The sequence below is a fragment of the Magnetofaba australis IT-1 genome (assembly GCF_002109495.1).
GTDB lineage: Bacteria > Pseudomonadota > Magnetococcia > Magnetococcales > Magnetococcaceae > Magnetofaba > Magnetofaba australis.
This window is the reverse complement of record NZ_LVJN01000020.1, coordinates 105001-162671: the sequence shown is the minus strand read 5'-3', so window position 1 is coordinate 162671 and position 57671 is coordinate 105001. Positions and strand designations below refer to the sequence as shown.

51 protein-coding genes and 2 rRNA genes (2 of these 53 only partly in view) are annotated in these 57671 nt (G+C 62.4%); 17 read left to right on the top strand and 36 right to left on the bottom strand.

Features of this window, described 5'->3' with window-relative positions; all coding sequences use genetic code 11:
• The 4 genes from MAIT1_RS12995 to MAIT1_RS12980 form a co-directional block, all read left to right on the top strand.
• A protein-coding gene (locus tag MAIT1_RS12995; RefSeq protein WP_085442926.1) for a heme lyase CcmF/NrfE family subunit crosses the window boundary here: on the top strand, window positions 1-392 show its 3' portion. It extends 1573 nt beyond the left edge of the window; 392 of the gene's 1965 nt are visible here — the last part of the coding sequence; the start codon falls outside the window, past its left edge; the stop codon is at window positions 390-392.
• Between the two features lie 236 nt (window positions 393-628).
• Entirely contained in the window at window positions 629-1198 is a 570-nt protein-coding gene (locus MAIT1_RS12990) for a DsbE family thiol:disulfide interchange protein (protein WP_085442925.1), read from the top strand.
• Window positions 1195-1737 carry a cytochrome c-type biogenesis protein gene (locus MAIT1_RS12985; RefSeq protein ID WP_158089481.1) on the top strand — a complete coding sequence of 181 codons (543 nt, stop codon included), beginning with the start codon at window positions 1195-1197 and terminating at the stop codon, window positions 1735-1737. The genes MAIT1_RS12990 and MAIT1_RS12985 overlap by 4 nt, the downstream gene beginning before the upstream one ends.
• A gap of 255 nt (window positions 1738-1992) precedes the next feature.
• Window positions 1993-3189 carry an aldo/keto reductase gene (locus MAIT1_RS12980; protein WP_085442923.1) on the top strand — a complete coding sequence of 399 codons (1197 nt, stop codon included), beginning with the start codon at window positions 1993-1995 and terminating at the stop codon, window positions 3187-3189.
• Window positions 3190-3574: 385 nt separating this feature from the next.
• Here MAIT1_RS12980 and MAIT1_RS12975 read toward each other — a convergent pair whose 3' ends face one another.
• On the bottom strand, window positions 3575-4015 hold the full coding sequence (locus MAIT1_RS12975; protein ID WP_085442922.1) for an SEL1-like repeat protein: 441 nt from the start codon (window positions 4013-4015) through the stop codon (window positions 3575-3577).
• Between the two features lie 213 nt (window positions 4016-4228).
• Between MAIT1_RS12975 and MAIT1_RS12970 the strand changes: the two genes are divergently transcribed.
• The gene (locus tag MAIT1_RS12970) at window positions 4229-4846 is read left to right on the top strand and encodes a hypothetical protein (protein WP_143814830.1); all 618 of its coding nucleotides are present in this window, start codon (window positions 4229-4231) and stop codon (window positions 4844-4846) included.
• An 11-nt stretch (window positions 4847-4857) separates the two neighbouring features.
• On the opposite strand, the gene hflX is transcribed toward MAIT1_RS12970, so the two are convergent.
• The 3 genes from hflX to miaA form a co-directional block, all read right to left on the bottom strand.
• On the bottom strand, window positions 4858-6159 hold the full coding sequence (hflX, locus tag MAIT1_RS12965) for a GTPase HflX (RefSeq protein ID WP_085442920.1): 1302 nt from the start codon (window positions 6157-6159) through the stop codon (window positions 4858-4860).
• A gap of 98 nt (window positions 6160-6257) precedes the next feature.
• Window positions 6258-6545 (bottom strand): RNA chaperone Hfq, encoded by a 288-nt coding sequence (gene hfq / locus MAIT1_RS12960; RefSeq protein WP_085442919.1) that lies wholly within the window; start codon window positions 6543-6545, stop codon window positions 6258-6260.
• 250 nt (window positions 6546-6795) lie between these two features.
• Window positions 6796-7701 carry a tRNA (adenosine(37)-N6)-dimethylallyltransferase MiaA gene (gene miaA, locus MAIT1_RS12955; RefSeq protein ID WP_158089480.1) on the bottom strand — a complete coding sequence of 302 codons (906 nt, stop codon included), beginning with the start codon at window positions 7699-7701 and terminating at the stop codon, window positions 6796-6798.
• Window positions 7702-7768: 67 nt separating this feature from the next.
• Here miaA and MAIT1_RS12950 point away from each other — a divergent pair, with 67 nt between their 5' ends.
• From MAIT1_RS12950 to MAIT1_RS12940, 3 genes are all read left to right on the top strand, one after another.
• Entirely contained in the window at window positions 7769-8497 is a 729-nt protein-coding gene (locus MAIT1_RS12950; RefSeq protein WP_085442917.1) for an SDR family NAD(P)-dependent oxidoreductase, read from the top strand.
• A gap of 27 nt (window positions 8498-8524) precedes the next feature.
• Complete coding sequence (asnB, locus tag MAIT1_RS12945; protein WP_085442916.1) at window positions 8525-10342, top strand: asparagine synthase (glutamine-hydrolyzing); 1818 nt, start codon at window positions 8525-8527, stop codon at window positions 10340-10342.
• 238 nt (window positions 10343-10580) lie between these two features.
• Window positions 10581-11546: a glycoside hydrolase family protein gene (locus tag MAIT1_RS12940; RefSeq protein ID WP_085442915.1), complete on the top strand. Its 966-nt coding sequence runs from the start codon at window positions 10581-10583 to the stop codon at window positions 11544-11546.
• Between the two features lie 465 nt (window positions 11547-12011).
• Here the strand turns inward: MAIT1_RS12940 and MAIT1_RS12935 are convergent, their stop codons facing one another.
• Window positions 12012-13766: a caspase family protein gene (locus MAIT1_RS12935; protein WP_085442914.1), complete on the bottom strand. Its 1755-nt coding sequence runs from the start codon at window positions 13764-13766 to the stop codon at window positions 12012-12014.
• 407 nt (window positions 13767-14173) lie between these two features.
• Here MAIT1_RS12935 and MAIT1_RS12930 point away from each other — a divergent pair, with 407 nt between their 5' ends.
• Window positions 14174-15739, top strand: coding sequence for a B12-binding domain-containing radical SAM protein (locus MAIT1_RS12930; protein WP_158089479.1), 1566 nt, complete (start codon window positions 14174-14176; stop codon window positions 15737-15739).
• Window positions 15740-15764: 25 nt separating this feature from the next.
• Here MAIT1_RS12930 and MAIT1_RS12925 read toward each other — a convergent pair whose 3' ends face one another.
• The 13 genes from MAIT1_RS12925 to MAIT1_RS12870 all read right to left on the bottom strand — a co-directional run bounded on the left by MAIT1_RS12925 (window position 15765) and on the right by MAIT1_RS12870 (window position 27274).
• Window positions 15765-16460, bottom strand: coding sequence for an RloB family protein (locus tag MAIT1_RS12925; RefSeq protein WP_085442912.1), 696 nt, complete (start codon window positions 16458-16460; stop codon window positions 15765-15767).
• Window positions 16453-17724 carry an AAA family ATPase gene (locus MAIT1_RS12920; protein ID WP_085442911.1) on the bottom strand — a complete coding sequence of 424 codons (1272 nt, stop codon included), beginning with the start codon at window positions 17722-17724 and terminating at the stop codon, window positions 16453-16455. The genes MAIT1_RS12925 and MAIT1_RS12920 overlap by 8 nt, the downstream gene beginning before the upstream one ends.
• A 90-nt stretch (window positions 17725-17814) precedes the next feature.
• Entirely contained in the window at window positions 17815-19176 is a 1362-nt protein-coding gene (locus tag MAIT1_RS12915; protein WP_241893478.1) for a FliI/YscN family ATPase, read from the bottom strand.
• A gap of 177 nt (window positions 19177-19353) precedes the next feature.
• Window positions 19354-20421, bottom strand: a complete 1068-nt coding sequence (locus tag MAIT1_RS12910; RefSeq protein ID WP_085442910.1) for a FliH/SctL family protein — start codon at window positions 20419-20421, stop codon at window positions 19354-19356.
• Between the two features lie 338 nt (window positions 20422-20759).
• Window positions 20760-21776, bottom strand: a complete 1017-nt coding sequence (gene fliG / locus MAIT1_RS12905) for a flagellar motor switch protein FliG (RefSeq protein ID WP_085442909.1) — start codon at window positions 21774-21776, stop codon at window positions 20760-20762.
• Window positions 21777-22035: 259 nt separating this feature from the next.
• Window positions 22036-23688, bottom strand: coding sequence for a flagellar basal-body MS-ring/collar protein FliF (fliF, locus tag MAIT1_RS12900; RefSeq protein ID WP_085442908.1), 1653 nt, complete (start codon window positions 23686-23688; stop codon window positions 22036-22038).
• A gap of 82 nt (window positions 23689-23770) precedes the next feature.
• Window positions 23771-24166 (bottom strand): hypothetical protein, encoded by a 396-nt coding sequence (locus tag MAIT1_RS12895; RefSeq protein ID WP_085442907.1) that lies wholly within the window; start codon window positions 24164-24166, stop codon window positions 23771-23773.
• A gap of 38 nt (window positions 24167-24204) precedes the next feature.
• Window positions 24205-24327 (bottom strand): hypothetical protein, encoded by a 123-nt coding sequence (locus MAIT1_RS22475; RefSeq protein WP_275531637.1) that lies wholly within the window; start codon window positions 24325-24327, stop codon window positions 24205-24207.
• Entirely contained in the window at window positions 24324-24590 is a 267-nt protein-coding gene (locus tag MAIT1_RS12890) for a hypothetical protein (protein WP_085442906.1), read from the bottom strand. Before MAIT1_RS12890 ends, MAIT1_RS22475 begins: the two co-directional genes overlap by 4 nt.
• Window positions 24591-24638: 48 nt before the next feature.
• A complete protein-coding gene (fliE, locus tag MAIT1_RS12885; protein ID WP_085442905.1) occupies window positions 24639-24947 on the bottom strand; it encodes a flagellar hook-basal body complex protein FliE in 309 nt (102 codons plus the stop codon).
• 24 nt (window positions 24948-24971) lie between these two features.
• The gene (gene flgC, locus MAIT1_RS12880; protein WP_085442904.1) at window positions 24972-25412 is read right to left on the bottom strand and encodes a flagellar basal body rod protein FlgC; all 441 of its coding nucleotides are present in this window, start codon (window positions 25410-25412) and stop codon (window positions 24972-24974) included.
• A 38-nt stretch (window positions 25413-25450) separates the two neighbouring features.
• Window positions 25451-25855, bottom strand: a complete 405-nt coding sequence (flgB, locus tag MAIT1_RS12875; RefSeq protein WP_158089478.1) for a flagellar basal body rod protein FlgB — start codon at window positions 25853-25855, stop codon at window positions 25451-25453.
• A 324-nt stretch (window positions 25856-26179) separates the two neighbouring features.
• Window positions 26180-27274, bottom strand: a complete 1095-nt coding sequence (locus MAIT1_RS12870; RefSeq protein WP_158089477.1) for an SPOR domain-containing protein — start codon at window positions 27272-27274, stop codon at window positions 26180-26182.
• Window positions 27275-27467: 193 nt separating this feature from the next.
• Here MAIT1_RS12870 and MAIT1_RS12865 point away from each other — a divergent pair, with 193 nt between their 5' ends.
• Both MAIT1_RS12865 and alr read left to right on the top strand, forming a co-directional pair.
• Entirely contained in the window at window positions 27468-28010 is a 543-nt protein-coding gene (locus MAIT1_RS12865) for a glycine cleavage system transcriptional repressor (RefSeq protein WP_085442901.1), read from the top strand.
• Window positions 28011-28938: 928 nt separating this feature from the next.
• A complete protein-coding gene (gene alr / locus MAIT1_RS12860) occupies window positions 28939-30084 on the top strand; it encodes an alanine racemase (RefSeq protein ID WP_085442900.1) in 1146 nt (381 codons plus the stop codon).
• Between the two features lie 371 nt (window positions 30085-30455).
• On the opposite strand, the gene MAIT1_RS12855 is transcribed toward alr, so the two are convergent.
• Window positions 30456-33077, bottom strand: a complete 2622-nt coding sequence (locus MAIT1_RS12855; protein ID WP_241893508.1) for a putative bifunctional diguanylate cyclase/phosphodiesterase — start codon at window positions 33075-33077, stop codon at window positions 30456-30458.
• A 5-nt stretch (window positions 33078-33082) separates the two neighbouring features.
• The gene (locus MAIT1_RS12850; RefSeq protein ID WP_085442898.1) at window positions 33083-33700 is read right to left on the bottom strand and encodes a histidine phosphatase family protein; all 618 of its coding nucleotides are present in this window, start codon (window positions 33698-33700) and stop codon (window positions 33083-33085) included.
• A gap of 620 nt (window positions 33701-34320) precedes the next feature.
• Between MAIT1_RS12850 and MAIT1_RS12845 the strand changes: the two genes are divergently transcribed.
• From MAIT1_RS12845 to purF, 4 genes are all read left to right on the top strand, one after another.
• Entirely contained in the window at window positions 34321-35742 is a 1422-nt protein-coding gene (locus tag MAIT1_RS12845; protein ID WP_085442897.1) for an SPOR domain-containing protein, read from the top strand.
• Between the two features lie 226 nt (window positions 35743-35968).
• Window positions 35969-37348: a DNA repair protein RadA gene (gene radA / locus MAIT1_RS12840; RefSeq protein ID WP_085442896.1), complete on the top strand. Its 1380-nt coding sequence runs from the start codon at window positions 35969-35971 to the stop codon at window positions 37346-37348.
• A gap of 372 nt (window positions 37349-37720) precedes the next feature.
• Window positions 37721-38362 (top strand): CvpA family protein, encoded by a 642-nt coding sequence (locus MAIT1_RS12835; RefSeq protein ID WP_085442895.1) that lies wholly within the window; start codon window positions 37721-37723, stop codon window positions 38360-38362.
• 118 nt (window positions 38363-38480) lie between these two features.
• Entirely contained in the window at window positions 38481-39908 is a 1428-nt protein-coding gene (gene purF / locus MAIT1_RS12830) for an amidophosphoribosyltransferase (RefSeq protein WP_241893477.1), read from the top strand.
• 19 nt (window positions 39909-39927) lie between these two features.
• Here the strand turns inward: purF and MAIT1_RS12825 are convergent, their stop codons facing one another.
• Entirely contained in the window at window positions 39928-40524 is a 597-nt protein-coding gene (locus MAIT1_RS12825) for a cysteine hydrolase family protein (protein WP_085442894.1), read from the bottom strand.
• A 652-nt stretch (window positions 40525-41176) separates the two neighbouring features.
• Between MAIT1_RS12825 and MAIT1_RS12820 the strand changes: the two genes are divergently transcribed.
• Entirely contained in the window at window positions 41177-42052 is an 876-nt protein-coding gene (locus MAIT1_RS12820; RefSeq protein WP_158089476.1) for a LysR family transcriptional regulator, read from the top strand.
• Window positions 42053-42384: 332 nt separating this feature from the next.
• On the opposite strand, the gene dnaB is transcribed toward MAIT1_RS12820, so the two are convergent.
• Window positions 42385-43797, bottom strand: a complete 1413-nt coding sequence (gene dnaB, locus MAIT1_RS12815) for a replicative DNA helicase (RefSeq protein ID WP_085442892.1) — start codon at window positions 43795-43797, stop codon at window positions 42385-42387.
• 94 nt (window positions 43798-43891) lie between these two features.
• Here dnaB and radC point away from each other — a divergent pair, with 94 nt between their 5' ends.
• On the top strand, window positions 43892-44623 hold the full coding sequence (radC, locus tag MAIT1_RS12810) for a RadC family protein (protein ID WP_085442891.1): 732 nt from the start codon (window positions 43892-43894) through the stop codon (window positions 44621-44623).
• Window positions 44624-44640: 17 nt separating this feature from the next.
• On the opposite strand, the gene MAIT1_RS12805 is transcribed toward radC, so the two are convergent.
• From MAIT1_RS12805 to MAIT1_RS12740, 14 genes are all read right to left on the bottom strand, one after another.
• Window positions 44641-46620: a tetratricopeptide repeat protein gene (locus MAIT1_RS12805; protein WP_085442890.1), complete on the bottom strand. Its 1980-nt coding sequence runs from the start codon at window positions 46618-46620 to the stop codon at window positions 44641-44643.
• Window positions 46617-47732: a substrate-binding periplasmic protein gene (locus tag MAIT1_RS12800; RefSeq protein WP_085442889.1), complete on the bottom strand. Its 1116-nt coding sequence runs from the start codon at window positions 47730-47732 to the stop codon at window positions 46617-46619. Before MAIT1_RS12800 ends, MAIT1_RS12805 begins: the two co-directional genes overlap by 4 nt.
• Window positions 47733-47742: 10 nt before the next feature.
• Window positions 47743-48024, bottom strand: a complete 282-nt coding sequence (locus tag MAIT1_RS12795) for a hypothetical protein (RefSeq protein ID WP_158089475.1) — start codon at window positions 48022-48024, stop codon at window positions 47743-47745.
• Window positions 48025-48077: 53 nt separating this feature from the next.
• On the bottom strand, window positions 48078-48479 hold the full coding sequence (locus MAIT1_RS12790) for a RidA family protein (protein WP_085442887.1): 402 nt from the start codon (window positions 48477-48479) through the stop codon (window positions 48078-48080).
• 130 nt (window positions 48480-48609) lie between these two features.
• Complete coding sequence (locus MAIT1_RS12785) at window positions 48610-50841, bottom strand: RelA/SpoT family protein (protein ID WP_143814827.1); 2232 nt, start codon at window positions 50839-50841, stop codon at window positions 48610-48612.
• A 74-nt stretch (window positions 50842-50915) separates the two neighbouring features.
• A complete protein-coding gene (rpoZ, locus tag MAIT1_RS22585) occupies window positions 50916-51302 on the bottom strand; it encodes a DNA-directed RNA polymerase subunit omega (RefSeq protein WP_414673642.1) in 387 nt (128 codons plus the stop codon).
• A gap of 81 nt (window positions 51303-51383) precedes the next feature.
• Window positions 51384-52025, bottom strand: coding sequence for a guanylate kinase (gmk, locus tag MAIT1_RS12775; RefSeq protein WP_085442884.1), 642 nt, complete (start codon window positions 52023-52025; stop codon window positions 51384-51386).
• An 88-nt stretch (window positions 52026-52113) separates the two neighbouring features.
• Entirely contained in the window at window positions 52114-52998 is an 885-nt protein-coding gene (locus MAIT1_RS12770) for a YicC/YloC family endoribonuclease (RefSeq protein WP_158089474.1), read from the bottom strand.
• Window positions 52999-53147: 149 nt separating this feature from the next.
• Window positions 53148-53405 (bottom strand): YfhL family 4Fe-4S dicluster ferredoxin, encoded by a 258-nt coding sequence (locus tag MAIT1_RS12765; protein ID WP_085442828.1) that lies wholly within the window; start codon window positions 53403-53405, stop codon window positions 53148-53150.
• Between the two features lie 205 nt (window positions 53406-53610).
• Complete coding sequence (gene argC / locus MAIT1_RS12760; RefSeq protein WP_085442809.1) at window positions 53611-54654, bottom strand: N-acetyl-gamma-glutamyl-phosphate reductase; 1044 nt, start codon at window positions 54652-54654, stop codon at window positions 53611-53613.
• Between the two features lie 78 nt (window positions 54655-54732).
• On the bottom strand, window positions 54733-55125 hold the full coding sequence (rpsI, locus tag MAIT1_RS12755; RefSeq protein ID WP_085442777.1) for a 30S ribosomal protein S9: 393 nt from the start codon (window positions 55123-55125) through the stop codon (window positions 54733-54735).
• Between the two features lie 27 nt (window positions 55126-55152).
• On the bottom strand, window positions 55153-55584 hold the full coding sequence (rplM, locus tag MAIT1_RS12750) for a 50S ribosomal protein L13 (protein WP_085442773.1): 432 nt from the start codon (window positions 55582-55584) through the stop codon (window positions 55153-55155).
• 138 nt (window positions 55585-55722) lie between these two features.
• A 5S ribosomal RNA gene (gene rrf, locus MAIT1_RS12745) occupies window positions 55723-55837 on the bottom strand.
• Between the two features lie 78 nt (window positions 55838-55915).
• Window positions 55916-57671, bottom strand: a 23S ribosomal RNA gene (locus MAIT1_RS12740) (it continues 1117 nt past the right edge of the window).

Below are 57671 nucleotides of genomic sequence, written 5' to 3'. Positions count from 1 at the left end.
CGGTGATGATGCGTCCGGGCGACTCCATGCAGGTGGGGCCGTGGACGTTGGATTTCAAATCCATTGGCAATGCGCGCGGCCCCAACTGGTCGGCGGAAGAGGCGCTCATCGAGGCCAAGAAGGGCGATTTGACCCTGATGTTGCATCCGCAGCAGCGCAAGTATGATCGTCACAGCATGACCACCACGGAAGCGGCCATCGAGAACTTCCTGTTTGAGGATCTGTATGTCATTCTCAACGACCCGGTGCCGGGCACGGACAAGTTTGCGATTCGCGCCTATCGCAACCCGTTGGTGGGGTGGATCTGGGCGGGGTCGTTGATCATGGCGTTTGGCGCCATTGTCTCCATGACCCAGGGGCGGAGATTGGCAAGAAAGACAAAAGCAGCCTAAAGCAGGCGCCCAAGCGCCGAGTGTTTGCGTGACACAGTCCGAGCTGGCGCTGACTATGGGCCGCCGACTGGTCGGCGGCGGGATTCTTAAGGGGCTGCGCCCCTTAAGCGGGTCGAGGGCGGCGCCCTCGTGGTTCCAGGGCGAAGCCCTGGTGGGGTCTGGGGCGAAGCCCCGGCATCTTTCATCACCCAAACATGCCCGCGCCAACCGAATGAACTCTACAACCGAGTGACGTTATGAACGGTTTTTTGAAATTCGCCCTGCTGGGCGTGATTGTGGGGATTCTCGGCCTGATGGCGTTGGGCCTGGGCCAGGACCACAAAACCATCCCCTCGCCGCTGGTGAACAAACCGGCGCTGCCGGTAGCGGGCGAAACGCTGACCGGCAAACAGGTGGACATGCAGGCCGACTACCTGCAACAGGGCAAGTGGACGCTGCTCAACTTCTGGGGCTCCTGGTGCGGCTCCTGCGTGGCCGAGCACCCCTACCTGATCAGCCTGGCGCGTCAGACCAAAGACCGCGCGGATTTTGTCATGCTGGGAGTGGACTTCAAGGATAGCGAAGGCCGCGCCAAGCGCTTCCTCAGCCGCCATGGCGACCCCGGCTATGAGCATGTGCAGGATCCCAAGCAGAAGATCGCCATCGACTGGGGCGTCACCGGCGCGCCGGAGAGCTTCCTCATCTCGCCCCAGGGCGTCATCTGCCTGAAGCATATCGGCCCGCTGTACCAGGGTTGGTTTGAGAAGGTGGCCGAGCCGCACATTCAATCCGGCGCATGCCTGCAAGGGGAGGCGAAACGCTCATGATCGGGTCACTCTCCGCCAAACTGGGCGCTCTGCTGCTGGGTCTGGGCCTGTTGATCGCCGCGCCGCTGCACGCCAATGAGATGGTGCAGGAGGACGCCACCGAGGCCAAGGTGCGCGCCATTGGCGAGGCGCTGCGCTGCGCGGTGTGTCAGAACCAGTCGGTGTATGACTCCAACTCCGATCTGGCCAAGGACATGCTGGGCATCATCCGCGAGAAGGTCGCTGCGGGAGAGCCGGAGTCTGACATTCGCCAATACTTCTTCGACCGCTATGGCGACTACGTCTATCTGGAGCCGGTCAAGAGCGGGCGCAATATGATTCTGTGGGCCGCGCCGTTCTTCTTCCTGCTGTTTGGCGGCTTGGGCTTGTGGATCGCCATGCGCAAATGGTATCGACCCAAGATGAGCACGTTGGAGGCCGACGCCGATGACGGCGTGGCTTCCGCCGACGGCAAATCGCCGGTGAGCCAGCACGCCGACACCAGCCAAAATGCGGTCAAGAAGCGCATTCAGCAGGAGTTGGATGGGGTGGAGTTGTAAGTTTGGAATTTCAGTATTTTGGGATAATAGAAGATATTGGGGCTTCGCCCCAAACCCCATAAGGGCTCCGCCCTTAACCCGCCAGGGCGCCGCCCTGGACCCGCTTAAGAGGCGCAGCCCCTTAAGAATCCCGCCGCCGACCAGTCGGCAGCCAATAGTCAGCGCAAGCTCGCCCGGCGTCACACAAACATTTTTTGTCTTTCCCAGGACACTACGGAATGACCGCCTCTTAAGCATTCCCCTCACGGAGTCCTTATGATCCGCAATGCCCATCCTCATATGCGCTACCGCCGCTTCGGCAAGACCAATCTGCAGATCTCCGTCTTCACCCTGGGGACCATGCGCTTTCTACACGGCTGGGACAAACCCGCCGACGAACTGCCGCAAGACTCCCTGGAGAACAGCTATGAGGTGATCCAGACCGCGCTGGATAACGGCGTCAATCTGATCGAGACCGCCAAAGGGTATGTGAAGAGCGAACGTCTCATCGGCCGCGCCCTGCCGCGCCTGACGCAAAAACGCGACGACTACTACCTGATGTCCAAGGCCAAGCCCGACGCCGACCCCGAAGCGATGCGCCGCTACGTGCTGGAGAGCATTGAGAATCTGGGCGTGGAGAAGCTGGACCTGTTCGCCTTCCACGGCATCAATTGCGAGCGGGATTTCGACAATACCTTCCGCCCCGGCGGCGCCCTGGACATACTCAATGAAATGCGCCGCGAAGGGCTGGTGGACCACATCGGCTTCTCCACCCATGGGCCGCCGCAACTGATCCTGCGCGCCATCGCCACCGGCGCGTTCGACTTCGTCAATCTGCACTATTACTACTTCCGCCGCATGAACGCCGGGGCGATCCATCTGGCCAACGCGCTGGATATGGGGGTGTTCATCATCAGCCCCAACGACAAGGGCGGCCACCTCTACGCCGCGCCGGAGCCGTTGCTGCAACAGACCGCGCCGCTGCATCCGGTGACCTTCAATGAGCGCTTCATCCTCGCCAATCCGCAGATTCACACCATGAGTCTGGGCTTAAGCGAACCGGCGCACATGGATCTGCACCTGAAAACCCTCCAGACCGAGGGCGACGCGCCGTTCTGGAGCGCCGCCGAGCGCTCCATCGACCGCCGCATGCAGGAGGCCGCCGCCGAATCCGCCCTGTTCGCCTGCGGCCACTGCGTCAACTGCCTGCCCTGCCCCGAGCGCATCAACATCCCCGAAGTGCTGCGCATGGCGCATCTGGCGCAGGTCCACCACATGCTTCCCTTCGGCCAGACCCGCTATGGCGAAATGGACCCCAATGGCGTCTGGTTCCCCGGCGCCGCAGCCAACATCTGCACCCGCTGCAATGAGTGTCTACCACGCTGCCCGCAGAATCTGAATATTCCCGAGCGCCTGTTCGCCGCCCATGATCAGCTGTTCCATGCCGACAAACAGAGCAACCAGCCCAATTGAGCGTGATCCCGCGACTGACTGCCTAAGTTGTGGATGCTAAAAGATATTGGGGCGCTGCCCCAAACCCCGGTCGGGCGCCGCCCGACACCCGCCAGGGCGTTGCCCTGGACCCACCAGGAGGCCAGCCTCCTGGACCTCTTGGACCACACGCTTTCGCGCAGGGCTTGCCAATTTTGACTTGGCCAATTGTCCTGCGCGCTCCTCGGCGCTCTGAAATCACTCTTTGAACAGTTGAGAGACTGGGGCTTCGCCCCAGACCCCACGAGGGCGCCGCCCTCGACCCGCCAGGAGGCCAGCCTCCTGGACCTCTTGGACCACACGCTTTCGCGCAGGGCTTGCCAGTTCGTACCGGCTCGCCATCCTGCGCGCTCATCGTTGCTTGGCCTTATTTCCAACCCTTTTCGGTCAGATACTCCTTGGCCAACTCCTCGCCGCGCACCCGCTGCACATCATCCAACTGCGCTCCGATGTCTTTCTTGAACGAGGCGATCTTCTCCACCATCCCAGGCCGCTGCGTCTTCGCCGTAGTCTCCGCCACCAATATCCACTTGTAGGCCTGCAGCGGGTTGCGATCCACCCCATGGCCCGCCGCAAACAGAATCGCCAACCCCGCCTGCCCACGCGCCGAACCGCTCTCGGCAGCCATGGCGAACTGACGCAGAGCCACAGGATAGTCGGATTGCGCCATCGCCTCCCCCGCCGCCTTGAGCATCCCCTCCACATCGCCGCCCGCCGTCGGCGTCGCCCCGGCAGAGGTGGCCAAGCCCAACCCCATCGCCACCACCGCCGTCACGCCCAGTCGTTTCCAATTGGCCAAAAAAGTCATCTCCGCCTTCCCCTCTTAAAGTCGGAATATCGACGCAATCGCGCCCATTTTAAAGCGTATCGGCTCAGTATAGTCGACGCCAGCAGGCAGAGAAATGACGCAGATCAAGCCGCCCCAACCGATTTTCCCAATAACGCCATGACATCCCAGGCCATCGCCCATAAACTCAATGCCATCGTCAATCCCCAGACTCACGCCAAAGGAACCCGCTCCATGGGATCTTTCCGCACGCTGCTATTGGCCCTGTTGTGCCTGCTCACGCCCACCGCCGTCACTGCACAGCCGCCCCCGGCGCTGCTGCTGGAGACGCAGTTGGACGAAGCCTACATCAGCGGCGTGGCCTCCTACGAGAACGGCCACATGGCCCCCAGCGTGAACATTCAGATTTTCGGGCCGGACGGCAAGGAGTTGGGCCGCACAACGACCGATCAGGGCGGCGAATTCTGGCACAAGATCAGCGTGGGCGGCGTCCATCATATCGTCGCCAGCAACCGCGACGGGCAGCGCGCAGAAAGCAGCCTGGAGATCCCCGCCAGCGCCGCGCCAACGCCCGAAACGACGGCGTCCACGCCCACTGCTGAGGCGTCGCCTGCGCCATCAGAGAAGAGTGGGGCGCAAGCCGACGCCGCGACCAACATGACCGCGCCAAAAGCGTCCGCAGATCGCACCGCGCAACTGGAGCAGCGCATCACCCTGTTGGAGAAGCGGCTGGATACGCGCACCACGCTGTGGGGCTGGCTGGGGTGGTTGATTGCGCTGCCTGCGCTGATGTGGGGGGCGTGGAATCAGGGCGCCAAAGGACGCAAATTCGAAGAGGAAGAAGCAGAGTAGACGCCGCGCAGTCAGGTCAGATCGCGCACGGAAACCGCTGTATTTTCCCGCTTGATCGCCTCCAACAGGCGACCATGCTCGGCCTCGGAGAGGGAGACGGTGACGCGCAGATCGGCCCCATCCTCCTCAATGGCGCGCACTTCGCCGTCGCGATGCAGTTTGGCCAGAATCGAGCCGCAGTGGGCGGGCAGCCGCACCAGATAGTCGCGCCAGCCGCTGGCGATCTCCGTCTGCAGCGCATCGAACAGATGATCCAGCCCCGCCCCGCTGATGGCGGAGATGGGCAGACAGCGCTCGCGCCGTCCCACCCGCTCAATGAGGGGGTCCTCCCGCTCCAGCGCATCGACCTTGTTATAGAGGATCATCTGCGGCTTTTGGTGCGCATTGAGCTCCTCCAGCACATCCATCACCGCCTGCTGCTGCTCGGCCCATTCGGGGTCGGAGAGATCCACCACATGCAGCAAGAGGTCCGCCTCCAGCACCTCTTCCAAGGTGGCGCGGAACGCCGCCACCAACTGGTGGGGCAGTTCACGCACAAAACCCACTGTGTCGGAGAGCGCCATGCGTCCGCCATTGGGCAACTGCACCACCCGCACCGTGGGGTCGAGGGTGGCGAAGAGCTGATCCTGGGCGTAGACCTGGGAGCCCGCCAGTTTGTTGAATAGGGTGGATTTTCCGGCGTTGGTGTAGCCCACCAGGGCGGCGGTGAACAGCGGCGCGTCGCGACGGGGTTTGCGTTGCAGGGCACGGGTGCGCTCAACGTCCTTGAGGTCCAACTTGAGGCGGTCGATGCGCTTGCGGATCAGGCGACGGTCCACCTCGATCTGGGTTTCGCCGGGGCCGCCGCGCAGACCCACGCCGCCGCGCTGACGCTCCAAGTGGGTCCAGGTGCGCACCAACCGCGACTGCTGATACATCAGCGAGGCCAACTCCACCTGCATGCGCCCCTCTTTGGTGCGCGCGCGCGCGGCGAAGATCTCCAGTATCAGGCCGGTGCGATCCACCACCTTGGCTTTGAAGGCGTTTTCCAGGTTGCGCTGCTGCACCGGCGAGAGGGCGTGATTGACCACCACCACGTCGATGTTGAGTTCGGCGACTTCATCCGCCAACTCCTGCACGCGGCCTTGACCAAAATAGAGCCCGGGATGGATCTGCTTGAGGGGGAACAGGGCGGAGGACGCCGGGATCAACCCGGCGCCCTCGGCAAGATGATGCAGCTCTTCAGCCAGTCGGGCGGCGCGATCGGCATCCTCGCCGCCGATGATGGCCTGGACCAGCAGAGCGCGGTCCGGCTCAACGTGGGTCTCAAACACCGCGGCTCCCGTTGATCGAGCGCGGCGTACGCAGCGTGTATCTCAAAGCCTGTTGAGAAACGTGCAGAGGGAGCGTCAAACAGGCTCTCACGCGGCGCTTATTCCTTATCCTTGGGCGCGCTGCTCTCGCTGCGCGGCGCAGGACGCTCATCACGGTGGTGCTCATCGCCCGTGTGGATATTGCGCGACGGCATCACGGTGGAGATGGCGTGCTTGAACACCAACTGAGTGACGCTGTTCTTGAGCAGCAAGCAGTAGTTGTCGAAGGAGGTGATGACCCCCTGCAACTTGATTCCGTTGACCAGAAACACGGTCACCGGCACTTTTTCGCGACGCAGGGTATTGAGAAATGGGTCCTGCACGTTATGCCCGGCATGGCTTCCCATGGCTGATGGCTCCTTCAAACGCAGTATCGTGGTGGCGCCGAAAAAAAGTCGGCGGCGCCGCAGCGCCGGGCGGGACCTGAAATGCGCGCCTCGGCGTAAACTAAAAAACCTGCCAACAGTAGCTATTTACGGAAATCCGAGGGGGGAACTCAAGCGATAAAACGCACAGATCCGCGTTTTTTTGTCGATTTTTCCGAAAAGTGATGGTATTGGGCGGGCAAATGCGCAATTTGCCCAAATTCCCGGCGACTCACAGCGGGTGATCGGCCAGAAAGGCGCGGGCCAATTTCAACGCCTCGGCCGCGGCGGTTTGCGGCTCCAGCCGGTGCAATTCCGGCTCCCGCGCCAGCCAGGTGGATTGCCGCTTGGCGTAGCGCCGCGACTCCCGCTTGCCATCCTCCACCGCCGTGGCCAGATCCACCGCGCCATCCACGTGGGCCAGCAGTTGCCGATACCCCACCGCTTTGAGGGCGGGCAGATTGCGGTCGTAACCGGCGGCGGCCAGCTCCGCGCACTCGGCCAGGAACCCCTCTTCCATCATCTGATCAAAACGCTGATTGATGCGCGCATAGAGAACCTCGCGGGGCCAGATGGGCGCCAGCTTGAGAATGGCGTAGGGGCACGGTTCCGCCTGCTGTTGGGCGATCCACTGACTGAGCGGGACGCCGCTGGCGTCGAACACGCTCAATGCGCGCACAATGCGCTGGGTGTCGCCCGGGGTGACGTGGGCGGCCCATTCGGGATCCACCTGCTGCAGGCGCGCATACAGCGGCGCCAGACCGTCGCCCCACACCTGCTGCATCAGGTCATCACGAATGGCGGCGGGGACTTCGGGCATGTCGGCGATGCCCTGCTCCAGCGCGCGCAACCACAGATTGGTGCCCCCCACCAGCAGCGGCAACACCCCCTGGGCGTGCAGCGCGTCGATGATTTCCACGGCGGCGTCGCGATAGCGTCCCACGCTGAACGGATCGTCCGGTTCCGCCACGTCAATCAGATGGTGGGGTACGGCGGCGCGTTCAGCGGTGGTGGGTTTGGCTGCGCCGATGGTGAGTCGGCGGTAGACCTGCACCGAATCGGCGTTTACGATCTGTCCATTCAGTTGCTGCGCCAAGGTCAGGGCCAAGCCGGTCTTGCCCGAGGCGGTGGGCCCCATGACGAAGATCACCGGGCGGCGCGGCGACGGAGTCTCTGAGGAAGCAGTTTCAGGCAAAGGAGTCGTCATGCTGTTGCAGGATCGCATCGCCCTGGTGACCGGGGCGGGTTCGGGAATCGGTTTGGCCGTGGCCAAGGCTTACGCCCGCGAGGGCGCGACGGTGCTGCTATTGGGCCGTGATCAGAGCAAACTTGAGACCGCGTTTGACGCCATCACCGCAGCGGGCGGCAGCGCCAGCATCGCGCCGGTGGATCTGGAAAACGAACTGGGCGCCGTGCCGCAACTGGTCAAAGGCGTGCATGAACGGTATGGCAAACTGGACATCCTGGTCAACAACGCCGGTCAATTGGGGGTGATGACGCCCCTGGCGGCGTATGATCCGGTCAAATGGGAGCAGGTGATGCGGGTCAATCTCACCGCGCCGTTTTTCTTGACCCGCGAATTGATGCCGCTGCTGGCGCAGAGCGACAATGCGGCGGTGATCAATGTGGTGTCGACGGTGGCGTTTGCGGGCCGCGCCTACTGGGGCGCTTACGCCGCCTCCAAAGCGGCGCTGGCCAATCTCACCGAGACCTGGGCCGGCGAGTTGCAAAAAACCGCCATCCGCATGAACACGGTCAATCCCGGCGGCACCGCCACCGCCATGCGCGCGGCGGCCTTCCCCGGCGAGGATCCCGAGTCGATCCCCTCCGCCGAACAGATTGCGCCGGTGTTCCTCTATTTGGCGTCCGAGCACTCCAAGGAGCGCGGCCAACACCTCAAAGCGCGCGACTGGATGGATTGGCGCGCGCCATGACCCCTGCCCCGGCCCGGAGTTGAGCCCATGTGCGGCATCGTTGCACAGATCGGGTCAGAGGGCGACCCCGCCTCCCAGGCGCGGGCGTTACAGACGCTGGCCGCGCGTGGACCAAACCACGCCGGACAGTGGCGCTCCGAGGATGGGCGCGTGTGGCTGGGGCATCGACGTCTGGCCATCGTCGATCTCACCCCGGATGGCAACCAGCCGCTGCGCAACGCCGCCGGAACCTTGTGGCTCACCGCCAATGGCGAGATCTACAACGCCCCGGCTCTGCGCGCGGAGTTGACGCGACGCGGCCATCGATTCCTCTCCCACAGTGACAATGAGGCGATTCTGCACGCCTATGCCGAGTGGGGCGACGCCTGCGTGAAGCGCCTTGAAGGCATGTTCGCCTTTGTGCTGTGGGACGCCGAGAAGCAGCGCGCCCTGGCCGCGCGCGACGCGATAGGCATCAAACCGCTGTTCTGGCGGCGCATCGGCAGTGGCGTGGCCTTTGCCTCCGAAGCCAAGGCGATTGTTCCGCTGACCTTGCAAGCGCCGCCAATCGACTCCTTGGCGCTGGGGTATGTGCTCACCACCGGATCAGTCCCGGCCCCGCTCTCCATCTGGCGCGGCGTGCGCAAGCTGGAGCCCGGCGCCTGCTTGAGTTGGAGCACCAACGAAGGCGCGCGCGAAGTGCGCTATTGGACGCCCCCCAACGCCCTGGATGATCAGCCCGCCACCCAACAAGCCTGGGTTCCGCTGTTTCATCAGGTGCTCCAGGATCATCTGCAAGCCGATACGCCCCTTGCGATGCTGCTCTCGGGGGGGCTTGACTCCAATAGCGTCGCCGCTGGCCTGGCCGAACTGGGCCATCCCCTCACCGCCTTTGGCGTCAGCTTTCCCGAATCCCCCCGCGACGAAGCGCCGCGCGCACAAGCCGCCGCCCAGGCGCTGGGCATGCCCTTCCAGCGCGTGCCGCTGCCCGGCGTCGATGTGCCAGAACTGCGCAATGAGGTGTGGCGCTCCCTGGATGAACCCTCCGGCTATTCGGCGCATCTGCCCATGTTCCGACTCAGTCGCGTTGTGGCGCGCTCGTATAAGGTGGCTCTGAGCGGTGATGGCGGCGATGAGGTCTTCGGCGGCTACGCTTGGTATCGCGATTTGCGTCTGCCCAGGCGGCGCGGCACATTGATGCGCCGCGCCCTGGAAACGCTGGTCAAGCGCGCGGAATCCCCCCGCGCAACCCACGCCGCCATGGCCCAATTCAGCCGCCACTCGGCGTTACACCGTCACGCCATGCGACAGTTCCCCCGTTTTCTGCCGGAAGAGGTTGAAGCCCTCCTGGCGCCCATGGGGCAACGCTTTGACGACGAGGCCATGCTCGCCCCTATGGCGCGCTGGTTTTCACCCGACCTACCCCTGCGCCGCGCCCTGCAGCGGGTGGATCTGATGACCTTCTGCAGCGATCACGTCCTCACCAAGGCCGATCGCGCCAGCATGGCCTTCGGCCTGGAGGCGCGGGTGCCGCTGTTGGATAAGCGCGTTGTCGAATGGGGCCTCACCCGCGCCGTCACCGATGACGAGGAGTCGCGCGCCAAGGGCGTGTTGCGCGACTATCTGGCCACCCGGCTGCCGAATCTGGAGCAGGACTATTTCAAGCAGGGGTTCAGCAATCGCGCCGCCGTGCAGCGCGACATCCCCGCCATGACCCAGCGCATCGCCGACGGCTACTGGGTGCGCAACGGTCTGTGGAGTCCCATCTGGCAACGGCTCATCCGCCCCGGCATGCCCTACCATGAGGCGCGCCTGGAAGTGTTGTATGGTTTGACCCTGTGGGCGGAGCATAACCTTCGCGACTGAGATTTTTCTCGGAATGCTTAAAGATATCGGGGCTCCGCCCCAAACCCCGCCAGGGCTTTGCCCTGGACCCACGAGGGCGCCGCCCTCGACCCGGCAGGGCGCCGCCCTGCACCCGCTGGGGTCGCGGACCCCAGACCCCGGAAAAGCCGGCCATAAATGTCCGCCTTTTCCACCTTTGCTTTTGTGCTCTCTTGATACTTGGATCACTCATGAATGCTTCTCATAGGGGACCCTTTTAATGCATTGGCGCCTTCATGCCGCCTTGCGCCTGCTCCAGCGCCGTTTTGATCGCCTGCGCCACCCCGGCTCGCTCATCGCCCACGCTCGCGCGCCCATCGCCACCCCCACCTTCGACGGCAGTGGCCAGGCCACCCACCCCGACGTCATCGACCACGGCCCCCACGGCTGGCTCGGCTACCGTTACACAATGACGTTAACGCCATACCCCTATCTGGATGAATCTTTGGAACATCCCGCCATTTTGGTCAGCCATGATGGAATCACCTGGAAACTGCCGAACGGCGCCCCAGACCCCCTCACGCCGCCCGCTGAGGGCGGCTTTCACGCCGACCCGGATATGCTGCGTCACCCGGATACCGGCGAACTCTGGCTCTACTACCTGCACACCATTCGCGGCGCGCAGCAGCGGCTGATGCGCATTTGCTCGGCGGACCGCATCCACTGGAGCGCGCCGGAAACCGTTCTGACCGCCCCCTATCACACCCTGCGCTCTCCGGCGCTGGACTATCGCGATGGGGTGTGGCGCATGTGGAATGTGAATATTGATGCGGGATTGCAGATCGAGTTGGCGACGTCACAAGACGGAACAGACTGGAGCGCCTTCGAGCCGCTGCATTGGCCGCTGGCGCCGCGCTGTTTGCCGTCACATATTGACGTTGCCTGGAACCCGCAACGGCAGACGTGGTGGATGATCGCCCAGGCGCAACCGCCCGGCGGCGGCCCCTATGCGCTGTATCTGTTGGAGAGCGCCGATGGACGCGCGTGGCGCGGTCCCAAACGGCCTCTGCTCACCCCCTATGACGCCCCGGAGTGGGCGGCGCAGACCCTCTACCGCTCGGCCTTGATCATTGAGAACGACGTGATGAAGCTGTGGTATTCAGGCCGCAGCCCAGCCAATGAGAACCGCATCGCCTATGTGGAAGCACTGCTGGCAAAACTGAACAGGGCTCTCGACAAAATTTGAGATGCACAAAAATCGCATGCGAGACGCAAAACGAGACAGGGGGAAAATCGCGACATTTATTGGCGCGATTTTCCGGGGCCTGGGGGCCGCGCCCCCAGCGGGTCGAGGGCGGCGCCCCGTGGGTCCAGGGCAAAGCCCTGGCGGGCGCCGGGCAGAGCCCGGCCGGGGTTTGGGGCGAAGCCCCAACATCTTCTATAGTCGCTAGCATTCAAAAGTGAACATATGGGCGCTGGAAGATATCGAGGGCTGCGCCCTCGAGCTCCCCAAGATCAACAACCACACCGTGGGCTCCGCCCACACCCGCTTAAGGGTCACAGACCCTTAAGAATCCCGACAAATTTCCTCTGGAAATTTGTCTCATAGTCAGCGCAATCTGAACCAACGTCACGCAAACATTGAGATCTTTGGATTTGTGTCATTCTGGATTCAAGCGACTATATCTTCCAAAAGTTTCTCAGTGGGGCTTCACCGCTTCACGAACAGAAAATCGCCGCCATCGTGGCCCGCTTTGCGAATATCGGCGTACTCGGGGGTTTGATCGGCATTGAGCGCCACAGGGCGTCGGATGGCGGTAAACAGGGCGCTCCCCTCCATCACGCTTTCGTTACGGCGTAACGCCTCCAGGAAGGCGCTGGCGAACACCGAATGGCCCCCTTTACCGCCAGCGTCCAGCACCGGCTCCAGCCCGCCGGCGGCCAGCACCACCCGCGCGCGCTTGTTGGCCAAACGTTGCAGATAGTCGGGCGCCTTCTGCTCAATACGCACTCCGCGCACCAACTTGCCGGAGAAGCAGGAGTCGGCCACCACCATCACATGCTTGGCCTGAAGGGCTTTGAGCACGCTGGTGAGGAAGGCGTTGGAGATCCAGTTGGTGGGGTCTTCGCGTCCGGCGTCGCTGGGTAGCCAATAGCCCTCATCTCCGGCCTTGTCGAGCCAGCCATGTCCGGCATAGTAGATGAGCAGATTGTCCTGCTTGGTGAGGGTTTTGCGGTAGGCGGTCAGGGCGCGCACGATGTCGCTGCGGGTGGCGTTGAGCAGAGTTTGCACGTCATAGCCATAGCTGGATTTCAGCTCCTCGGCCACCGCCTGGGCATCGCCCACGGCGGTGCGCAACGGACTGAGCCCCTGCTGGTAGTCGTTGATGCCGATTACCAAAGCGTGATAGCGGCCCAAACTCCGCAGCATCGCCTGCCGTTTCGCTTCCTGCCGCTGTTTCGCCTGTTGCGCCGCCAGTTGCGCCGCCTGCTGGCGCTGCGCCTCGGCCTGCGCTTTGGCTTGCGCCTCCTGGGCGCGCCGCGCCTGCGCCTCCGTCTCCAGCTTGGCGCGCAGTTCGGCGCGCTCACGGGCCAGCGCCTGCCGCACCTGCTCCCTCATCTGCGCTTGCAGCTCGGCCTGTCGAGAGGCCTCCAACTCCGCCTGCTGTTGCGCCGCCGCCTGCTGCTGGCTCACTTGCTGTTTGAGCTGCGCCACCTGCTCCCGCAACGCCGACTCCCGGCTCTGTAAATGCGTCTCCAGCGCCGCGCTGGAGCCCGCCGCCCGCCCCCACATCCCCGGCGGGGTGGAGAGCGCAGCCATGATGCGCGGCGACTCAAACAGCCACGCCACCACCGCATTGAGCGCCTGGGGCAGAGGCTGGTCCGCCTTGGGCAGCACCGGCGGCATGATGTCCATCTCCGGCTTATGATTGACGCCCCGCTCCACGCTGAAGGCATCGATCACCCGCCCATCGGGAGCGCGCAGTTTGGCCTCCAGCTTCAACCCCACTTTGATCAATGTGCCGTAAAACGCCGCTTTAACTTTGGCGATCTTGAAGTAGGCGTCCAGCTCGCTCAGTTGCAGCTCCAGCGTCGGCAACGGCTGTTTGCCCTCCGGTTGAGCCTGGAAATAGCGTTGCAGTGTAGGCAGGGCGTTGCGAACCAGGGATTGTTGGTAGTCGTACTGCACCCCGGGATAGGGGTTGCTGAGGGTATCGCCATTGTAGTTGATCAACACGGGCGCCGCCGATTTGGCGGGCAACACCCGCACCGCCAGCGGGTAGGCGACTGGCGAATGGAAGTAATCAACTTGCGCGCCATCGAACGGCGTCGGGATGATGCCACGCGCCTGTCCGCTGGAAGCTCCCGGCGCGCCATCGCTGGCGCAGCCGCCCAGCGCAACCAGCGCCGCAGCGACTACGATGCGCATCCAATGGCCCCACACTCCGCTCAAACCTGCCGTCATGATCGCCGCTCCAATACCCTCTATCGCATCAGCAATAATCCAAACAGCCTCGCAATTCCAATGCACTATGCCGTGAAACAGCGCCCTGCTGTCAAGCGCCACGCCAGGTGCAATAAACTGCGGCTCATGATCTTTCATCCAGTCGCAATCGAACGTTACCGCCCCCCGCCGCTCTAATTTCTCGGTGAGGAATCGGCCCGCCCAATGGCGTTGAGGCCTCGAAGTCTCTACAATCGTGACGGCAAACGCGGGAAAAGCGCGCAGAACACCTTCCTGTTTCTGTGCAAGATCCGGTAAAATTTCACTTTTAATCGTTACGCAGGGCGCGCGCCCGCCAATCGGGGCGCTCGCCTCTGTTGATGAGAAAGCCGCCCAGCGACCACCGTGCGCGGCAAAGGCGATTGTCGATGGCCGAAATAATCTTGATTCAGACCATCAGCGGCGACTGGGACGAGATGTCCATGCGGATTCCCGAATCCCTGCTCGCCGTGGCCTCCGTGCCCGCCGCCCGAGGCTATGACGTCCGCATCATCGACCAACGCCTGAGCGCTGACTTCGAACAGGAGTTGGACCACGCCATCGGCCCGGAGACCAAACTCGTCGGCTTGACGGTGATCACCGGACGGCAGATTCTCCACGCACTCAACGTCAGCAAGCACATCAAAGAGAGATACCCGCAACTCCCCGTCTGCTGGGGCGGCGTACACCCCACGCTATTGCCGGAGCAGACTGCGGAGCATCCGGCCATCGACTACGTGGTTGTGGGCGATGGCGAGTTCGTCTTCTGCGAGCTGTTCGAGCATCTGCGCGATGGCCGCAGCCCCCATGATCTGCGCGGGTTGGTCTACAAGGTCAAAGGCGCGCTGCAACCCATCTCCAACGCCGGACAACTGGAGATCAAACAGACCCGCAGCGGCCAGAGCTACACCTTCACCCGCCGCAACGGCTCCTCGGACATCATCCGCGATCTGGACAGTCTGCCGCCGCTGCCCTATCACCTCATCGACGTGCAGCGTTACGAGGTTCTCTACACCGGCGACGGGCGCAAATCCGCCACCCTCAACACCTCGCGCGGCTGCCCCTATCGCTGCAAATTCTGCTCGGACCCGGCCATCAATCTGGGCAAGTGGCGCGGCTACAGCCCCAAAGCGGTGCTCGATAAGGTGGATTACCTCTACCGTGAGCACAATGTGCGCATGATCGCGTTCCAGGACGACTACTTCCCAGGCTCGAAAAAGCGTTTTGTGGAGATTCTCCAGGGTCTGTCCCAATACAAGCGCGACGTGCAGTGGGCCACCATCGGCCTGCGCAGCGACATCCTCTACAAACTGGAGGATCACGAGTACCAACTGCTGCTGGACGCCGGTTGCTACGGTCTGGACATGGGCGTGGAGTCGGGCAATCCGCGGGTGTTCGAGAGCCTCAACAAGGGCGAAACCCTGGAACAGGTGGTGGAGGTCAATCGCCGTCTGGCGCAGGTGGATATCAAGGTCAAATACAGCTTCATCATCGGCTTCCCCGGCGAAAGCGAGGAGGAGATGATGGACTCGGTGCGCATGGCGTTGCAGTTGGAGCGGGAGAACCCCAACGCCTATACGATCTTCTTCACCTTCCTGCCCATTGTGGGCACGCCGCAGTACCAGGATGCGGTGGCGCAGGGGTTCCATGAGCCGCAGTCGCTGGAAGAGTGGGCCTACATGGACTTCGACGGCTGGATGAACCTCTACCGCAACTGGACCTCCCCCGAGTTGCGCAGCAGGTTGGAGGCGATCAGCTTCGTCTCCTACTTCCACAGCCCCCACGTGATCTACAAGTTCGGCGGCTCCAAGCTGCTGCGCTTCGCCTTCACTCTCTATCACCCCATCGCCAAGTGGCGCTTTGAGAAGCAGTATTTCGACTACTGCTTTGAGATCAAGCTGAAGAATCTGGTGCTGGCGAGTAAACGCCTGGTGATGAAGCTCCTGCCGCGTTAGACCTTGGCTGCAAACAGTGCGGCCATCACCGCTTTCCCTTCATTCGCTTGTACTCGCTACGCAGTGCGAAGAGTAATTTACCCATATCGCTGGAGAGGCCGATGTTGTAGGCGTTATAGCCTGCGTCGCGCAGCCTGCGGGCTCTGCGTATGGCTAAAGGCAGACTCCTATAGGTGGCGTCATACACCCCGCCCATACCTTTCTCATACTTTGGGAGAAATTTTTTCAACGCTTTGAGTGCAGCATCCCGATTCAACGGCGCCAGTTGATCGTGAAAGTGCAGCAGGAACCACAACTCCACATTGGGGACCGAGCAGATGGCGGTAAACGGGACCACTCTCTTTTCATCGTTGCGCATACGCTGATTGTGCAGGCTTGTGATTTTACTCAGCGCGTTGAAATAGCTCTGGTGGGCATCCCGGTCGAAGACCGCGTAAACATGGTCCCATTCCCGTGCAGGAATTCTCCTGCGGGAATCCCCCTCCACAAACAACTTCTCGGCATACGCCACAATTTGGATTGGCGCCGTGCCTTTCAGGCACTGGGTAATTTCGATTTTTGCCGAAGGCAGGCGCAATGCGCGCTTAACATCCTCTAAATAAATCGGCTCAGTCTTCTCCCCTTCACAGACGATGAGGAATCGTTGACCGGGCTTTTTGGATGCTTTTTTGCGCTTGAGATTTTCCGCTTGGCGCATGCGGGGGTGGTTGTCTCTACCCATCCGCCGCTCTCCGCTTACGCGGCGTAGCCAGCCCTGAGGTGATAGGTACCGCGCCGTAGCGCCCGGCCAGATAGTTCTTCTCCAGCGCCTCCCCCTTTCTGGGGCTGAAATCGCTCAGGGCGCTGATGATGCTGGCCTGATTTTCATCTTTTCCAACAAAACAGACCTGATCCCGACGCAGCACGTCGGCATTGAGCAGGGCGGTGTTGTGGGTGGTGAAGATCAACTGCGCGCCGTTGGGGTTGGTCTCAGGATTGTGGAACAGCGCCAGGATTTCCAACACGATATGCGTGTGCAAGCTTGCGTCTAGTTCGTCGACAACAAGCAAATCGCCTCGATCTAATACTTTGTACAGAGAGCCGACTAAAGCATACAAATGCTGTGTCCCTAATGACTCTTCATAGTGCTCAAACCAAGCATCCCCCAATGCTCCTTTATGCTTAAAAACAGGGGATCTTTCTTCTGACTCCTCTTCCCTTATTTGAAGCTCTCCTGACTTACTGTCAATTACAATATGTTGTGTTGTGTCTGTTTTTGTTTTTACGTCATATATTGACAGATCAGCAGACTTCATAAATGCAGCTATGTCAATATATTTCTTATCGACAATTTCATTGGTTATATGGATCGGGGTATCATTAAGCATACCAAAACCATGAAATTTTTGATGAAACCAATTATAGATAGGCTTCAGCTTTTCACTATTTAACTGTACTGCCATAGTGAGGAACAAGGCATCAGGACGCGTGGCGGCTTGCCACTGAGCCCGCTGTCCCTTCAAATTTGCACTAAAATTATACTCATCAAGATCTTTTTCCTCACTATAGCAACGCATAAACCATTGCTGAGGCCGTTGTTTTGGATAGGCGTAGAGCCACTCTTCCACCACACGCATTTTTGTCAGACAAAAGCCGTATTGATATCGCACTTCATCAACAATAAATGTGACGTCAAACTCAATGGGGGCTTCCGCCATTTCGGGGTCAAGACGAAAACGTCTATTCTGAATAATAGACTCCATCCACCCCACTGAGCCAGACCTCAGTACTGATAGGCACATCCTTTTCATCGCCTGGATCAAATTGGACTTCCCCCCTGCGTTGGGACCATAGATGGCGACGCTTTTAAGGGCATGGGGCAGGGATTTGATCCCGGTGGGGATCAAGTGCGTGTCGGCGTGGGTCTGGTCCGAGGAGGCGACCAGACTGAACACCTGCTCATCGCGGAAGGAGAGGAAATTTTTGACACGGAATTCCAGCAGCATGACAAGCCCTTTATAAAGTTTAGGCAGTCACTTTTGCATATTCTCTGCAATTTCTCCAGCGAAACATGGATGGAGACACGCTCTGGACTCTTACACCGGCGGCAACAGCGCTACCAAGCGCTCCACCGATTGCGGCAGCGTGGCCTGCTCGTCGATGGGCTGCTTAAGGTAGTCGCGCGCCGCGTCGATGAACTGCAACGCGCGGTCGATCTTGGGGTTGCTGCCCGACGCATAGGCGCCGATATTGACCATATCCTCGGCCTTGGCGTAGGTGGCGAGAATCTCACGCAACTGTCCGGCGCTGGATTTGTGCCCGCGCTCGGCCAGATCCTCCATCAGACGCGACAATGAGCCAAGGATGTCGATGGGCGGATAGTGGTTGGCGGCGGCCAGATCCCGCGACAGCAGAATGTGACCGTCGAGAATACCCCGCACCGCGTCGACGATGGGGTCCTGAATGTCATCGCCTTCCATCAACACGGTGTACAGACCGGTGATGGAGCCCGGCCCCTCATCACGCCCGGCGCGCTCCAGCAGGCGCGGCAGCAGCATGAAGGTCGACGGCGGATAGCCGCGACTGGTGGGCGGCTCGCCGGTGGCCAGCCCCACCTCCCGTTGCGCCATGGCGAAGCGGGTGACCGAATCCATCAGCAGCAGCACGTTCTTGCCCTGATGACGGAAGAATTCGGCGATGGAGGTGGCCATAAAGGCGGCGCGCAGACGCAGCAGCGGCGGCTGGTCGGAGGTGGCCACCACGCAGATGGACTTCTTCATCCCCTCGGGACCGAGATCGCGCTCGAGGAACTCCACCACCTCACGACCCCGTTCGCCGATCAGGGCGATGACGTTGATGTCGGCTTCGGTATAGCGGGCCATCATGCCCAGCAGGGTGCTTTTGCCCACGCCGGAACCGGCGAAGATGCCCACCCGCTGACCGCGACCCACGGTGAGCAGACCGTTGACCGCGCGCACCCCCAGATCCAGCGGTTCGACGATCTTTTTGCGCTGCATGGGATTGATGGGCTCGGCGTGCAGCGGCACGCGATGCTCCAGATGCGGCATGGCGCGCCCGTCGAGGGGCTCGCCCATGGGGCCGATGACGCGACCGAGCAGGGCGTTATCCACCTCCACCTTCTCCGCCTGGCCCAGGGAGACGATGCGCGCGCCGGGATAGACCCCTTTAAGAGGCCCCAGCGGCATCAGCAGAGTGGCTTGGTCACGAAAACCCACCACTTCGGCTTTGATGGGCTGACCATGTTCGGGGATGACGTGGCACATCTCGCCGATGGAGACGGCGGGGCCGCGCCCTTCGATGAGCAGGCCCACCACCTGATTGACCCAACCCAGACGGTGCGGTCCGAGGCTTTCACGGGCCACGTAGGCGTACTGCTCCCACGGCAGAGCCAGAGGGTGCGCGGGGGCGCTGGCGGCGGGATCCATTTCGAGTTGCATGGCGGACTATCCTGTTCCGGCAGAGGCGTGGGTGGGGGCGCGGCGCGCCCGCCGTGTATGCGGCATGAGATAATGACTCTCCCCAGGAGAGCCGTCAGAGTGTATCAGGGCGCCCCCAGGCGCCTGTTGCATGGCGGGAAACCCACCGCGAGCAACCGGGAGCATTGAGCAAAAGGGCTAGCGCTCGCCGTCGGGATCCTCATCCGGGGCGTCGTCATCGGCGGCCTCATCGTCGTCCAGCAGGCTCTCTTCGCCCATCAGCGCTTGCAGATCCAGCCCCGATCCCGCCTCGTCATCTTGCAGCGGTTCGACCGCATCCAGATCCTGCGCCTCAGCCAACAACTCCGCGGCGTCCAAATCCTCCGCCTCGGGCGGAATCTCGGCAGCGTCCAGCTCTTGCGCCTCAGGAATCGACTCGGCGACGTCCCGCTCTTGGGCTTCTGCTTCCGGCTCTTGCGGGAGTTCCGGGGCAACGCCCGAACCCACCGCGCCGTCATAGTTGTGCGGATGCTCCATGCGCTCTTCCAAATAGGCGCGCAGACCATCGCTCACCAGGCGCACCTGCTCGCTCAGATCCTCTTCCAGACCGCCAAATTTATTCTCCAGACGCACCGAGCCGGGCTCGACGCTGGCGTCGGCCACCACCTCCATACTCTGGAAGGTGGGCAGAGCGCGCAGCATCTCGGCGTCTTCGGGGCAGACGTGAATCGCCATCTCGCCCTGCCCGGCCGCCTGTTTGAGCAGGCGTTTGATGCGCTCGGCCAGCCCGGCGCGGTTGATGGAGACCTCATGGGCCACCAACTGCTCCACCAGGGTGATAGCGGTCTCCACCATCATCTGTTCGGAGGCGGCGAAAATGCGCTGCGGCAGACCGTCCAGATCGCGAATGATCGCCTCCAGACGCGGCAAGCGCTGGGCGATCTCCTCCTCCATGCGGCGCTGACCGGCCTCCAGACCGGCGCGCTCGGCGGCGGCGAAAACGCGTTGATAGATCTCCCGCTCGATCTCCTCCTGACGTCGCTGAATCACCTCTTCGTCGGGCAACTGCGGCGTATCTTCGGGGGTCTCAATCTTGGGTTCATCGCCCGTGGGCATGGTGCGCACGAACTGACCCTTGAGCGGATCGTCACTCTTTTGATTGACCAACTCCGAGAAGCGCACCCGCTTTGAGCGCGAGGGCTCGCCGTCGGTGTATTGCAGAATCTTCGCCGCCGTGGCGGGCAGAATCGATTCGTGACTGGCCATACAGATCGCGCTCCTTGCGCAAGCGGAATCCTGATAGTTTCGAGAATCGACGGGCGAGGTTATGGGACATTTAAGATATCGAGGGCTTTGCCCTCGAGCTCCCAAAGTTCAAAAGCCAAACCTTGATTCGGACCGTCCATGGCCCTCACCCTACGCGCTCGCTTACGCGAGTCCGATTCGGCAATCCTGCCGAATCGTGGGGCGCTGCCCCAAACCCCGCTGGGGTCGCGGACCCCAGACCCCGGAAAAGTCGGCCATAAATGTCCAACTTTTCCATATTTTAGATCATACCAACAACAAACAATTTCCGTCTTCAGCAACATCAACAGGAGCCGAGATTACAACACCACGTCGTCGCTGCCCTTGCCGAGGATCACGATGGAGCCATCGGCCTCCAACTGGCGCGCCACCTTGAGGATCGCCTGTTGCGAGGACTCCACATCGGAGACCTTCACCGGACCCATCATCTCCAGGTCCTCGCGCAGCATCTCGGCGGCGCGTTCGGACATATTGCCGAAGAACTTCTCTTTGAGACGATCGTCGGTGCCCTTCAGAGCGGTGAGCAGCTCGTCGTTGGAGACCTCGCGCAGCAGAGTCTGGAACGACTTGTCGTCCATCAGCAGGAGGTCCTCGAACAGGAACATCTCCTTGCGCACCTCTTCGGCCAGCGGGTTGTCCTCTTCGTCCAGGAACGCCAACAGTTTGTCGGAGGTCTCGCGCGGCATGAGGTTGAGCAGCTCGGCCACTTTCGATACCCCGCCGCCGCCTTCTGCGGTGTAGAGGCCGCGCGAGGCGCCCATGGCCTCCAATTCGGCCAGCAGCGACTCCTCGATGTCTTCGAGCGCGCCCGGGGGCAGATTGCCCAGTTTGGCCATGCGGAAGATCACCTCCTGCTGCACCTCGGGGGCGAGGAAGTCGATCACAAAGCTGGCCTGTTCGGTCTGCAACTGGGACAGAATCAAGGCGATGGACTGGGGATGCTCGTTGGCCAGGAAGGTGGCCACCAGCGTGGGCTCCATCTCGTTGAGGATCTCCCACGGGGTGTTCTTGGGCCCCTGTTGCAGCTCCTTGAGCAGGTGCCGCCCCTTCTCCTTGCCCATGACTTTGAAGATCAGATCCTTGACCTTCTGCATGCCGCCGCGCACGTTGAGCGCCTGGTTGGCGAAGCGCGTGAGGAACTCTTCGCGCACCTCGCGCACCACATCTTCGGGCATCTGGCCCAAACGGGCGATGGTGCGGGAGATTTCACGAATCTCATCTTCGCTCATCCCCTCCATCAATTTTTTGGCGTCTTCGTCAGGCAGCGACAGAATGAAAACCGCCGCCTTCTCCTTGCCCGTCAGACGAATTCCCATGACCCTAGCTCCCTCTCGCCCCGCAGGGCTGCTCCAACACCACGCAATTTCCGTAACTTAATGTGGCGCAACACCCAGAAGGGCGCCGCGCCTTATCTTCATGGACCAGCCGCATTCGGTCCTGTTCCAAATGAACCGAATGCGGGAATGGCGCCAAGTTGAATCTGCATTTGGCGAAAGCCACGCTTTCGCCAAACAAAACGGGGAAAGGCCATGATGACCTTTCCCCGTCCCTTGTTCGGAGTCCGTATCCCGATGCTTAGGAGTAGGTATCCTGCTGCATCCAGCTGCGCAGCACTTCGCGGGCCTCCTCCAGATGCTCGCCGATCATCTGCTGGGCCAGCTGCAGGGTGCGGTCGGGCACCATCAGCTTGCCGGGCTGATCGGACGGGGTGGCGCCCACGCCCTCGGCCATCAACTGACGCTCCAGTTCGGCCACGGCGCCGGGCAGTTTGTCGTCCTCCACCTCTTCGGGCAGCAGCAGCTTCTTGACCAGAGGACGCAGGACGAAGAAGACCAGCAGGAACACGAGCAAAGCCAGGGCCGCGTACTTGGCCATCTCCAGCTGGAACTCGCGGGAGAGCCAGGGGTTCTCCTGCTCCTTGGGCGGCGGCAGCGGCTTGAACGCAGTGGAGGTCACCTCAATGGCGTCGCCACGATCGGTGTCGAAGCCCACAGTCTTCTCCACCACCCGCTTGAGCATGTCAATCTCTTCTTGGGTACGCGGTTTATAGACCGGCTCGCCCACATTGCCATCCTTATCCGCCGCGGGCGTCTCATAAGTGCCATCCACCAGCACCGCCACCGACAGTTTCTTGATGGTTCCCACCCCCTCCTGGATCGTGCGCACGGTCTTGGAGTTCTGGTAGTTGATGGTCTCCTTGTTGACGCTGCGCGTCTGCGAGGAGCCGGAAGCGCCGGTGGTGGCGGTCTGGTTGGGATCGTTGGGAATCACGCCGGGCACGCCGCCGGTTCCGAACACGCCGTTGCTGTTCTCCTCCACGTTCTGGGTGGACAGAGGCACCGCGCCTTCAGGATCGTAGATCTCCTCCTGACGTTGACGCTTCTCCAGATCCAGCTCCACGTCCACCCGCACAATGCTGGTGTCGGGACCCAGCAGACGGTCGAGCATGGTCTTGATCTTGTCGGTCTTCTCTTTCTCATAGTGACGCTTAAGCTTGAGCGCCTTGTCCGAGGCCATGGCCCCGCCCAGGTCGTCCTCTTCGCCGCCGGCCAGGATCTTGCCCTTGTGGTCGATGACGGTGACCTTGGTTTCATCCAGGTTTTTCACCGACCCGGCCACCAGGTGGACGATGCCGGCCACCTGGGAGGCGGTAAGCTGTTGGTTGAGAGTCAACTGCACCGAGGCGCTGGACTGCTCATCGCCGCGAATGGCGGTGAAGTTGCTCTCCTTGGGCAGCACCAGGTGCACCCGCGCCTTCTCCACCGCCTGGATCGACTCGATGGTGCGCTGCAACTCGCCCTGCAGCGCGCGCTGATAGTTCATGCGCTGCATGAAGTCGGTCAGCCCCATCAGGGACTGGGTGTCGAACAGTTCGAAACCCTGCCCTTCGGTGGTCTTGGGCATGCCCGCCTTGGCCATCTCCAGACGGGTGGTGTGGATCATGTTCTCGGGGATGCGGATTGTCGTGCCGCCCGCGCCCAGCTCATGGGGGATGCCCAACGCCGCCAGCTGCTCCATCACCCGAGCGGTTTCGGCTTCGGGCAGATTGTAGAACAGCACCTTGTAACTGGGACGGGTGGCGAACCAGATGATCGCCGCCAGCGCCAGCACGGTGGCCACCGAGGCGATCAGCACCCCGTTGCGCCCCTGCAGGGGCAAGCGTCCAAAGAACGAACTTGCGTTCGGCTCCTCGGGTCCGTTGCCGTTGTTCATCGTTGCTTCAGCCATGGTTCCGCCCTACTCGTGTGTGCCAACGTTTACTTTTAATTTTGTGGACCGCGCGACGGTCACATCGCGCGCTCTGTAGCATTCAGCGCGCCAATTCCCAGGCGCTCTTGTTATCAAACAGCTCCCAGCCGACGCTGGAGGGGTCTTTGGGCGCCCCCGCCATGGCCAGGTCGATGCGCGCTTTGCGCACCATGTCGGCGGGGATGGAGATGCTGTTGTGCGCCTCCAGCCGATAGGGCACGCCCTGTTTCTCCAACTGCGCGATCACCTGCCCGGCCTCAACTTCCGTCAAATTCCTCAACAGAGGCTCGTAAGGCGCGCGGCTCCCGAACCAGACGATGGCGGCGATGATCACCGCAGTGGTCACGGCGGCGATCAGCAGGCCATTGCGCCCACGGAGCGAGATTTTTGGAATGGTGACCACCAGCAGCGCATCCTGTGGGACTTCATGCCCATCATGAACGATTTTCTGAAACATGCCCTGCCCTCCCCCTAAGAGACCACCGATAATCCGACTTACTGACCACCCGCCAACCCGATGATGGCGGTCATGCACAGCGCCATGGCCAACGCCACCATCAGCGCCGCACTGAGCGGATTGCCCCGCGCGGGCGCCAGGGAGTCGTCATGCTGGCTCATGGTTTATCCAAATAGGCAAAGGCGTCGATGGGGGTCATGGGCGCCAACCGCGCCGCATGGGCCATCTGCGCCGAGAGTCCCTGTGCGGGCCAGAGCTTGAGCCCGCTATCCAGCGCCAGCGCCAACAGCACCGCCACGGCGGCGACGCCCAGGGCGCAGCGTTGACTCACGCCGTGACGCAGCCAATCGCTGCACGCGCGCGGGTCCGTCTCTTGCGGCGCGGCGGCGATCAGCGGGTGTTTGTTGATCAGGGTCTCGGACATGGTCCCCATTCCTATTCCAACAGCATGCAAAACCGATTCAATGCCGGATCACACCGGCATGTTCATCACTTCCTTGTAGACCTCAACAGCCTTATTGCGCACCTGCACCAACAGCCGCAGATGCAGCTCGGCCTGGGAGCTGGCGATCTGCGCTTCGTGCAGATCCACCCCGGCGTTGCCCAGCATGGCGCGCTTGCCCAGATCCTTGGCTTCGGTCTGCAGGCGCGCAGTCTCTTTGATCTGCTTGCCCAGCATCACCGAGAACTCCTCCCACGGACCTTTGCCGGTGGAGGCGGTCTGCGACATGCCTTGGGTCAAAGCGTTGAGGTTGGGCAGCGGATTGATATTGACGTTCATGGCGTATTCTCCTTAGGCCGCGGACTAGCGGCCAATCTCCAACGCTTTGAGCGCCATCGCCTTGGAGGCGTTGAGCACCGAGACGTTGGCTTCATACGAACGGCTGGCCGACATCATGTTGACCATCTCCGTCACCGTATCGATGTTGGGCATGGCCACGTAGCCGTCGGCATTGGCGTCCGGATGCGTGGGGTCGTACTGCAGACGCGGCGGACGCTGATCCACATTGATGCGATCCACCGCCACGCCGGTGGCCCCGGCGGCCTGTTCGCGGGTCAGAAAGTCCTGGAACGGGCGCGACATGAAAACGGGGTCGCGCCGCTTGTAGGGACCGCCCTCCGGCGTGCGCGTGGTCTGCGCATTGGCCAGGTTCTCGGCGATGATGTTGAGCCGCATCCGCTGCGCCGCCAAACCCGAGGCGGTCACTTTGAATGAGGTCAGAAAGTCGGATTTCGTATCAATCATGTTGGTCTCTCCCGTTGCTGCGGGACATCAGCGGCGACCTACTGGCCGTCGATGACCATTTTCAGCTTCTTGATCTGACCGGAGAGCGACTGCACCGCGTAGTTGTAGAGCAACTGGTTGGCGGTTTGGCGCGACATCTCCTGCTCCAGATCGACGCTGTTCATATCCCCTTTGGGAATGGCGGTCTCCACTTCCTGGATCTCGCCATCCTCCAACTCGAAGGGAGTCGGCATATGGCCCGCCATGCTGCGGCGCATGGGCAACTCGTCGCCGCGCGGCAGGGTTTTGGACAACTCCTCTTCAAAGCTCAGACGGCGCGCTTTGTAGCCGGGGGTGTCGGCGTTGGCGATATTGGCCGCGATGATGTCCTGGCGCCGTTTACGCAGCTCCAGCAGGTTGGCTTTAAAGGCGCCGCTGGACCCTAGAAGGCCGAAGTCGGACATGCTCTCTCTCCACAGTCGTTTATTTGACACTCTTGCCCAGACAATACCCGGGCACTGGTTAAGATGCATCACCCGTGCCACTCGCCTAGCACGAAAAATTTCTTATAATTTCAATGTTATCTAACATAATTCAGTATATGTCGGGATTCTGGCGGACAAAATAATATGGGGCGAGAATCGCCGCCACAACACGCAATCCCGAGCCTGCAAGCAGGCAACAAAAAACCCGCCCGGTAGAGAGCCCGGGCGGGTTCAATTCAGTCAGCATCCGTGCTGAACGACGATCCTGTTATTATTGTGTGTGCAAAACTCTTGATCCGGGCCTTAGCGGCCCGGGGCGATCATGGTCCCCTTCACGCCCGCCTGCTTACGCACGTAAGCCATGGCGCTGGTGGCCAGACCGCGATCAGCAAAGGGCCCCAGGCGCACGCGGTAGATGGTGCGGGCGCCGGACTTCACCGGCATCACGAAAGCCGCCAGGCCATCGCCCTGGAACGGCAGGCTGGCCAGACGCCCCTTCAAAGCATTGGCGCGAGCGGCGTCGGAGAACGCCCCCACCTGCACGCTAAAGCCGGTGGCGGGGGTCGCCGCCTTGGTCACCCGCGGCGCGCCGAAGCTGGGCGCGGTGAAATGCGGCTTGGCGGCGGCGGTGAAGGGCGTCGGTTTGGGCAGCGTGCGCGTGGGCGCTGCGGCGGTTTGACGCGGCATCGCCTTGGGCGCCACTTCCGGGCGCTGCGCGGCGGGCTGCATCGCTACGGGCGCCGCGGCGGCGGCTTTCTGCTGCACCAGTCGGTCCAGACCCGGGAAGGCGATATGCGCCGGAGTCTCCCGCGCGCTGGGGGTCTGCGCCGGAGCCATCTCAGCTTTGCCCGGCGCGGTGCGGCCCACGCGGGCCGGTTCCGGATTCACCGGCATGGGATTCACATTCAGGGTTTCATAGCGCTGATTGTCGGCGCGGGCATAGTTGGCGCTGGCGGCGTCGGCGTCGGCGGGCTTGGGCTCATCCTGATCCAACCCGGCCATGCGCGCCCATTTGCCCAGGATATCCTCCGGCGGCTTCACCTGCGGCGCCGCCTGAATCGGGTCGGTGTCGGTGGCCGCATCGGAGCTGGCGCTGACGATGACGTTGCTGGGCTCGGTCACCGCCGGGGCGTCGGAGCGCGCCGGTTGCGCACTGAAGATCGGCGCCTTCTTCATCTCCGCCAACCAGGAGTTGCCGCGCCCTTCGCGCGCCGCATCGGTATCGGTGCGAATCACCACCGGTTTCGGCGTCACGTCCTTGACTGACATCTCCGGCGTTGACGGTCCCATGACCATCTGCCAGGCGACCACCCCGAACACCACCGCCAGGATGCCGCCGCCGGCGGCCAGAAGCAGTTGCTGTTCGCGATTGTAGGGGGCTTTCATTACGGCTTGCATGGCGCTAACCCTCGACTTCACGCTTGACGGAGCGCCTTGTGCGCTCCATGTTGGTGGATAGCGGCTGCGCGCCGCTGATTGGCGATCTCCGTATCGCCTCTGGCCCATACGGGGCGTCGAAATTCCGTCAATAGGCGACGGCGCGCACCCGGTTTTCCATTCTGTCCGCAACCCTTATTGCAAGAGACGCGCCATGGCTGATTTCGCCCTCCTCTCCCTCACCGGCGCCGACCGCCCCGGCATCGTCGCGCGCATCACCCGCGTGCTGTTCGACACCGGCTGCAATATCGAAGACTCCAGCATGACCCGCCTGCGCGGCCAATTCACCGTCATGCTGGTGCTGCGTCTGGGCGACGGCGTCGACCTGGCGCGACTGAACGCCCTGTTCGCCCCCATCGCCAGCGACATGGGCCTCAATCTGCACACCGCCCCCATTGCCAACGCCGCGCCCGTCGCCGCCGAACACGAGGACGGCTCCTGCTGCATGATCAACGTCATGGGCGCCGACAAGCCCGGCATCGTCTATCGCGTCACCCAAACCCTGGCCGACTACGCCGCTAATGTGGTGGATCTGGAGACCCAGGTGGGCGGCGCCCCCGGTCGACCCGTGTATGGCATGGTCATTGAAGTGGAGAGCGTGGCGAATCCTGATGGCCTGCGCAGCGCGTTGCAGGCGCTGGCCAAGGAGCTGGATATCGAAATCGGTCTGCGGGATGCGGATGTGTTCCAACTATAAAGTTGGTTTTACAGATCGAGGGTGATGAAAGATATTGGGGCTTCGCCCCAAACCCCATGGAGACGCGACCAGGCTCTCGAAATGGTTGAACGATGAAAGATATTGGGGCTTCGCCCCAAACCCCATGGAGACGCGGACGGGCTCTCGAAATGGCTGAACGATGAAAGATATTGGGGCTTCGCCCCAAACCCCACCAGGGCTTTGCCCTGGACCCACGAGGGCTCTGCCCTCGACCCGGCAGGGCGCCGCCCTGCACCCGCCAGGGAAATGATTTCCCTGGACCCTCGTTAGTTTGGTTTCGTGCTTGTCATGCGCAGCCGTGCTTTCTATTTACTTGTGCGCGCAATGTGAGCTAGCAAAAATTAGGACTTTTACTGGCATAGACGCCTACTCCACATGATGACAGCGCCGAACTCTGTATCAGTTGGACGATGAAAGATATTGGGGCTTCGCCCCAAACCCGCGTTGTATTGTACAGGGGGATGCTTGGAGATATTGGGGCTTCGCCCCAAACCCCACCAGGGCTTTGCCCTGGACCCACGAGGGCTCTGCCCTCGACCCGGCAGGCCAATTGGGACAAATCCGATTTCCCTGGACCCTCGTTAGTTTGGTTTCGTGCTTGTCATGCGCAGCCGTGCTTCTATTGTCAGTTGAAATCAGAATTGGATAGTTTGGGTATTGGTCATGAAAGATATCGAGGGCTACGCCCTCGAGCTCCCAAGATCAACAACCAAACCGTGGGCTCCGCCCACACCCGCTGGGGGCGCGGCCCCCAGACCCCGCCGCCGACCAGTCGGCGGCCAATAGTCAGCGCAAGCTCAATCTCCGTCACGCAAACATTGGCCGGTCTGTGCAATTTTGGTTTTGACTCGCTATATTCACGTGTCGCGCGCGACGTCAGCTATCGAAAATAAGGACTCTTCCCGGCATGGACGCTTACTCAACAGGCCGCCCCACCTGGGTCGAAATCTCCCTGCCCGCCCTGCGCCATAATCTCCACCGCGCCAAACAGGCCGCGCCCCACGCCGCCGCCTGGCCCGTCATCAAAGCCGACGCCTACGGCCTCGGCGCCGTCCCCTGCGCCCACGCCCTGGCCGATCTGGCCGACGGCTTCTGCGTCGCCCTGGTGGAGGAGGCGGAGATTCTGCGCCAAGCCGGAATATCCCATCCCATCCTGATCCTCTCCGGCTACTTCCCCGGCCTGGAGCGCCAAATTGTCGAGCTGAATCTGCAAGTCTGCATCGAGAACCGCCAGCAGGTCGACGCCATCGGCCACACCGCCGCCGCTCTGGGCAAAAGCGTGGCGCTGCATATTGAGGTGAACACCGGCATGGCGCGCCTGGGCGCCGAGCCCAGCGCCACGCCCGAGCTCATCGCCCACATCGACGCCGCGCCTGGGGTCGAACTGGGCGGGGTGCTGACCCACTTCGCCTGCGCTGACGAACCCGAGCGCGCCGCCAACGCCAAGCAGGTCGAGCAGCTGGAGCGCCTGCTGGCCCACCCCGCATTGCAAACCCGCGCCGATCTGACCGTCTCCGCCTGCAACAGCGCTGCGCTGCTCAGCCTGCCCCAGGCGCAGCGCCAATGGATCCGACCCGGCATCATGCTCTACGGCGCCTCGCCGTTTCATCCGCAGCGCACGGCGGCGGCGGATGGTCTCCAGCCGGTGGCGCGCTGGATTACGCATATTCTGCAGATTCACGACCTGCCCGCCGGTACGCCGCTGCACTATGGCCACACCTACACCACGCCCCACGATGCGCGTATCGCCATCCTGCCGGTGGGGTATGCGGATGGCTACAGCCGCCGCCTCTCCAATCGTGGCGAGATGTTGATTCACGGCCAGCGCGCGCCGCTGCGCGGACGGGTGTGCATGGATCTGATTGCGGTGGAGGTGACGAAAATCCCCCAAGCGCAGACGGGCGACCAGGTGATTTTGATGGGCGATGACGGCGCGGGCGCGGCGGTGACGCTGGAGCAGATGGCGACGTGGATGGAGACCATCCCCTATGAGACGCTGACGCGCCTGAGCCCCAGACTCCCCCGGCGCTATCTCAATGAAGATCCAGTCTAAATACCAAAACTGCTCAGAATGGCCAATGTTTGCGTGACGTAGGCCCAGCTTGCGCTGACTATTGGCCGCCGACTGGTCGGCCGCGGGGTCTGGGGGCCGCCCCCAGCGGGTGTGGGCAGCGCCCACGGTGTGGCCTTTGGGAGCTCGAGGGCGCTGCCCTCGATATCTTTCATGACCAATACCCAAACTGTCCGATTCTGATTCCAACTGACAATATTGGCCGCCGACTGGTCGGCGGCGGGGTCTGGGGGCCGCGCCCCCAGCGGGTGTGGCCTTTGGGAGCTCAAGGGCGCAGCCCTCGACATCTTTCAGCGCCCATATGTGCACTTTTAAATGCTCGCGACTATATCAGCGCATCGCCGCCCGTCGTCTCAGGCTCGCCCCACAGGAGCATCCATATTGTGCAACACGCGGGAGAAGTCGTGGGCGGCCTGGGGCGCACTGAACAGATAACCCTGAATCAGGGCGTCGCCGATGGGGCCGAGTTTGTCCAGCTGCTCGCGGGTCTCCACCCCCTCCACCACCACCTTGATCTCCAGCGCGTTGGCCAAGTGGAACATGGAGGCAACGATGGAAGCGGAGCGCTCGTCGGTGGTGAGATGGCGAATAAAGGAGCGGTCAATCTTGAGGGTCTGCACCGGGAAGTGACGCAGATGACTCAACGATGAGTAGCCGGTGCCGAAGTCGTCAATGGCGATCTGAATGCCCAGATTGCGCAACTGCTCGACGATCTCGCGCGCCTTTTGCGCGTCCATCATGGCGGCGCTTTCGGTAATCTCCAGCTCCAGTCGCGCAGGCGGCAGGCCGGTTTGGTCAAGGATCTCGCTCACCGAGGCCACCAGATTGGGATCCTTGAACTGCTTGATGGAGAGGTTGACCGACACGCTCAGCTCGCCCTCCTCCCGCTGCGGCCACCCCACCGCCTGTTCGCACGCCTGCCGCAACACATGACGGCCCAACGGCAAAATCAAGCCGATCTCTTCGGCCAGCGGAATGAATTTGTCCGGGCTGATGATCTCGTTGTTGGCGGTGACCCAGCGCGCCAGCGCCTCGGCGCCGACGATGCGTTCGCTCAAGGGGTCGACCTTGGGTTGGAACCAGACGTGGATCTCATTGTTCTCCAACGCCCGACGCAGATCCGCTTCTATCTTCAGACGCGACTGATTGACGGCGTTGAGCTCATCGCGGAAGAAGCGATAGACGCCGCGTCCGGCCTGTTTGGCCTGGTACATGGCGATATCCGCGCTCTTGATCAATTCGCCCATCTGCTGGCCATCCTGCGGATAGCAGGCGATGCCGATGCTGGCGCCGACGAAGATCTCATGACCCTCCAGGCGGAAGGAGTCGTGCAGCGAGTCGATCACCTTCTGCGCGATGGAGCCGGCGTTCTTCTCGGTGAGCAGGCCCGGCAGGATGATGGTGAACTCATCGCCGCCCAGTCGCGATACCGTATCGGCCTCGCGCAGCGCCCCGCGCATGCGCCCCGCCACCTCTTTCAACAGTTGGTCGCCGATGTCATGGCCCAACGAATCGTTCACGTGTTTAAAGCGGTCCAGGTCCATGAAGAAGAGCATCAAGCCGGTGCGATTGCGCTTGGCGATGGCGATCTCCTGGCTCAGACGATCGTGGAACAGGGCGCGGTTGGGCAGACCGGTCAACGCATCCTTGAACGCCAGATCCTCCAGCTTCTGCTGGGTCGCCTTCTGTTCGGAGATATCCATGAACAGACCCACATAGTGGGTCACATGGCCGGCGTCGTCGCGCACCGCATTGATGGTGAGCCACTTGGGGTAGACCTCGCCATTGCGCCGACGGTCCCACACCTCGCCGCGCCAGGAGCCGGTGGCGTCCAGCTCGCGCCACATGGCGGCGTAGAAATCATCATCGTGCAGCCCCGAACTGGTGATGCCGGGGTTTTGCCCGATCACATCTTCGCGATCAAAGCCGGTCATGCTCAGGAAGGCGCGATTGACGGCGATGATGCGATTGCGCGCATCGGTGATGAGCACCGCCTCGTCGGTGTTCTCCACCACCGTACGATACAGACGCAGATTGGCTTCGGCGGCGCGGCGCTGCTCGACCTCCTGTTTGAGGCCGATATTGTTGCGCTCAAGCTGCTCGGTGCGCGCCAGGACTTTCTCATGCAGGGCGCTCTTCTCGCGCTCCAGTTCGGCGTTGAGACGCTCCATCTCCGCCTGGGCGTGGCGCACCATCTCCGCCACTTCGCGCACCGGCTCAAACGCCGGATCCCATTGGAACAGACTCTCCTCCGCCGAGGCCGCCCCGCCTTGAGCCAGCGAGGTCATCGAGCTGCGCAAGCGATCCAGGTTGGCGGCGATGCGGCGCGCAGCCATCAGCATCAGCGCCAAACACAAGGCGGCGCCGAGAATCACCAGAATTTGCGCCAGCACCACCTGCCGCTCAAAGCGCTCGCCGGTGTGTTGAAAACGCTCGCTCAACTGGCCGCTGATGCGCTGCGCCAGCTCATGGATAAAATGGGTCGCCATGGCCTGATGGGCGGTGACGTCGGCGGCCACTTCACGCGCTTTGGCGGGATCGACGCTGGCGATGCGCACCGTCTCCACCAGAGCGCCGCGCACCCGGGCAAACAACTCGCTCAACTGCTCATTCAGCCGCCTATCCTCGGCGTCGCTCCACGCCAAGGCGTCCTGGGACAACACCGACAGACTCTGCCTAAACGCCCGCCAGGAGACATCCAACTCTTCGATCAGACGCTGGCCTTGGGCGTAGGCCTGCTCCTCATCCAAACTGGGCGCGTCATTCAGATAGCTGTGTAGACGCAGCTCCTGGCGCGCAATGATCTCAATCTGCTGCTCCAACGCGCTAAACGCGGGGATGGCGCGATCGGTGGCGCTCTCCTCCAGGGCGTCGAACTCCCACAGCACCATGCTCAAGATCAGCAGCACGGCCGCCGCCATGAGCACAAACAGCGCCGGGAACGCCATCACCTGTTGTCGAATGGTCAGTCGCATGGCGCTCACAAACCCTGCTCAAGTTGACGCCACTGGTCGGGCGCGATGCGTCCCACCACTTCAAATCCGTCACCCAAGGGGCGAAACACATACGCCACGCCTTCGGGCTTGGGCCAGATGGCGGCGGCTTCGCGCAGATTGCTATTGTGCGAGACAATGACGCGATTGCCGCCGGGCGCGACTTTGGCCGAGAGCAGCGCGCGCAGCGCATCGGCGGCCTGCATACGCCCCTGCTTGGACAACCCAATGGCAAAGTGCAGAAACTCCTGCACTTTCATTTTGGCGCTCCCAAACGCCAGCTGGGCGGTGTCGCGGCAACGGCAATAGGGACTGCTCAACACTTCCGCGATGGGAATGCCCAGATCCTTGATGGCTTGGCCGATGCGCACGGCTTGCGCGCGCCCCTGTTGGGAGAGGTTGCGTTGCGTGGCGCAATCGTCGGCAGAGCCGTTGCTGGCGTCATTCTGGCTGCGATCACTGATGGCATGACGCAGGAAGATCACCAGCCCCCCCTTTTGCAGGGCGTGTAAACTTGGCGTTTTGAATTCGGCGGCGGCCAGAACAGCAGCGGGCGAGACAAACAGGCTGGTCAGAACAACCAACAGCGTCGGCAAGGCGCGCATAAGATCACTTACTCCATCCCCCCCCGGGGAAGTGTGACGAAAATGCGTCAAACCGAGTCAACTAGAACGTGTATTGAAAAAGAGAACAAATCAGACAAATCGGCTGGGCAAAATAGGTGCGTTCGCCATATCCATTTAGATACTTAAAGCAGGATCAGACAGATATCTACGCCGCGTTAGTATGGCGCCCGCGCGCTTTGCGATCAATCAAATTGGTTGCCCCATGACAGATTTTTTTCGCTGTGCCTTTTTGAATTATCAAACTTCCGACACCTCCCCCGTCGAATTTAACCATAACTCGTCAATGGTTTGACTTGGACAAAATAATACCCGGATTCACACCCCAGTCGATTTGGGCGTAGCGCTCAGAGTGGGTCGGGATTTCGGATTTGGCGCCGCCTTTGCTCAGTTGCCTGAGTCAGAGCGTCGTTTCTCACCACGGCGCGCATGGGCCGCCCTCAGCGGCGAGACGAGCGTAGCGTGCGCAGAAGAGTGTTTCTGCGCCGCATCAAACCGCGCGTCTTGGCAGCCAGAGGCGACCGCATCCGCCCCTGCGCAGTGAACTGTTTTGGCTCCGCCAGCAGTCGCCGCATGGGCTTGTGTAGCGAAAGGATCCCATCATGGGCGCACCCAAAACGCGCAAAGCAAGCGCCTCGGCGCGAGCGAATCAAGTTGTCAACACACCCACTTGCTACAGCGAGGAGTGGGGCGATGGCGTCTCGCCCGATAGCGCGCGCATGGCCATGATTACCCGCGACCTGGATTGGAGCGCGGTCAACGGACGCCGCATGGATGGCAAAAAACTGCTGCGCATTGGCGGCATGGCGCTGCTGGGCCTGACCGCTCTGTGGGCGCTCACGGCCAAACAGGGATTCGCCGCGCCCAGCCCCTATACGATGCAGAAGGTCCACTTCGGCCCGCTGGCCAATGACGCCGGACTGTGGCGTCCGGTGCGGCCCGAAGCGGAGATTCACCTGGCCATGGCGCATCCCAACGCCGCCGCCGAAGTGATCTCCGACGCTGCGTTCAGCTATGCCCCGCCCGTCCGCGCCGGGTCGGCCATTGTGGCCCAGGCCGACACCGCCGCCAAGAGCCCCAAAGCGGGCCCGACGGGGAGCCTGATGCACATCTCCTACGGCGTGCCCGATGCGTTGCCCGCCCGGGAAGAGGGGCGTTTTCTCACCCTGTGCGGCTCCTTCTCCAACACCCTGAACGCGGTGCGCGTGCAGGAGCGTCTGCGCAACTACGGCATTCCCACGCAGTTGAAGCTGGACGACTCCTTTTCGCCGCCCATGACCCACGTGCTGTTGGGCCCCTACGCCACCCGCAAAACAGCGGCGGCGGCGGCGCGTTACGTGCGCGCCAAGAGCGGTCTGGATACCGACTACATCATGGCCGCCAGCAAGTTGAGCCTGGATGAGTATGAACAGATGGTGGCCGCCGCCGAGCCGACCCTGCGCCCGATTCCTCTGGCGCAGCCGACGCCCAAGCGCCGTCCGACGCAGTTGGCGAAAAAGAGCGCGCCCACGCCGGTAAAAGCCGAGGTTACGGTGGCCAAAGCCGCCGCCGCGCCTGAAGTCGCCGCCGAGACCACGCAGACGCCCATCACCCTGGCGCACCATAACACGCCGGTTCCCGACGCCCACGATGACGACGCCTCCCCCGCGCCCAACGACGAGGACGCCGCCGGACAGAGCGCCGCCGATGGCGAGCTGGAGTTGGGCCTGAGCGCCGCCGAGCTGCAGGACAGCCCGCCGTTTGAAGCGCAGATGGCCACGCCGCCGGAGTTCTTCCCGCAGATGGCCCCGGGGCCGTTCGTGGTGCTGGCGGGCACCTTCGCCAACTCCGACAACGCCCTGCGCGCACACAAACTGTTGGCGCAACATGGGATCCCTGATCGCCTGAAAATGGTGAGCATGGGCGGCAAGGATCACACTCATGTGGTGGTGGGTCCGTTCGCCACCCGCGACGACGCCTTCGCCGCCTCCCAGGTGATTATGGACTCCACCGGGCTGTCGGCCAGTTATTTGAAGGTCAATTGAGTTGAAATAAAGCAACGACGAGGATGGGAAAAGAGGCTGGGGCTTTGCCCCAGACCCCATCAGGGCGCCGCCCTGAACCCGCCAGGGCTTTGCCCTGGACCCTCCAGGAGGGACGCCCTCCTGGACCTCGGTTCGTTTGGCTTCTTTGCTTGCGTGAAGATTCTGTATGGCCGTTGGATTTTATGCACTGTCATCCACGCGCCCCCTGCCCTGACGGGAGCTGACCATGGCCCGCGATAAACAGCGATTCGTCTGTAGCGACTGCGGCGCCGACTTCGCCCAGTGGCAGGGGCGCTGTTCCGCCTGCGGCGCGTGGAACACGCTCAAATCGTTTACGCCCGCCTCTGGCGGCGGCAAGCGCGCTTCCCCCGCTGCCGCGCCCGCCGCCGGAGGCGCTGGCGTGAATAAACCCCAGCCCCTGAGCGCGGTGGCCAGCCAAGGCGAAACGCGCATCCGCACCGGCATCGGCGAATTGGACCGCGTGCTGGGCGGCGGCCTCGTGCCCGGCTGCGCGCTGCTGCTGGCGGGCGACCCCGGCATCGGCAAATCCACCCTGCTCATGGGCGCCATGGCGCAACTGGCGCGCGGTCGCAAAACCCTCTATGTCTCCGGCGAGGAGTCGTTGGCGCAGATCAAAATGCGCGCCGAGCGCATGCAGATCGGCGGCGACGGCTTCGACGTGCTGATGGAGACGCGCCTGGAGAACATCGAACAGGCCATCATCGAGACCGAACCGGCGGTGTTGTGCCTGGATTCGATCCAGACCGTGGCCAGCGACGACCTGCCCGCCGCGGCGGGAACCGTGACTCAGGTGCGCGAGTGCGCGCAGCGACTCATTGCAGCGGCGAAAATGCGCGGTATGGCGCTGTTCCTGGTGGGTCATGTCACCAAAGAGGGGCAGATCGCCGGGCCCCGGGTGCTGGAGCACATGGTGGACACCGTGCTCTACTTCGAGGGCGAGCGCGGCCATAGCTATCGGATTCTGCGCGCGGTGAAGAACCGCTTCGGCGCCGCCAATGAGATCGGCGTGTTCGAAATGCGCGATGTTGGTCTGGCGGAAGTGGACAACCCGTCGGAGCTGTTCCTCTCCGAGCGGGTGCAGGGCGCCGCCGGGTCGGTGGTGTTCGCCGGGCTGGAGGGCACGCGCCCGGTATTGATCGAAATTCAGTCGCTGGTGGCGCCCAGTCCGCTGCCGCAGCCGCGCCGCACCGCCATCGGCTTTGACGTCAACCGGCTGGCCATGCTCACGGCGGTGTTGGAGAAGCGCTTGGGGTTGGGACTGTTCAACCACGACATCTTTCTTAACGTGGCCGGAGGGTTTCGCGTCACCGAACCGGCGGCGGACTTGGCGGTGGCGGTGTCGCTCTACGCCAGTCTGCGCAACATGAGCGCCGATCGCGGTTTGGTGATTGTCGGCGAAGTGGGATTGGGCGGCGAGACCCGTGCGGTGTCGCACATCGCCACGCGACTGAAAGAGGCGGAGAAGCTGGGTTTCAACCGCTGTCTACTGCCGGACAAGAGCATGAAGAACCTGCCCAGCCCCGGGGCGATGCGTTTGGAAGGGGTGGCGTCGGTGGAAGAGGCGATTGAGCGATTCGACGTGTGATTGCATGAGACTTGAATTCTGCGCGACGCTGGCCGGTGGCGCACAAAAGTGAAAATTCGAAAATCGGGACATTTATGGCCCGATGATTATTAATACGCAAATCGCAAGCGATTTGCTGGGCGAGGTCTGGGGGCCGCTGTCCCCAGCGGCCAATGGGGACAACACTGGGGCAGCGCCCCAAGGTTTGGCTTTTGCTCTGAAGGGAGTTTGAGGGCATAGCCCTCAATATCTTTCATTATCATCAACCAAACCTCGCACCGTTCGATTCAACCCCGCCGGAGAGTGGGGCGCGCGTGCTGATTACGCGCACATCAGCCTGCTGATGCGGCATGACGCTGCGTCTGTGGGCGATCATTTAACGAGGTTCGCATCATGATCTGGTTCGATTACGCCCTGCTGTTTATCTTTGGCGCGGCGCTGCTGATGGCCTACAATCGCGGCGCGATCCGCGAGGCGGCGGCGCTGGGCGGATGGGTCATCGCCTTTGCCCTGACCACCTTTTTATCGGGTCCGGCGGCGGCGCATCTGGCCGACTACATCGCCGATCCCCTTATCTTGCGCGCGGTGGCTCTGTTCGGCGTGCTGATGATCTCCCTGTTGCTCACGGCGGGGATCAGCTATCTTCTGCAACGACTGCGCGACAGCGGCCGGTTGACGTGGAAAGCGCGCACGTTGGGGATGAGCTTGTCTCTGGTTCGTGCTATAGTCATCATCATCGTCGGCATCACCGCATCGATTCCCTTTGGCGGCCCGCCGCAGGAGATGCTGCGCCGTTCGGTGCTGGCCAAGCCGTTTGTGGACGGCGCGCTGTTTTTGGCCGAGCATCAACCGGTGGATTCCGCCCTGCGTCCCAGCGATAATGGTCGCGAACGGCTGCATGTGGATGGCTCCGCGCCCTCCCCCTGGCGACTGTCTCGGCCGTTTGGCGAAGCGCCTGAAGCCGAAGCGGCGCAACCCACAGCGGCGGACAATCGCCGCTTGGAGCGCCTGATGCGCGAGTTGAACCGTAACTGAACACGCCCTGGCCCCAACAGAGGGTCATGCGCGTGACGTCCAATCCCGGAAACGGCCCTTGTGGGCCGTTTCCGGGATTGGACGTTATGGGCGCGCCCAGCTGCAGAGGGTCGATCCATTGGAACCGCTGCTTGACGATGACCATTTTCACGATGAGTGCGGCGTTTTTGGCGTGTACAACCACTCCGAAGCGGCCAATCTGGTCTATCTGGGGCTCTACGCCCTGCAACATCGCGGACAGGAGGCGGCGGGCATCGTCTCGGTGGATGACCGCATCTTCCACGTCTCGCGCGGTTCGGGACTGGTGGCGGACATCTTCAAAGCGCGGGAGATGGAGCGCCTGAAGGGGCGTCAATCCATCGGTCACGTGCGCTACTCCACCGCCGGCGGCAGCATCAACGTGCGCAACCGCCAACCCCTGGTGGTGGACTCCGCCGACGGCGGTCTGGCCTTCGCCCACAACGGCAATCTGGTCAACGGCGTGGAGATGCGCCGCATGCTCGAACGCCGCGGCTCCATCTTTCAATCCACCATGGACACCGAGGTGATCGTTCACCTCACCGCCCTGTCGCGCAAACAGACCTTCCCCGAACGGCTGGTCGAAGCGCTGAAACAGGTGCGCGGCGCCTACGCCCTGACCGCCATGGATGAGAACCTCATCATCGGCGTGCGCGACCCCAGCGGCTTCCGTCCGCTGTGTCTGGGTAAAATCGGCGACGACTGCTGGATTCTCTCTTCGGAAACCTGTGCGCTGGATCTGATCGAAGCGGAGTTCGTGCGCGACGTGGAGCCCGGCGAGATGGTGGTGATCGGCCCCAACGGGCTGGAGTCCTACTTCCCGTTCGAGAAGAAGGCGCGCTCACTGTGCGTGTTCGAGTTCATCTACTTCGCCCGTCCCGACTCCACCATCGACGGCATCAGCGTATATGAAGCGCGCAAGCGCATCGGCGCGGCGCTGGCGCGGGAGAACCCGGTGGAGGCCGATGTGGTGGTGCCGGTGCCCGACTCCGGCGTGGCCGCGGCCATGGGCTATGCGCAGGAGTCCGGCATTCCGTTTGAGCTGGGCATCATCCGCAACCACTATGTGGGGCGCACCTTCATTGAGCCCGAGCAGAAGATCCGCCACTTTGGCGTGAAGATCAAACTCAACGCCAACCCCATGGCGCTCAAGGGCAAACGGGTGATTCTGGTGGACGACTCGGTGGTGCGCGGCACCACCAGCCGCAAAATCGTCAAGATGGTGCGCGCCGCCGGGGCCAAAGAGGTGCACATGCGCATCTCCTCGCCGCCCACCGCCTACCCCTGCTACTACGGCATCGACACCCCCACCCGCGCCGAGTTGCTGGCCTCCTCCCACAGCGTGGAGGAGATGTGCCAACACATCACCGCTGATTCGCTGCAGTTCATCACCCTGCCGGGGCTGTATCAAGCGGTCAACGGCGGGCCGCCGGAGAGCTTCTGCGACGCCTGCTTCTCCGGCGACTACCCGATCCCCTTCTCCGCCCACGACGAGGGCGGGCAGTTGACCCTGTTGCAGGAAGCCTAAACGCGCTTGCGCGGCGTTGTCAGATCGTCCAATCGTGGTTACGCACCACAATGGCGAAGCGGTCTGACAGCGCCGCCAGCTCCGCACTGTGCAGCGCCTGCGCGCTCACCACCCCGCCCTCGCCATCGGGCAGATCCCGCGTGGCGCACGCATTGGCCTCAATAGTGGTCAAAAATCCATGATCCAACGCCGCCCGCGTGGTGGCGCTCACGCACATGTGAGTCATCAACCCCGCCACAATGATCTGATCCCGTCCGGTGGCTTTGAGCGCCGCCCCCAATTGCGTCCCGGCAAAGGAGTTGGGCAGCGGTTTTTCAATCACCGTCTCGCCGACGCGCGGCGCCAGCGCATCGACGATCTGGCCGCCATGGGCGCTGCGATCGAACAACGCCCCCCCTTCGATGCTGTGGGCGATGTGGAAGATCGGCGCGCCCGCAGCGCGGGCGGCGGCCAACATCCCCTCGGCGCAGGCCAGCGCCGCCGCGCCATCAGGCAGCGTCAGCGGTCCGGCGAAGTAATCATTCTGAAAGTCGATCAACACCAGACTGGCGTTGGCGAAGTCGGCGGGCGGCGGGGTTCCGCCAGTCAGTTCAAACAGCGTTTTCGGTTCGCTCATGGGAGATCTCCTGGGTTGGAATGGACTCTCCCTGTGTTATAGCGTGCGCAGCATGTTGCAGAATAGCCGGAATTATGCCGCCATTGGCTGCAAAAACGCAGGATTTAATGTAATCTTAAGCTATGCGAAAAAACCGCACAAAACGGCCAATGTTTGCGTGACGCGGGGTGAGCTTGCGCTGACTCTTGGCCGCCGACTGGTCGGCGGCGGGATTCTTAAGGGTTTATAGTCGCTTGAATTCAGAATGACACATATCCAAACACGCAATGTTTGCGTGACGTAGGCCCGGCTTGCACTGACTCTTGGCCGCCGACTGGTCGGCGGCGGGGTCTGGGGGCCGCGCCCCCAGCGGGTGTGGGCGGAGCCCACGGTGTGGCTGTTGGTCTTGGGAGCTCGAGGGCGCAGCCCTCGATATCTTCCAGCGCCCATATGTTCACTTTTGGATGCTAGCGACTATATGACCCTTAAGCGGGGTGTGGGGCGGCGCCCACGATTCGGCAGGATTGCCGAATCGGACTCGCGATAGCGAGCCCGAAGGGTGAGGGCCATGGATGGCCCGAATCACGGTTTGGCTTGTGAATTTGGGAGCTCGAGGGCGCAGCCCTCGATATCTTCTCGCTTCAACCGTCTCTTTCTGTTTTGCGACGACTCTATGAACTGGGATGATTTGCGAATCGCACTGGCGGTGGCGCAGGCGGGCTCGTACGCCCGCGCCGCCCAGCGTTTGCGCCTGGATGAGACCACCGTGGCGCGGCGCATCAAGCGGCTGGAGCGCGCGCTGGGCTATGCGCTGTTCGACGCCGTAGACGCCAAACGGCGTCCCACGCCGCGCGGGCAGGAGATGCTGGCCCAGGCGGCGATCATGGCGCGCTGCGCCCAGGCGGTGGAGAGCGTGGAGGCGGATGGACTGGCCATCACAGGCCGCGTGCGACTGTCGGCCACGCCGACCATCGCCGAACAGGTGCTGGCGCCCGCGTTGGATGCGCTATTGACCACCCATCCCGGCCTGATCCTGACCCTGGAGAGCGCCAACGCCAACGCCGATTTTGCGCGCTGGGAGACCGATTTCGCCATCCGATTGGGACGCCCGCAACGGGGCAATTTCACCATGCGCAAACTGGGCGAGGCGGGTTTCTGCCTGATTCGCCCTCAGCGCGCGCCGCGCCCGGGCGACTACCTGTGCGCCTATCCGCCGGAGCTGGCGCAAACGCCGGAGATGCAGGCGTTACAGGGGATGTCGGAACTCCCTCCCGCGCGACTACAAACCGCCGATTTGAATGTGATTGATCGCGCCCTGGGCGGCGGACGCGCCAGCGCGATTCTGCCGCAGGCGTTTGCGCGCAAATGGGAAACTGACCCGAACATGACGGTGGAAGCGTTAGCGATTCGGCGTGAGGCGTGGCTGCTGGCGCAGCCGCATCTGCGCGATGAGCCGCGCGGGCGGGTGGTGAGTCAGTGGATTGTTGAGAGTTTCCATCAGTCGGATTTTCTGACGTCCGATAATATTGTTGAGAAATCTGAAAATTGAATACGCCAAGCTGCATTGCTATCGCCATGCAGAACCAAAATTGCACAGAACGACCGATGTTTGCGTGACACAGGTGAAGCTTGCGCTGACTATTGGCCGCCGACTGGTCGGCGGCGGGGTCTGGGGGCCGCGCCCCCAGCAGGGTGTGGGGCGGACCCACGATTCGGCAGGAATGCCGAATCGGACTCGCGCAGCGAGCCCGTAGGGTGAGGGCCATGGATGGCCCGAATCACGGTTTGGCGTTTGACCTTGGGAGCTCGAGGGCGCAGCCCTCGATATCCTCCATCGTCAAAACCACCAAGATCCAACTTTGTCTCGCGCCACTTTGGCGATTACGGCCCCGACCACGCCCCGCCCATGGCTTCGCTGGCGAAGTTCTCAAAGCGGGTGTGTTCATTGAGGAAGGTGAGCATCACCGTGCCGGTGGGACCATTCCGCTGTTTGGCCACAATCAACTCGGCGCGCCCTTTCAGATCCGGGTTGTCCTGCTTGTAGTACTCCTCGCGGAACACGAACATCACCACGTCGGCGTCCTGTTCGATGGAGCCTGATTCACGCAGGTCCGAGAGGATGGGGCGCTTGTCGGTGCGACTCTCCACCGTCCGCGACAGCTGCGACAGGGAGATCACCGGCACATTCAGCTCTTTGGCGATGGCCTTCAAACCCTGACTGATCTGCGAAATCTCCAACACCCGGTTATCCACATTGGTGGCGCCGCGCATGAGCTGCAGATAGTCCACCACAATCAGCTTGATGCCGCGCTCGCGCTTGAGACGCCGACACTTGGCGCGCATCGCCGTGATGCTCACTGCGGGCGTATCGTCGATGTAGATGGGGGCCTTGGCCAGACGGTCGGCGGCCTCGGTGAGCTTCTGGTAGTCATCCCCCTGCATGTGGCCGGTGCGCAGGCGCTGGGCGTCGATGCGCGACTCCGAGGCCAGCAGACGCATCACCAACTGTTCCTTGGACATCTCCAGGGAGAACACCGCCACCGGCTCCTCATGATCCAGCGCGGCGTTGGCGGCGATGTTCATGGCCAGCGCGGTCTTGCCCATGGCCGGACGTCCGGCCAGAATCAGCAGGTCCGACGGCTGCAATCCGGCCAGCTTCTTATCCAGATCGAGGAAGCCGGTGGACACGCCGGTGACCGAGCGCGAATCGTCCATCAACGCTTCGACCTTCTCGAACACCGCCGGCAGCACATCCTTGACGCCATGATAACTGGCGCGGCGGGTGCTGGAGCCCTCGGAGACCTGGAAGATGCGCTGTTCGGCCTCGTCGAGCACATCCTCCACGCGGCGGTCGCCCGCCTGCACCTGCTCAACAATGCTCACCGCCTCCGCCGACAGCGCGCGCAGAATCGATTTGTCGTGCACCAAACGCGCATAGGATTTGGCGTTGGCGGCGGTGGGCACGGTGTTGAGGATCTCCGCCAGATAGGCGGGACCGCCCACCCCCTCCAGCTCGCCGCTCTTCTCCAAACGATCCTTGAGCAGCACCACATCCACCACTTCGCCGCGCTCGAACGACTCCAGCATGGAGGCGAAGATCACCTTATGCGCCCCCATGTAAAAGTCATCCGGCGTGAGCAGGTCGGCGATCTGGTCCATCACGCCGTTGTCCAGCATGATCGCCCCCAGCACCGACTGCTCGGCCTCCCGCGACCACGCCGGACGGCGCGGCGGCGCGTCGGGGTCGTTGGCGGCGCCGTCGAAAGTGTTCAGCTGGGCGGGTGCTTCGCTCATGGGTTTCTCACGAACTGGTTATGCGCTAGTGTTGAGGCGCGAAAGATCCGGGCTGATAAACGTCTCATTGAACCATCAAACCGCTTGACCCGCTATGGCTGACGACAATAAGAAAGCTGATAAGTCGCACCCCCATCATGGCCATCGCGAACGCTTGCGCAAACGCTTTCTGCTCGAGGGTCTGGACGGCTTTGAGGATCATCAAGCGCTGGAGCTGGCGCTGTTCACCGCCCTGCCGCGCCGCGATACCAATGTCATCGCCCATGCGCTGCTCAAACGGTTCGGTAGCTTTGCCGCGGTGCTGGACGCCGACCCCGGCGATCTGGCCAGCGTGGAGGGGATGGGCCAGGGCGCGGCGGCGTTTTTGAGCCTGATCCCGGCGCTCACGCGGCGCTATCTGCACGATAAGGCAACCCATGACAAAGCGCGTCTGGATCAACCTGAAGCCGCCGCCAAAATCCTCGTTCCCATGATGGCCGGACGCACCGAAGAGGTGTTTTACGTGCTGTGTCTGGATACGCAGAATCGGCTGCTGTTTCCCGCCCTGATCTCCGAAGGCACGGTCAAACAGACCGCCGTGCATCCGCGCCAGGTGGTCGAAGAGGTGGTGCGCCACCGCGCCGCCAGCGTCATCCTCTCCCACAACCACCCCTCGGGCGCGGCCAAACCCTCCAAGGATGACATCAGCCTCACCGCGCGGCTGCATCGGGTGCTGGAGGGGATCGAGGTGCGCCTGCTCGACCACGTCATCGTGGCCGGCGAGAGCAGCTACAGCTTTGCCCAGAACGGCATGCTGCCCCGCGCCGACGGCCTGCGGCGACTGTAATCCCCGCCGCCGGACGCCTATTCCGCTTCGTCTTGCAGCAGGTCGCGCGGCGGCAGCTCCGGCTTGCTCAACATCAGCGGCTCGATGGGACGGCCATTAAGCAGCGCGTCCAACTTATTCGCCAGCGCATGTTCGGGATCGATTTTCAGCGCCGCATCCACATGCCGCTGCGCACTCTGGCGATCGCCCAGACGCGCCAGCGCCAACGCAACCTCGGTCTGGATATTGGCGTCCTCTGGCGCTTGATCCAATAGCGGCGTCAGCAGCCCCAGCGCCTCGCGCGGCGCCTTCACCCGGTTCATCAAGCGCCCCAGATGGTAGGGCGGCAGGATGGAATCCGGCATCTCCTTATGCGCCTGGCGCAGATGCGGCAACGCCTCCATATAACGCCCGGACATGGCCAGGGTGATGCCCAGACGCAAACGCGCCATGGAGAGCGTGGGATCCTCCTTGAGCGCCTGCTCCAGCAGCGCCACGGCGTCGTCGGTGTGGCCCACACAACCCAACTCGCCCGCGACCTTATCGCGCATGCGCGCCGGTTCGTCGGCGTACTGAATCGCTTTGTCGAAGTGCTCGCGCGCCTGCTCCTCGCGCTTCATTTTCATCAGCATGCGGCCAAACGCCAGATGCGCCTCATCAAACGGTTCATACAGCGCAACGGCGCGCTCGAACTCGGGGACCGCCTCGTCATAGCGTTTTTGTGAACGCAGATCCTGCGCCAGCAGATAGTGCAGCCACGGGTTGCCCGGCGTGGCGGCGATGGAGCGGCGCACGATGGTCTCATTATCGCGCCAGGCGCTGGCCTGGTCCCACGCCAGTCCGCCGCACAGCGTTAACGCCGCTGCGCTAACCGCCGCCGCCGCGCGCGGGCCCCAGCTCCAGCGCGCCGCCAGCGCTTGCAGACTCAGCACAATGGCCACAAACAGGCCGATGTGCGGCAGATAGACAAAGCGATCGGCATAGGCTTGCGCCCCCGCCTGATTGAGGCCGATCACCGGGAGCAGCGTCCCCACAAACCACAACCACCCCATCAGCGCCCACGGCGCGCGGCGGCGCAGCAGATAGGCGGCCACAGTCACCGCCGCCAACAGCGCCGCCGCGCCGCTCCAGAGCCACAGCGCGTGTTTGCCCGGGTGGGCGTAGTAGAAGGAGAGGTCCAGCGGCAGGAAGGTGAGTTTCAAATACGCCGCGTAGGCAACGAAGGCGTGCTGCGCGCGATAGATCAAAGGCAGCGACTCAAAGCTCATGGCCGCCTTCTGGTCGATGGCCAGCAGCAGCATCAGAATCGAGTAGGCCGCCGCCAGCAGCCACAGCGGCCACTTTTGCCAGATGACGCGCCACAGCGACTCGCGGGCGAAGCGGCCATAGGGCCAGCCATCCAGCAGAACCAGCAGCGCGGGTAGCGTCACCGCCATAGGCTTGGCCATCAGCGCCAGGGCGTAAAACAGCGCCGTTCCGCGCAGCGCAGGCGGCGCGCTGGCGTCGGCGCGCGCGCGCAGGGCGTGGTCATACGCCAGCAGCGCCATTAGCGCAAACGCCAAAAACAGCACGTCCTTACGCTCGGCCACCCAAGCCACCGACTCCACATGCAGCGGGTGCAGGGCGAACAGTCCGACAATCACCCCCGCCGCGCCCACTCCCACGCCCCAGCGTTTGAGCAGCAGCAGCAACAGCACCCCATTGACCGCGTGCCACAGCAGATTGTGCCAGTGGTAGCCCCCCGCATCGAGGCCAAACAGCTCGCCATCGAGCATGAACGAGAGCCAGGTCAGCGGCAGCCAGTGGCCAAAGTGGGCGTCGGCAAACGCCCACACGATCCCCGCCCAACTGAAGCCCTGGTTGACCATGGGGTTCTTGGTCACATAGGGGCTGTCGTCCATGGCGACGAAATCGGCGCCGCCCAACTGGCCATACACCGCCAACAACGCCGCCAGCATCCCCCCCACAATGAGCAGAAACCGGGAGCGCGACCAGCCGTCCGCAGCGGCGTCGTTCACTGGAACGCCTCGAAGGTGGCGATGTGCTGCAGCCATTTGCGATAGGAGTAGATGATGCGGTCTTTGGCGATGACGTGGTTGACCACATCGCGCAGCGCCTCGCTGGCGGCGGCGGCGGCGTAGTGATCGTTGCGACTGAGCAGCGGTTTGCCGTCGATACGCACGGCGTAGGCGTCGGGCCAAGTGATGATGTCCCATTCGTCGGCGGCGACCAGAATATGGTGCCTGTCGCCGTACTGTTTGCGCAACCAGCGCGCTTTGGCGGGAATCAGTTTGGCTTCGCTCACCGGCACCAGAACCGCTTTGGGGTAGCGTTTGCGCGCCAAATTCAACGCCACGGAACCTTTCACCGCGACGATTTTCACATGCGGTCGGTTCAACTGCTCATGGCGGGTCAACTGCTCGGCGTCCTCCACCTGAAAGCTGGCTAACCCCTGGCCGGTAAAAAAGTAGGGGTCCGACAGCCACGTCCGCACAGCGCGCTCGGGCGTTCTGACGATGCGGGCAATGGCGATGTCGGCAATGCCAAAGCGGATGGCCGCCAACGCCTCCTCAGCGCTGGTCACGGGAGTAAAGCGCGCTTCGCGACCCAACTCCCGCGCCACACTGCGGGCAAAATCGATGGCCGCGCCGCGCCACTGGCCGTTGGCGTTGCGCGCGCTGATGCTGGGCTGCTTGTCGCGCACCGCCACACGCAGGATATGCGCGCTCTCAAACAGCTCCTCCACCGACTGCGCCGCCGGGCCGTCATGGGGAATCAGACGCGCTTCAATGGTCACACAGCGGCGGTGGTGCGTCAGTCCCGCATCGCGCATATCGCCAATGCGGTACGCCCCGCCGCGCTTTTGCGCCAGTGCGAACAGCGCCTGCCGTACGCTCACGCGCATCGTATCGTCGGTTTTATCGTGGGCGTCGTAGTAGAGCGCTTCACACCCTTGGGTGTGGACCACCCCCACGCCATTGGCGTCCCACTCCGCCATCACCTGATCCACGGTGGCCTCGAACATGGGCGGCGCCATGCGCCACACCGCCACGGCCAACCCCACTGCAAGCGCCAGGATGAGGGCGATCAGCGCCGTATCTGGAGGCTTGTGGCGGGCGGGTTCACTCATGCGGCGATCATCATCTGTAGTTGGGATTGTCCACGCACTGGGCGTGGCGCGGCGCAGCGGCGCGTTGACACCCCGCTAGAGTGGCATAGTCGCAAGCCAACTTCCAGCGTTCGGCCAGACAGAAACGCGCCGCACCGGTGGGCGCAGGCAGCGCCGCCGGGTTGAGCACGCAGTCGCCCTGTCCCACGCCCAACGCCGCGCGGCACGCCTCCATGGTGGCGTAGAGGCAGTTGCGGCCAGAGAAATCCACCGAGCAGTAGAGCCCTTCGGCGGCCTGTGCACTGGGGCTCATGGCCAACAAACCGACCACAAGCAATACAACAGCGACTCCCCGCCGGGCGCGCATCACGCGGCTCCGTTGGCGGCGATGTAGGCCACCGCCTCAATCTCCACCTTGGCCCCTTTGGGCAGCGCCGCAACCTCCACTGTGGCGCGCGCCGGATAGGGCTGCTGGAAGAACTTGGCGTAAACCGCGTTAACCTCGCCGAAGGCGGCCAGATCGGTCAGGAAAATGGTGGTTTTAACCACGCAACTGAAGTCGCCGCCCGCCGCTTCCAGCACGCCGCGCAGATTCTGCATCACCCGTTCGGCCTGGGCGGAGATATCGCCTTCCACCATCTCGCCGGTGGCCGGATCCAGCGGGATTTGACCGGACATATAGAGCCACGGTCCCACCGCCGCCGCTTGGCTGTAGGGCCCGATGGCTTGCGGGGCGTTGTCGGTGGCGATGGCGCGACGACTGCTCATGGCGTTTCTCCTGCTCAGTGACGGGGCCTGTGGAATTGGGAAACTCACGATTCCCGACAAACAGGCTTTTAGAGATTGGTGACGGATGGGAGGCAAAAAGTCGCGGGCATCGCCCGCACCGCAAACCGAATCAGCCGCTGCGCAAGCGGCTCACGCCCTGCACGCCATCCAGATGGCGCAACGCGGCAATAACCTTGTCCAACTGCTTTTGACCGGTGACCTCCACCTCAAGAAGTATCACACAGGGGTCGCGTTCACGATCCTGAAAGTGGACATCGAGCAAATTGCCGTCGCACTCGGTGATGGCCTGACTGATGGGGGTGAGCACCCCGCGCCGGTTGTGCGCCAGCGCCTGAATGCGCGAGGTAAACGAACCATCCAGACTTTCGTTCCAAGCGATATCCCCAAGCCAACGCTCGGGGCGGTCAGCCAGCGCCTTGAGATTGCCGCAGTCCACCCGGTGCAGAATGATGCCGCGCCCGGTGGAGATGACGCCAACGATCTCATCCCCTGGCACCGGTCCACAACAACGCGCCGCGCTCACCGCCAGCCCCTCCAGGGCGCCGGTGAGTTGCAATTCGTCCTTTTTGCGCCGCACCCCCGAGCGCGCTGCGCCGCCGCGCGGCTTGGAGATCGACTCCGGCGGCTTTTTATCACGCTGGAGTTTGTCGGCGTACTCCGGGCACATACGCGCCACCACCGCGGTGGGCGAGATCATCCCTGCGCCCACCATATAGGTGAGATCCTCCGGCGATTCAGCATGAAAGCAGTTGATCACCCGCTGCAGCTGTTTGTCGTTGACGCTCACCCCCTGGCCAGCCTTACGCGCCTCACGCTCCAGCAGCTCGCGACCCAGATTGGTGTCCTGATCGCGCTGTTGCAGCTTAAGCCAGCGGGTGATGCGCTGGCGCGCGCGCGGGGTGACGACGAAATTGAGCCAGCCGCTGTTGGGATTGCGCTCGCGGGAGGTGATCACCTCCACCCGGTCGCCGGTCTGCAGGGTGGATTTGAGCGGCGCCATGCGGCCATTGATGCGCGCGCCCTGGCAATGATCGCCCACCTGGGAGTGCACCGCGTAGGCGAAGTCCACCGGCGTGGCGTTCTTGGGCAGCGTGATGATTTTGCCCTGGGGGGTGAAGACATAGATCTCATCAGGGAACAGATCCACCTTGATCTGCTCCAGGAACGAACTGGGGCCCTGGCCGCTCTGGTGGCGCTCCAATTGATCCTTGAGCCAGGCGTAGCCGGTGGCGCGACCGCGACCGGGATCGTTCTCCGCCAACTCGCCGCCCGCGCCCTTATAGCTCCAGTGCGCCGCCACCCCGCTCTCGGCCACCTGGTGCATCTGTTCGGTGCGGATCTGAATCTCGATGCGGTTGCCGAAGGGACCGAACACCACCGTGTGCAGCGACTGATAACCATTGCGCTTGGGCAGGGCGATATAGTCCTTGAAGCGGCCGGGGATGGGTTTGAATTCGCTGTGGATCATGCCCAAAGCGCGGTAGCAGTCCTCCTGCGAACGCACGATGATGCGGTAGGCGATCAGATCGTACATCTCCTCCAGGTCAGTCTGCTTGCGCTGGATCTTGGTCCACACCGAGTAGAGGTGCTTCTCACGCCCCTTCACGCGCCCCACCACGCTGTGTTCGGCCAGTTTACGCTGCAGGATGCGCACCACCTTGCCCACCACGTTGGCCCCGCCCAGACGGCGCTGGGTGACCAGATTCTTCATCTGCGCATATTCGCTGGGCCACAGCAGTTGGAAGGCCAGATCCTCCACTTCGCTCTTGACCCAGTAGACCCCCAGACGGTGGGCGATGGGGGCGAACAGATCGAGGGATTCGGCGGCCAGATCGACCCCGCCGGAGGTGGGCCGCGCCACCGCTGCGCGCAACGCCTGCAGGGTCAGCGCCAGCCGGGTGAGAATCACGCGGATATCCTGGGACAGCGCCAGGATCATCTTGCGCAGATTCTCCAGTTGGCTATCGTCGCGGGGGGTCTGTCCGCCCAGACAGGCGATGCGGAACACGCCATTGGCCAGGAAGGCCACATCGGAGCCAAACGTCTCTTCGATGGCGTCGGCGTCAACCAGGTTGAGCCGCATGGGCAGGATCAGCGCCCCCGCCGCCACGGAAGCGCCGTCCAAACGCAGATTGGCCATGATCCCGGCCAGGGTGACGGGATCGGCGGGGGGCGGCGGTGGGTAGGACGGATCGGCGGGCCAGTTCAACTGCGCCAAAAACGCGGGCAGCCGAGCCAGCAGTTGCTGGTCGGCTGGCGTGAGATAGGCGCTGAGCGTTTGAAACGCCCCATCCCATCCCGCTGCTCTGGCTTCGCCCCCCATTGGATCAGTCGAGTTCACGCAGTGGCGCGCTCTGGCTGTGCGCTCTTCTGACTGGAGCGCTTGTTGACGCCGACGCGCCTGCGCAAGACCCCTTAAGCGGGTTCGTCGCCTTCAGCCGCCGGGGGAGCGGCGGGAGCGGCGGCGGCGTCTTCGCCGTTGTCATTGGCGGCGCCCTGGTCAGCCATCTCCTGGATCACGCCGGGAACCTGGCTATCCTGCGCCATCAGGTTGGCCAACTCCGGATTGATCTCGTCGCCGGTGGCCTCCTCGGGCCCCTCCTCTTCCTCTTCGAAGATGCGCAGCTCTTCCACATCCACCGATTCGGCGGCGATCTCGCGCAGCGCCAGCACGGTGTTCTTATCGCGTTCGGTGGGAACCGTGGGATCGGCGCCCTTGGCCAACTGACGGGCGCGTTTGGCGGCCAGAATCACCAGCTCAAAGCGGTTGGGAACGGCGGCAATGCAATCATCAACAGTCACGCGAGCCATAATTCACCTTACTTGCAGTCCACCGCCTCATCGGCGGTTGGTTAACCGCGTCGGGGCCCCGACGCAGAAGAGTTACTGATCAAAATCGCTCATCATCGCATCCATCACCGGAGCCATGCGCGATTTTTTCAGACGTTCCGCCTGCACAATGGCGATCAGCTCCGCCTTGGCGGCCTCCAGATCGTCATTGATGATGACGTAATCATATTCGCCCCAATGGGACATCTCCGCAGCGGCGGCGGCCATACGTTTGGCGATCACCTCTTCGCTGTCGGTCTTACGACCCGCCAAGCGGTCATGCAACACCGTCTTGGAGGGCGGTGCAATAAACACACTGACATGATCGCCCGCCGCGCCGGATTGGTCCATATTGCGCCGCACCTGCTGGGCGCCCTGCCAATCGATATCCAGCAGCACGATTTTGCCCTCTTGCAGCCCTTCGAGCACTTTATCGGCGCTGGTGCCGTAGTAGTTGCCAAACACTTCGGCCCACTCCAGGAACCGCCCCTGCTCCACCGCCTGCTGGAAGCTCTCCACCGCTTCGAACCAGTAGTCCACCCCATTGGCTTCGCCCGGGCGCGGGCCGCGCGTGGTGGTGGAGACCGACAACATGACCTGATCGTCCGCCGCCATCAAATGCCGCGCCAAGGTGCTCTTGCCCGCGCCGGAGGGGGCGGAGAGGATCAAGGCGAATCCGCGACGGCTCTGGCTCATGGCGTGGCCTCCTGGCTATTCGGCGCTGCCGCCTGCGCGGCTTATGCTCGGTGTTGACCTCAGCCGCCCACTGCGGCGTTGGCTTGTTCTACTGCAGATTCTGCACCTGCTCGCGGATCTTCTCGATCACAACCTTCAGGTCCACCCCCATTTTGGAGATCTCCGGATCCTGCGGTTTCGAGCAGAGCGTATTGGCCTCGCGGTTGAGCTCCTGACACAGGAAGTCGAGTCGCCGTCCAATGGGCTCATCGCTCTCCAGAGTTTGCGTCATCTCTTCGCGATGCACCCGCAAACGGTCCAGCTCCTCGGAGACATCCACCCGGTTGAGCAGAAACACCACCTCCTGCGCCAGACGGGTCTCATCCACCCCCACCTGACCGCCCAGCTCAGCCAGACGTTCGCGCAGCCGGGTTTCGGTGCGCTGGCGCACTTCCGGCAGTCGTTGTCGCACCTGCTCTTCAAATTCGGCGATACGGCCCAGCAGCTCACGCAGCACGCTGACCAGCGCATCGCCCTCGCGACGACGGAACCCTTCCAGCGTCTCACACGCGCTGTCGAATACCGACAGGGCGGCCCTATTGCGTTGCGCCAGCTGCTCTTCAGAAAGCTCGGGACGGCGTTCGCTCACCACCCCGGGCCAACTGAGCAGACGACTGGCGCTGGTGTAACCGCGCGCGGCGTCATGCCCGGCGATATGCAGCGCCTCGGCCTCCACACGAATCAGTTTGCCCAGCAGGTCGGCGTTGAGACTCAACTCACCGGCCTCAGGCGCTTCGCTGCGCACATGCAGGGAGACATCCACCTGCCCACGCGCAAAGCGCTCTTTGAGCCGTTTGCGCAACTCCGGCTCCAGCTCACTGAGGGAGTCCGGCAGCCGAAACGAGATCTCCAGATAGCGCTGGTTCACCGAACGCAGGCGCCAAGCGTAGCGCACCCCTTCGATCACCGCTTCCGCGCGGCCCAGTCCGGTCATGCTTTGCGCCATAAAATCCTCGAAACGATTCGCTCTGAAAATAACCTGATCTGCGCATCCCGCGTAAATGACGAAGGGGGCGCGTCAGCCAATGCCGCGCGCCCCCCTGATGCGCCAGTCGCCGAACAGCGACTCCCGATGCCGGGAGTTTAGCTGTGGATGGCGTCGTACTTGGCTTGCAGCTCTTCGGGCGACTCTTCGTGATCGGGGTCGGGCACAATGCACTCGACGGGGCAGACGGCCACGCACTGCGCTTCGTCGAAGGCGCCCACGCACTCAGAGCACAGATCCGAGTGGATGAAGTAGATGTCCTTATCCACGTCGGAGCCGTCCGTGATCGCCTCGTTGGGGCACTCGGGCAGGCAGACGTCGCAGTTGGTGCAATCTTCGTTGATCAACAGAGCCATTACGAAATCCTCCTAATCAGGTCCTCCGCTAAGGGAGGGATACCTCTCCAGCACACACGCTGAGAGGGTGACGGTAGCTAGCATGATCCAAAACGCATCACGCGGAGTCTCTTGGTTTAGCGCTTGGCCAGCATAACCGCGTATAGAAAACATGTCGAGCCCCTTTTCGTCAAGACTTTATAGGGCGCCCGACGTGTTGCGATCCTTATGGGAACAGGGCCACCGTCTCCAACCCAGTGGTCTCCTCCCAGCCCATGGCCAGGTTGAGGTTCTGCGTCGCCTGACCGGAGGAGCCTTTGACCAGATTGTCGATCACGCTGATCACCAACATCCAACCGGTGCGGTGGTCCATATCGACGGAGATGCGCACGCCATTGGCGCCGCGCACGTCACTGGTGGCGGGATTAACGCCCGCAGGCAGAATGTCCACAAAAGGCTCATCGGCGTAGGCTTGACGCAGGAGTTCGCGCGCCGCCTCGGCGTCTCCTTCACCTATCGGCTTCACATAACAGGTCGAGAGAATGCCCCGCGACTGCGGCAACAGATGCGGCGTAAACCGGACCGTCAACTCCCGTCCCGCCGCTTCAGAGAGCGCCTGCTCCATCTCCGCCGTATGCCGGTGCTTGCCTACCTTATAAGCCTTAAAGCCCTCATTGAGCTCAGACAGCATCACCCCCTGCGAAGGAGAACGCCCGGCGCCGGAGACGCCGGATTTGCAATCGGCGATGATGCCCTCGGCTTCAATGGCGCCCGCCTTGACCAGCGGATAGAGCGGCACAATCACCGAGGTGGGGTAGCACCCCGGACAGGCGATCAGCTTCTGACCACGAATCTGCTCCCGATAGAGCTCAGGCAGCCCATAAACCGCCTCCGCAAGCAGTTGCGGCGCGATGTGAGGGGTCTCATACCACTCCTCGTAGGTGGCCGCGCTTTTGAGGCGGAAATCCGCCGATAGGTCGATTACCGTACAGCCACGCTCCAGCAGACGTGGAACGACGGACATGGAGGTCTTATGGGGCAGCGCGCAAAAGACGATCTGCGCCGCATCAGCCGCAGCGTCGGCGTCCATGGCGCTGAGAATCAAACTCCCCGCGCGCCCCAAATGCGGGTAGATAGCGTTCCACGGTTTGCCGGCAAATCGCTCGGAGCTGGCGTAGACCACCTCAACATGAGGATGATTGGCGAGGATTCTCGCCAGTTCGCCGCCGGTGTAGCCAGAGGCGCCCAGTATCGCGACAGGCTGTTTCATGGTCCATCTCTCACAGTGCATAATAAAAAAGGGGAGCCAGTTGGCTCCCCTTTTCGTAACCCATGCGGGTAGGCCGCATCAACGCTTGGAGAACTGAGTGCTCTTACGCGCTTTGTGACGACCGTACTTCTTACGTTCCACCGCACGCGAGTCACGGGTCAGGAAGCCCGCTTTCTTCAGCGCGCCGCGCAGGGTTTCGTCATAGTCCACCAGAGCGCGGGAGATGCCATGCTTAATAGCGCCCGCCTGGCCGGAGATGCCGCCGCCGCGGACATTCACAACGACGTCGAACTTGTCGGTCATCTCGGTCACGGCGAAGGGCTGACGCACGACCATGCGCAAAACAGCGCGGCCGAAGTAATCGTCCAGGGACTTTTTATTGATGGTCACCTGACCGGAACCGCCTTTGATGCGCACCCGCGCCACAGACTCTTTGCGGCGACCGGTCGCGGTGTAGATTTCAGCGCTCATGGTTCACTCTCTCTTTTTCAGCTGTGGTCACAGGGACAGTTCAATGGGGTTCTGAGCATTATGCGGATGCTCGGCGCCCTTGTAGATCTTCAGCTTGCGGAACATCTCACGGCCCATTTTGCCCTTGGGCATCATGCCGCGCACCGCATGCTCAATCACCCGCTCAGGGAACTTACCCGACAGCTGTTTGCCCGCGGTGATGGACTTGAGACCACCCGGGTGACGGCTGTGGGAGTAGTACACCTTGTCCGACAGCTTGTTGCCGGTCAAGGCGACTTTCTCGGCATTGACCACAATGATGTAGTCGCCGGTGTCGATGAACGGGGTGTAGATCGCCTTGTGCTTGCCGCGCAAGCGCATGGCGATTTGGGTGGCGAGACGGCCCAGGGTCTTGCCCTCGGCGTCCACCACATACCATTTGCGTTCAATGGTTTTGGGCGTGGCCACGAAAGTCTTCACGTCGGTCCCCTATCAGCCCGTAGCGGGCGCCGCGCCAATCAGCGCGCGGGGCGCGTCTGTGGCGTTGCCATACACAAAGGCTGGAGCGAATGGTTTCGCTCCAGCCCAAGGAATACTGCTATATGATTTTATAAAGCGTCCTGGCGGTGACCTACTTTCCCACGTCTTAAGACGCAGTATCATCGGCGCAGAGGGGCTTAACGGTCGAGTTCGGAATGGGATCGTGTGTGACACCCTCGCCATGGCCACCAGGACGCTTTATGCATGATCCTCTAAGCGAGGAATCCTGGACAATTGGGGGGAATGGGTTTGCGACGTATGGGGGCTTTTGCGAGAGAAGTCAATGGACCGATTAGTACAGGTAAGCTGCATGCGTCACCGCACTTCCACACCCTGCCTATCAACGTGGTGGTCTTCCACGGGTCTCATAGGGAGAATTCATCTTGAGGTGGGTTTCCCGCTTAGATGCTTTCAGCGGTTATCCCTTCCGTGCGTAGCTACCCGGCGATGCCCTTGGCAGAACAACCGGCACACCAGAGGCACGTCCACTCCGGTCCTCTCGTACTAGGAGCAGATCCTCTCAATTCTCCAAACGCCCACGGCAGATAGGGACCGAACTGTCTCACGACGTTCTGAACCCAGCTCGCGTACCGCTTTAATTGGCGAACAGCCAAACCCTTGGGACCGACTACAGCCCCAGGATGCGATGAGCCGACATCGAGGTGCCAAACCTCCCCGTCGATGTGAACTCTTGGGGGAGATCAGCCTGTTATCCCCGGAGTACCTTTTATCCGTTGAGCGACGGCCCTTCCACTCGGAACCGCCGGATCACTAAGGCCGACTTTCGTCCCTGCTCGACTTGTCAGTCTCACAGTCAGGCTCGCTTATGCCTTTACACTCTACGGTTGATTTCCGACCAACCTGAGCGAACCATCGCGCGCCTCCGTTACTGTTTGGGAGGCGACCGCCCCAGTCAAACTACCCACCATACACTGTCCCTAGCCCGGATAACGGGCCGAGGTTAGACGCCAAAAACAATCAGGGTGGTATTTCAAGGTTGGCTCCACGAATGCTGGCGCAATCGCTTCAAAGCCTCCCACCTATCCTACACAAACTGTTTCTAGCGCCAATGTAAAGCTATAGTAAAGGTTCACGGGGTCTTTCCGTCTTGCCGCGGGTATGCTGCATCTTCACAGCAACTTCAATTTCGCTGAGTCTCGGGTAGAGACAGTGGGGAAATCGTTACGCCATTCGTGCAGGTCGGAACTTACCCGACAAGGAATTTCGCTACCTTAGGACCGTTATAGTTACGGCCGCCGTTTACCGGGGCTTCGATTCAAAGCGCTAACCTCTCCTCTTAACCTTCCGGCACCGGGCAGGCGTCAGACCCTATACGTCGTCTTGCGACTTCGCAGAGTCCTGTGTTTTTGGTAAACAGTCGCTCCCCCCCTGGTCACTGCGGCCCTCCGCCGCTCCAAGAGCAAGTCTTTTCACAGCAAAGGGCGCCCCTTCTCCCGAAGTTACGGGGCCATTTTGCCGAGTTCCTTTACCCGAGTTCTCTCACTCGCCTTGGGATTCTCACCCTGCCCACCTGTGTTGGTTTGGGGTACGGTCACACATGAACTGAAGCTTAGAGACTTTTCTTGGAAGCATAGGATCAATCACTTCGCCTAAAGCGGCTCGTCATCACGCCTGAGCATTAACCGGACGGATTTGCCTATCCAGTCTGCCTGCACGCTTGACCCGGGACAACCAACGCCCGGTAGATCTACCTTTCTCCGTCCTCCCATCGCATTCATGCGTGGTCCCGGAATTTTGACCGGGTTCCCATCGACTACGCATCGTATGCCTCGTCTTAGGGGCCGACTAACCCTGCGCGGAATAGCCTTGCGCAGGAAACCTTGGGCTTTCGGCGAGAAGGATTCTCACCTTCTTAATCGCTACTCATGTCAGCATTCTCACTTCTGATACCTCCACCACTCCTCACGGTATGGCTTCACAGGCTTACAGAACGCTCTCCTACCATATCCTTACGGATATCCGCAGCTTCGGTGGGTGTTTTAAGCCCCGTTATATTTTCGGCGCAA

Coding starts and splice junctions, on each gene's coding strand:
- MAIT1_RS12990 (WP_085442925.1), top strand. CDS start 629: ATGAACGGTTTTTTGAAATTCGCCCTGCTGGGCGTGATTGTGGGGATT.
- MAIT1_RS12985 (WP_158089481.1), top strand. CDS start 1,195: ATGATCGGGTCACTCTCCGCCAAACTGGGCGCTCTGCTGCTGGGTCTG.
- MAIT1_RS12980 (WP_085442923.1), top strand. CDS start 1,993: ATGATCCGCAATGCCCATCCTCATATGCGCTACCGCCGCTTCGGCAAG.
- MAIT1_RS12975 (WP_085442922.1), bottom strand. CDS start 4,015: ATGACTTTTTTGGCCAATTGGAAACGACTGGGCGTGACGGCGGTGGTG.
- MAIT1_RS12970 (WP_143814830.1), top strand. CDS start 4,229: ATGGGATCTTTCCGCACGCTGCTATTGGCCCTGTTGTGCCTGCTCACG.
- hfq (WP_085442919.1), bottom strand. CDS start 6,545: ATGGGAAGCCATGCCGGGCATAACGTGCAGGACCCATTTCTCAATACC.
- miaA (WP_158089480.1), bottom strand. CDS start 7,701: ATGGGGCCCACCGCCTCGGGCAAGACCGGCTTGGCCCTGACCTTGGCG.
- MAIT1_RS12950 (WP_085442917.1), top strand. CDS start 7,769: ATGCTGTTGCAGGATCGCATCGCCCTGGTGACCGGGGCGGGTTCGGGA.
- asnB (WP_085442916.1), top strand. CDS start 8,525: ATGTGCGGCATCGTTGCACAGATCGGGTCAGAGGGCGACCCCGCCTCC.
- MAIT1_RS12940 (WP_085442915.1), top strand. CDS start 10,581: ATGCATTGGCGCCTTCATGCCGCCTTGCGCCTGCTCCAGCGCCGTTTT.
- MAIT1_RS12935 (WP_085442914.1), bottom strand. CDS start 13,766: ATGACGGCAGGTTTGAGCGGAGTGTGGGGCCATTGGATGCGCATCGTA.
- MAIT1_RS12930 (WP_158089479.1), top strand. CDS start 14,174: ATGGCCGAAATAATCTTGATTCAGACCATCAGCGGCGACTGGGACGAG.
- MAIT1_RS12925 (WP_085442912.1), bottom strand. CDS start 16,460: ATGGGTAGAGACAACCACCCCCGCATGCGCCAAGCGGAAAATCTCAAG.
- MAIT1_RS12920 (WP_085442911.1), bottom strand. CDS start 17,724: ATGCTGCTGGAATTCCGTGTCAAAAATTTCCTCTCCTTCCGCGATGAG.
- MAIT1_RS12915 (WP_241893478.1), bottom strand. CDS start 19,176: ATGCAACTCGAAATGGATCCCGCCGCCAGCGCCCCCGCGCACCCTCTG.
- MAIT1_RS12910 (WP_085442910.1), bottom strand. CDS start 20,421: ATGGCCAGTCACGAATCGATTCTGCCCGCCACGGCGGCGAAGATTCTG.
- fliG (WP_085442909.1), bottom strand. CDS start 21,776: ATGGGAATTCGTCTGACGGGCAAGGAGAAGGCGGCGGTTTTCATTCTG.
- fliF (WP_085442908.1), bottom strand. CDS start 23,688: ATGGCTGAAGCAACGATGAACAACGGCAACGGACCCGAGGAGCCGAAC.
- MAIT1_RS12895 (WP_085442907.1), bottom strand. CDS start 24,166: ATGTTTCAGAAAATCGTTCATGATGGGCATGAAGTCCCACAGGATGCG.
- MAIT1_RS22475 (WP_275531637.1), bottom strand. CDS start 24,327: ATGAGCCAGCATGACGACTCCCTGGCGCCCGCGCGGGGCAATCCGCTC.
- MAIT1_RS12890 (WP_085442906.1), bottom strand. CDS start 24,590: ATGTCCGAGACCCTGATCAACAAACACCCGCTGATCGCCGCCGCGCCG.
- fliE (WP_085442905.1), bottom strand. CDS start 24,947: ATGAACGTCAATATCAATCCGCTGCCCAACCTCAACGCTTTGACCCAA.
- flgC (WP_085442904.1), bottom strand. CDS start 25,412: ATGATTGATACGAAATCCGACTTTCTGACCTCATTCAAAGTGACCGCC.
- flgB (WP_158089478.1), bottom strand. CDS start 25,855: ATGTCCGACTTCGGCCTTCTAGGGTCCAGCGGCGCCTTTAAAGCCAAC.
- MAIT1_RS12870 (WP_158089477.1), bottom strand. CDS start 27,274: ATGCAAGCCGTAATGAAAGCCCCCTACAATCGCGAACAGCAACTGCTT.
- MAIT1_RS12865 (WP_085442901.1), top strand. CDS start 27,468: ATGGCTGATTTCGCCCTCCTCTCCCTCACCGGCGCCGACCGCCCCGGC.
- alr (WP_085442900.1), top strand. CDS start 28,939: ATGGACGCTTACTCAACAGGCCGCCCCACCTGGGTCGAAATCTCCCTG.
- MAIT1_RS12855 (WP_241893508.1), bottom strand. CDS start 33,077: ATGCGACTGACCATTCGACAACAGGTGATGGCGTTCCCGGCGCTGTTT.
- MAIT1_RS12850 (WP_085442898.1), bottom strand. CDS start 33,700: ATGCGCGCCTTGCCGACGCTGTTGGTTGTTCTGACCAGCCTGTTTGTC.
- MAIT1_RS12845 (WP_085442897.1), top strand. CDS start 34,321: ATGGGCGCACCCAAAACGCGCAAAGCAAGCGCCTCGGCGCGAGCGAAT.
- radA (WP_085442896.1), top strand. CDS start 35,969: ATGGCCCGCGATAAACAGCGATTCGTCTGTAGCGACTGCGGCGCCGAC.
- MAIT1_RS12835 (WP_085442895.1), top strand. CDS start 37,721: ATGATCTGGTTCGATTACGCCCTGCTGTTTATCTTTGGCGCGGCGCTG.
- MAIT1_RS12825 (WP_085442894.1), bottom strand. CDS start 40,524: ATGAGCGAACCGAAAACGCTGTTTGAACTGACTGGCGGAACCCCGCCG.
- MAIT1_RS12820 (WP_158089476.1), top strand. CDS start 41,177: ATGAACTGGGATGATTTGCGAATCGCACTGGCGGTGGCGCAGGCGGGC.
- dnaB (WP_085442892.1), bottom strand. CDS start 43,797: ATGAGCGAAGCACCCGCCCAGCTGAACACTTTCGACGGCGCCGCCAAC.
- radC (WP_085442891.1), top strand. CDS start 43,892: ATGGCTGACGACAATAAGAAAGCTGATAAGTCGCACCCCCATCATGGC.
- MAIT1_RS12800 (WP_085442889.1), bottom strand. CDS start 47,732: ATGAGTGAACCCGCCCGCCACAAGCCTCCAGATACGGCGCTGATCGCC.
- MAIT1_RS12795 (WP_158089475.1), bottom strand. CDS start 48,024: ATGAGCCCCAGTGCACAGGCCGCCGAAGGGCTCTACTGCTCGGTGGAT.
- MAIT1_RS12790 (WP_085442887.1), bottom strand. CDS start 48,479: ATGAGCAGTCGTCGCGCCATCGCCACCGACAACGCCCCGCAAGCCATC.
- gmk (WP_085442884.1), bottom strand. CDS start 52,025: ATGAGCCAGAGCCGTCGCGGATTCGCCTTGATCCTCTCCGCCCCCTCC.
- MAIT1_RS12770 (WP_158089474.1), bottom strand. CDS start 52,998: ATGACCGGACTGGGCCGCGCGGAAGCGGTGATCGAAGGGGTGCGCTAC.
- MAIT1_RS12765 (WP_085442828.1), bottom strand. CDS start 53,405: ATGGCTCTGTTGATCAACGAAGATTGCACCAACTGCGACGTCTGCCTG.
- argC (WP_085442809.1), bottom strand. CDS start 54,654: ATGAAACAGCCTGTCGCGATACTGGGCGCCTCTGGCTACACCGGCGGC.
- rpsI (WP_085442777.1), bottom strand. CDS start 55,125: ATGAGCGCTGAAATCTACACCGCGACCGGTCGCCGCAAAGAGTCTGTG.